The organism is Candidatus Nitrosotalea sinensis (genome assembly GCF_900143675.1).
GTDB classification, from domain to species: domain Archaea; phylum Thermoproteota; class Nitrososphaeria; order Nitrososphaerales; family Nitrosopumilaceae; genus Nitrosotalea; species Nitrosotalea sinensis.
Genome location: NZ_FRFC01000003.1, coordinates 451,777 through 508,893, shown reverse-complemented (window position 1 = coordinate 508,893; position 57,117 = coordinate 451,777). Strand labels below are relative to the sequence as shown.

Here is a 57,117-nt window from a genome sequence, read left to right as displayed (position 1 = left end):
TTTAGCAGCAGCATCAGTACAGAGCAACAACAACGGTACAGTCACATTTGCAGCAGTAGTAGATGAGGAAGGAAACGCTACTGGAATTAAAAATCTTGTAAAACAAAAACCGGAGATAGATTATGCAATATTTGGAGAGCCAAGTGGAATAAACAATATCACAATTGCATACAAGGGAAGAATTGCAATAAATCTCAGAGTAAATGTTGGCGATAGTGCACATGCAAGTGCACCATGGCTTGCAAAAAATGCAATTGAAGAATCTTACGTTTTTACAAATGCATTGAAAAAATCTCTAGAACAAAACCAGGAAGGTCTTGCAAAGAGCATGATGTTGACATCATCACTTACTGAAATCAAGGGAGGAACCAGTCACAATGTAACACCGCTAGAGTGTGATGCGATAATGGATATTAGAATTCCAGTAAACATGAACTGCAAGATGGTTGGAGAAAGAATTGCAACAACGGTAGAAGAGGTGTCAAAAAAACAGGGAGTAAATGCATTTTATTCAGTAATAGATGAAACTGAACCGTTTGAGGCACCGCATAGCTCACCACTTGTCCGTGCATTGACACTTGGAATAATGGATATAGAGAAGGTAAAACCGCAGCTGATAAGAAAAACAGGAACTGGAGACATGAACATCATAGGAAACTCTTTGAACATACCTGTTGTGACATACGGTCCTGGAGATCCGCATGCATCCCACACCATTGATGAGAGAGTCTCAACAGACGAGTTTTTGCGAAGCATTGAGGTCTTTAAGAGAATGTTATCTCACCTTAAGAGACTACATGAGTTCAAAAGCCAGTCCAAGCGATAAAACGAAGCTCAAAATATAGACTTGAGAGAGTTTTTGTAATGTTATGGTTTGTAGGCCTTGGCATATCAGGCCTTGAAGGTGCAAGTACAAGTACAATTCAGGTATTGAAAAAAGCAGACATGACATTTTTTGAAGTTTTTACAAGTCCAATATCAAAGCAAGAAATATCAAAGATAAAAAAATTAGTAAAAGGAAAACTTACGATAGCTCCAAGATGGATGGTGGAGGATGGCAAGGTAATATTGGAGCTTGCAAAAAAGAAAAATGTCGTACTTTTGGCATATGGGGACCCATATGTTGCAACAACACATCTTGAGCTTAGAACTAGAGCAGAACAGGACAAGATAAAGACAAGGACAATTCATGCTGCATCTGCAATTACATCGTTGATTGGAGAATGCGGATTACATCACTACAAGATCGGAAGGCCTGTGACAATCATGCGGGAACTTCCGTCACTTGCAACTGTATACTATACAATATATGAAAACATGGTAAAGGGAAGCCATAGTTTGTTGATACTAGAGTTTGACAATAGCTCAAACTTTTTTTTGGACCCAAGAGATGCCATATCAAATTTGCTTGAGACAGAAAAAGGACAGAAGAGAAATGTAATTGACCAGTCTACATTTGCAATTGTTGCGTCAAGAATTGGCTCAAAGAGTCAGAAGATAATTTCAGGAAAACTTGGGACCCTGGTCAAGACAGATTTTGGCAAGCCACCACATACAATCATCATACCGGGAAGACTACACTTTACAGAACATGATGCAATCAAGATATTTTCCACGTGTCTTGACGAGCCGTTTGATAACTCATCCAAGATTGTCAAGATATCAGATCAGATGCTCTCAAGGTACATTCCAAAGGCAAGGGGCGCACTAGAAGAAGTGGTCAAGATGTTCAAAGATGATAAGACACTCTCACCTGTAATAGAAAATGCCCAGCTCTACATAGATGATGCAGAAAAGTTTCAAAAGGAAGGAAAAGAGGAGCTTGCAGTACTTAGTATAGGATACGCAGAGGGATTAATTGATGCGCTGAGGCTATCAAGAGGAATAGATCCCTGGGCACAGAGTTTATAGATAAATCAAATTGTAATAGTTTCGCTCTAGGGAATAAATTTGGACGCATTTGATAAAGAGATAATCACAGCATTTTTTGTGGCATCAATCTCAGGTGAGACTGCTACTGACATCATACGAAGAAAACTTGCACTAAGTACAGAATATCTAGAAGAGAGAATAGACCATCTTGTAAAAAACGGATTCATAGAAGGTAATAGAAAATCTCTGACAGAGATTGGGAAGAATTCTATTCGCATAGTTCTTGCAGGAGGAGTGTTTGACATCATACATCCGGGACACATTCACACACTTCGTGCTGCCAAGGCGCTTGGCAATGTGCTTGTAGTGGTCATTGCAACAGACAAGACTGCACAGAAGATGAAGAACAGGATACCACTTCACAACATGGAACTTAGGAGAGATTTGGTAAGATCACTTTCAATGGTGGATTTGGCAATAGTGGGACAAGAGGGAGACATTTTCAAGTCAGTTGAGCTTGTAAAACCAAACATTATTGCACTAGGATACGATCAGATACATCAAGAAAAGTTCATCACAGATGGATGCAAAAAAATTGGAATTGATGTCTCCATTGCACGACTCCAATCACCAATACCAGACATCAAGAGTTCCAAGATAGAGCATGATTATGGCAAGTCAATTTATGGGATCTAGTTTTGTGTAATCTTTGCACTCATTGGTACTCTAATTGTTACCTTGGAGCCTGTTGAGAGTTTAGTTGCCTTTTTGATATTTTCTTCAGAGATCAGTTCTACAATGGAGTCATCATGGTGCGTTCTCTCAAGTAGTATCAACGCTGCATTTATGCCGTTTATTTTTGCAGGGTAGCACTTGACCCATCCATAGGTTCTCTTCCCATCTGAGAATCCATCAACCATTATTGCAGGATATGCATCAAGGGAGCGCTTGGCTTCAATAGACTCCTTGTCTTTTAATTTCACATTTAGGGTACCGGGAAACGGGACATACCCCAGTTTTGTTTTGAATTGCTTTGTGTATCCTTTCATGGACATATAGTATGCACCCTCGCCCATTCCAGAACTTATTGTTCCCTTGAATTCCAAATGTCCTGGAACTGACTCAAGACTTGATTTTAAGATAGATGAGATTTTGAGCATCTCTGCGTATCCTTTGTTTGTTATTCTAACAGAGACTCGTTGTCCGCTTCGAAGTCTTTCCACATATCCGCTTGCCTCAAGCTCTACTAGGTGTTTTGATGCAGATTGTTGTGATTTATTGATACTTTTTCCAAGAGAAGATGTGGTTATTGGTACAAAATTATAGCGTGCGCCTTTTGTGAAAAGTTCTGCAAGTGTAAGAATGTGTTGAATCTTTAGATCTGGCATCTAATTTTATGCTACGCCGAGCTCTGTAAATGTTTTGAGGGTCAGCCCGTCAGTGGATTTTAGGTTAGCCATTCTATGTCCAATTAGGAATCCAATTCCAGCTTGCTTGGCAGAATCGACCAGTCGTTGTGTTATGATTCCATCAAGTATGAGATATTTTATTCCAGAGCCTGGAGCAAGTTTTCCTACAACCTCGCTTACTGGAACCTTGAAGAGTGTGTTTGTGCCATCATCAAGTGCTATTGCTTCCAATGATTCGTTGAGTTGAGAGTATACCTTTTTGACAACATTTGCGATTGGTTCATCTTTTACATCCTTGAGGACGGGTTTTGCTGTTTCTTTTTTCATGTCCTCTGCAGTCTCTTTGAGAATTTCTGCAATTTGGATTGGTGTGAGCTCTTCAACCTCTACGCCGTCAGGTGCTCTGTGTACAACATCGATGTTTACAAGAGACTTGAGTTCTTTTAGTATGAATCCTCCTGCTCTATCACCATCAAGGAATGCAACTACTTTGGATTTAGAATCACATAGAGACTTGATAGATTCATCAATTCTTGCACCCTCGATTGCAAGTGCGTTATCAAAACCTGCTCGTAATAGATTTATCACATCTGCTCTGCCTTCGACAAGTATTATCCATGGAGAATCAAATACTCCAGAACCGCATGCAAGCTTTTCTTTTCCAAATGAAGCTATCTTGCCTGCAGAGCCAACATCAGAGACATCCTTGAGCATCTCTTCACCTTCACTGATTGTCTTGGTAGACCATTTTTGGACAATATCTTTTGCTCTGTCTACAATCTCTTTTTTCTTGGCTGTTCTAATATCATCAATTGCATCTAGTTTGAATGATGCTTGGAATGGGCCGACCTTATCGATGCTCTCAATTGCGGCTGCAATGAGAGCTGCAGTATTGATATCAGTGCTCATAGGAATTAAAGCATCTCCCTTTGTTTGAGTAGACGATGCCGTGGTGTTGACTTCTATTCGTCCTACCTTCGACACCTTCTGGAGTTCATTAAGGTTCATTTCTGGGCCAAGCAGACCTTCTGTCTGGCCAAAAATTGCGCCTATGATATCGGCTTTTTCAACGAGTCCATCGACGTCGAAGCTGAGCTTAACGTGATACTTGACAATTCCCTTATACGACAAATCATTATCCTCTTAATTTTTGATCAATTAATTTTGATGATGGTTCGATATAAGTGCTTATTCCACAGAGGCTCATTCTACCTCTTTGGAAAGGTAAACAGAGAGATCTTCAATGTTTCTTATCCTGCCTCTGGTTGCAATTGTTAGTTTCTTTCTAAAAGTGAGATCAATGGACATCCGGTGCTGAAGCTGTGACATTATTCTTTTTGTGAGATATCTGCCCTTTTTGTCCGAGTCTAGTAAAAGTATCAGGTTTTTGTACTGGGGCATGCTGTCTGCAAATTTTATCAGCCCCTTGAAGCTATGAAACTGGCAAATCTTTCCAACAAAGCCAAGTCTTTTGAGTGCGGCCTCGTCTCGTTTTCCCTCTACAACTACAATGCTGTTATGTTTTGAGTTTAGTGATTTTATAAAATCATGAACTTTTGAGATCTCATCTGGCGTAAAATTCACAAACTTAATTACAATCCAAACTATTAAGCAGTTTTTAGGACTTGACAGACTTTCTAGTGATTCAAAATACAAGAATTGAAGGAATTGGTAGATTAGGAGATCTGATAAGGTCAGACGGTTTTGGAATAACTGCAGTTCTTGCAAAAAATGAAAAAATTCCACAGACAAATCCTGATGCAATAATAATTCTTGGAGCACCAGAGAGTGCAAACGATGATCTTCCATACCTAAGACAAGAGATGGAAATAATCAGAGAATCTGTGAAAAAAGAGATTCCGGTTTTAGGCATATGTCTTGGATCACAGTTAATTGCCAAGGCATTTGGGGCCCAAGTCTACAAAGGAGACAGAAAAGAGATTGGGTTCTATGATGATATCGAGTTTGACAATCTTTCTCGTTCCAAGATATTCAGTGGGATAAAGAGTCCATCGCTCGTATTTCATTGGCACGGAGATACGTTTGATCTTCCAGATGGTGCAATAAGGCTTGCACATTCAAAGCAATACCAAAACCAGGCGCTAAAGATAGGTAGTGCAATCGGGGTACAGTTTCACTTGGAGGTAGATGAATCTGCCATAAAACTATGGCTTGAAAAATCCAAGGCAGAACTTGCGACATTGCCATACATTCATCCAGACATAATAGAAAAACAGATACCCCAAAAGATTGGCACAGTAAAAGAGAATTTGAGTAAGTTCTACCAGAACTTCAAGTCAGAGTTTAGCCTCTGAAGAATTTACTTGGTTTTTGTCAAATGACTTGAAATTAGATCGAACAATGTGACAAAAGTTTAATATAAAACACTTAGACCTTCGGATCACGTCATGGTATACAAAAAGACACAGATCACATTGCGATCTGCAAATAAAGAGGAGAGATCCTTTTGAATCCAGTAACAAAAATTTTTGAAGAAACATTTGCAACCGATCATAAGGTAATCACCGAAGATCTATCCAAAGCAGTATTGAAAAAATATGGAATCAAAGTTCCAGGATATGCACTTGTAACAAATGCAAAAGATGCAGTCAAGGCTGCAAAGAAATTAGGTTTTCCACTAGTTATGAAAGTAGTATCACCTCAGATACTTCACAAAAGTGATGTGGGCGGAGTCAAAGTAGGACTACAGAATGAGAAAGAAGTAAAGAAAGCATTTCTTGAAATGTACCCAAGACTCTCAAAGAAGAAAGGAGTTCACGTAAAAGGAATTTTACTTGAAAAGATGGTCCCGCAGGGAGTAGAACTTATCATAGGACTCCAAAATGACCCACAGTTTGGTCCAGTAATAATGGTAGGACTTGGCGGTGTATTAACTGAGATATTCAAAGATGTGGCATTTAGAATGCTTCCAATCACAATAGATGATGCAAAATCAATGCTTACCGAACTCAAAGGCGCCAAGATACTTCAAGGATACAGAGGTACAAAACCAATTGACTTGAACATGCTTGCAAAAGCAATAGTTCAGATTGGAAAGATTGGTGTTGACAATGCAGACTACTTTGACAGCGTTGACTTTAACCCAATTGTAGTATATCCAAAATCATACTTTGTAGTAGATGCAAAGATAATCCTAAGAAAGGAAATTAAAAAGGATGCAATCTCCAAGGCAAAACCAAACATCGAATTCATGGAGACATTCTTTACTCCACAATCAGTTGCACTGGTTGGCGCATCTGCGACACCAGGCAAAGTCGGAAACTCTGTTCTTGACAGCATTGCAAAGCATGATTACAAGGGTAAAGTATATCCAATAAATCCAAAAGCAGAAGAAATCTTAGGGTTGAAATGCTATCCTTCACTTGAAGCAATACCGGACAAGGTTGACTTGGTAGTAGTTTGTGTAGACTTGTCAGTAACACCTCCAGTTCTTGAAGCATGTGCAAAGAAAGGAATCCACAATGTGGTAATTGTATCAGGAGGTGGAAAGGAGCTTGGTGGAGAAAGAGCAGACTTTGAATCACAAATCAAGAGCCTCTCAGAACAGCACAAGATCAGAATAATTGGTCCAAACTGCATAGGTATGTTCAACGCAGCAAACAGATTGGATTGTGCATTCCAAGGTCAAGAGAGAATGGTTCGTGCAAAACTTGGACCTGTAGCATTGCTATCACAAAGTGGTACAATGGGAATCAGCTTCCTTGAGACTGCAGACTCGTTTGGACTATCAAAGATGGTCAGCTATGGAAACAGATCAGATGTAGATGAAGCAGACATGATCTGGTACTTGGCAAATGACCCCCAAACCAAAGTAATTGCATTATACGTAGAAGGCTTTGGCGATGGAAGAAAATTCATCGAAACTGCCAAACAAGTAATGAAGGAAAAACAAAAACCAATTGTAATTTGGAAGAGTGGAAGAACTGCACTTGGTGCAAAACAGGCAGCCTCTCACACAGGCTCACTTGGTGGTTCTAATGCAATCATCCAGGGTGCATTCAAGCAGGCAGGAATTGTTTCAGTAGAAAGCTACCAAGAACTTGCATCAGTTGCCAAATCACTTGCATGGCAACCAGCAGCAAAAGGTCCAAGAGTTGCCCTAGTAAGCAACGGCGCAGGACCAATGATTGGTGCAATAGACCAGTTTGAAAAGTACGGACTGGAACTTGGTAAAGTAACAGAAGCAACACTCAAAGAAATGAAAGCGCATTATCCACCAACATATGTAATTGGAAACGGAAATCCAGCAGATGTTACAGGAGGAGCAAATGCTGACGACTACAGATATTCCATACAAAAGTTCATGGACGATCCAAACATCGACATTGTCATGCCATGGTTTGTCTTCCAAGACGACCCATTAGAAGAGACAATCATAGATTATCTTGGAGAGTTCTCAAAGCAAGGCAAAAAGCCATTGCTTGTTGGAGGAAATGGTGGTCCATACACTGCCAAAGTCTCTGGATTGATTGAAAAGCACAACGTTCCAGTGTACGATGACATTCGAAACTGGGTTGCAGCAGCATCTGCTTTGCACCAGTGGGGAAAAGTCAAACCCAACAAGGTTTAATTTCATCCTAGTTAGGAGTTTTGACATGTCCCTAGTCAACGTATCAAAAGCAGACGGAATTTGTACAGTCAAGATAAACAGACCAGACAAGCTCAATGCAATGAACATGGATGTTGCAAATGAGATAATCCAGGTCTTCAAAGAAATTGAATCAGATGATACGGTCAAAGTTGTAGTAATAACAGGAGAAGGAGACAAGGCATTTTCTGCAGGTGCAGATATTGCTTACATGTCAACAATCTCGCCAATAGAATCAGAAACATATGCAAAACTTGGCCACCTCTTAACATGGACAGTAGAAAACTGTAGCAAGCCAACAATTGCTGCAATCAACGGATTTGCGCTAGGTGGAGGATGTGAGCTTGCACTTGCGTGTGACATCAGAATAGCTGCAGATACTGCAAGAATGGGACAACCAGAGGTAACAATTGGTGTATGTCCAGGATGGGGCGGAACACAAAGACTCCAAAGGACAATTGGAATTTCTCAAGCTAAAGATCTCATATTTACCGGAAGAATGGTAAAAGCAGATGAAGCAAAAGAGATGGGACTAGTAAACAAGGTAGTTGAGCTTGCCAAGTTGGCAGAAGAGACTACAAACATGGCAAAGATGATCGCACAAAATTCTGCAATGGCAGTAAGAATGTCAAAGGTTGCAATCAACAAGGGAAGAAACTCTGACATTGATACAGGACTTTCACTAGAACTGTACACATGGGGTCTATGCTTTACTCATCCAGACCGAGCAGAAAGAATGACTGCATTTGTCAACAAGTCCAAAAAGTAAGCTCTACCTAATTTGCCATTCCTAGTATGTCAGGTAGGAAAAGATTATTATAATTTAAAGGCAAAATTAGTTTCATGAGTAATACACAGACCACCAAACTGGTCACAATTACACCAAAGGCAGCAGAGAAAGTAAAAGCTTTCATGGCTGAAGAGACAGAAAAGCCAGAGTTTCTGCGAGTCTACGTGCAAGGTGGAGGATGCTCAGGATTATCCTACGGAATGGGATTTGAAAAAGCATCTGAAGAAGACGATCTAGTAATTGAAGAAAATGGCGTAAAGATGGTCATTGACAGTTACAGTGTCGACTACCTCAAGGGTGCAAACATTGACTACATCGAGAGCCTCATGGGTGCAGGATTTAAGATAAACAATCCAAATGTAACCAAGTCTTGCTCTTGTGGCAGTTCATTTAGCACATCTTAAAAATTCGATTTCTTTAATTTTTATTTTCTAATGTCTAGTGGCAACTAGATTACCATCAAGGTCATTGTAGTAAGAACATGCGGTACTTTTCTTACTTCTTTTGTAATTATTTTCTCAAGGGTCAATGAATCAGAGGCTTCTACTTTGACAATAACATCATACAGACCGAGGGTACCTGTGACTTCAGATATTCCTCTTATTTCCATGAGTTTACGGATTACTGGATTTTCTTTTCCAGTCTCACAATGTATTGCGACAAAAGCTTTGCTCATAGAATAGTATCACAATATCAAGTATTAGGTATTTCTCTACGGCCAGAGGCCTCGTGCGTCAAATGCCTCTAGCACTCTACCTACTGCTAGTATCATACTTGCCTTTCTCATGTCGACATTGTGTTTCTTTGAGAGTTCGTATGTGTCGTTGAAGCCCCGTACAATGTGGTGTTCCATCTTTCCTGCAACTTCGTCAAATGTCCAGTAGTATCGCTGCAAGTTTTGTACCCATTCTAGGTAGGAAATGCATACACCTCCGGAATTTGCCAAAATATCTGGAATGACCATGATTTTGTTCTTGTGTAAGACATCATCTGCCTCAGGTACTGTCGGGCCGTTTGCAGCTTCTGCAATTATTTTACATTTTATGTTTCGTGCAATTTGTGGTGTTATTTGGTTTTCAAGTGCGGCTGGAATCAAGACATCACAGGGGGTTGTAAGAAGCTCTTCTGTTGTGACTTTTTTACTTCCAGGATAGCCAACTACGCTACCAGTCTTGTTTTTGTATTCCAGTACTTTCTTTGAATCAAGTCCTTTCGGATTTATTATGGAACCTTTAGAATCGCTTACTCCGATAATCTTTGCACCCATCTTTTCTACATATTCTGCAGCAAATGTGCCTGCATTACCATATCCTTGTATGACAACTCGTGCACCCTTGAGCTTGAGGCCTAGTTTCTTTGCGCCCTCTCTTACACAATAAGCAACACCAAGACCAGTAGCTACGTTTCTTGCAAGGGAACCTCCTGCTGGTATTGGTTTTCCGGTAATAACTGCAGGCTCTGTCTGGCCGTGCATTACACTATAAACATCCATTATCTGTGCCATTTCTTTTCCTGTGGTGTATACATCAGGAGCTGGAATATCTTTACCCGGTCCAATGATTTCAGATATTGCATATGCATATCTTCGTGTCAATCTCTCTTTTTCACCTGGAGAGAGTCTTTTTGGATCACAGATTATTCCACCCTTTCCTCCACCAAATGGAACATCAACTATTGCACATTTCCAAGTCATCCACATTGAAAGTGCCTTTACTTCCTCAATTGTTACATCTGGATGATATCTAATTCCACCCTTGTGTGGACCTCTAAAATCATTATGTTGTGATCTATATCCGGTAAATACTTTGATTCTGCCATCGTCCATCTTGACTGGCAATGATACTGTCAAAACTTTTTTTGGATTTGCAAGCATTTCATGTATACCTGCATCAAGTTTCAAAATTTTTGCGGCATCAGCAAGTTGCTTGAGAGCATTCTGCCATGGATCGATTTTAGTCAATCTTAACCGATATGTCTCACGGGATATTATATTTAAATTTGTTGAGGTCGCGTTTATTGTTTAGTGTCTTGATCGGGTTTTGCAGAACCGCCTAGCTTCAAGTTCACCATGCTCCTCAAATCATCATCAGTCTTTCCTTCTGTGGTTATGCCCAGCGACTTGGCAAGGCTCTCAAGTTTTTGTCTCTCAGACATGACAGGTCCTGAGATGTTGAGGTTAAACTCTCCCTTGGCTTTTTGTATCTCTTCTTGGACCATGCCCTTGGTCTTGTCATACTGAGCCATTACTCTGGAAAACTTTTTTGTAATATCAGGAAGCCTTTTTGTTCCAAGAAATAGCACTAGAGCAGCCAAGACAATCATTATCCAATCATTGCCTATGATGTTTAGTGCATAATCAAACATGGAGTAATTTTACTTGTTTCTAAAATTAAAGGTTTCACGAATGGATTTGGTTTAGACAACACCGACTTCGTGCAAGGTAATCAAGCCGTTATCATCAACTAGTTTTTTTATGTCAGGCAGCACTTTTTCTATTTTTTCAAGATCTGCTATTACTTCTATGACAAGTGGCATGTTTACTGATATTCCTTCTACATGGATTGTAGATTCTCCTCTTCTTCCATATCCTCCAACTCCTGCCCACACTGTTGCACCCAGTATAGCGCCTTTTTTCAAGATGTCAAGTATCAAGATATGTACACGCTTTCCTTGTACGGTATCATTTTTCTTGATTCTGATAACAAGTGACCACATTTTTTGGGTTCTCATTTTAATCCTCCAAGTATCATACTGGTCAATGCTCGTCCTCCAAATATTGCACCAAGTGACAGACCAACATTTGCAACTATGTTTAGTGCCACTAGTGAATATTGTTTGTTGTCAATTAAATTAGCTGATTCCAAAGCAAATGACGACATAGTGGTCAGTCCGCCACAGAATCCAATTGCCACAAGCATTGCATATTTTTCATCAAGATTCCATTGTTGAGAAAAGACTGCAAATGATCCTAACACAAAACTTCCAACAATATTTACAATCAGGACGTTAACTGGCAGTGTGCCGAGGATTAGTTGTGATTTTGTTATACCATATCTTAGAAAGACTCCAAGAACTCCTCCTGCAGCTAACAAGACAATTTCCAAGAATTTCATCTCTCCAGCATCCTAGCTTGAATATTTTCCCATATGTGAAAATCCTATTCCGAATTTTCTGATGAAAAGTATGGTTACAGCAAGTGAGGATACCAATGTTATCAACACCAGTGGTCCAAATTCTGGAACTACTGTTATACCGACAGTATCAATCTGACCTTTCCAAGTTGATGGATCAGTTCCAGGAAGTCCGGAACCTTGTAATTGTATCTGAAAGTTTACAGGGCTTGCATTATCCAATGGAAGAGTTGTCTGTAAATCATCTCCATTTTCAGCGTATGCAGTTTGATTTGACAATACCGTAATTCCATTACTTTCTTGCTGCATGGCACGTATACCATAATTTTCATGGGCTATTTTGTTTCCTTGTGCATCAGTAAAGGAAATCTGTAATGCAAGTGGCTTGTGTACCTCTACAGGTGTAGAGAGTATAGTGACAATAACAGAGCCATCTTGGGACATTCCTTTTGACACTACAAGAGAAGAATCATCAGATTCCTGTGCAAAAGATTCGTTTCCTGATAACAGTACTGCAATTAAAATTCCAGATAAGATTAGTATTCCTGAAATAATTAGTATTCTAGTTTGCATAGTCATTGTACATAATCTCCTTCATGTGGCTTCTTTTTACGTATTTTCACAAGAAGCACCACTACTCCAGCAGTAATCAAAGCAGGAGTAAAGAATAACGGTATAAGATAATCTTGCAATGCCATGTTTCTTGCAGGCTGGACCATGTCATCCATTCCGGCCATACCACTCATATCAGAATTAGAGTCCATTTGCTCTACCATCGCAGAATATTGTACAGATTGTCCACTATTGTCAATGTCGTCGAATCTAAAGATGGCAGGGCCTGGCTCGTCAAAGCTAAAGTAATTGTATCCCCCTCCAAACTGTGTCCTGTCTTCTGACCTGAAGAGCTGTTTTCCATTTTGCGTTATAGTAAATATATAATGAGCAGGAATTGGGTGCGGCATTACATTATCATAGAATTGGAATACAAAGGTTATCTTGTGTCCGGTCATGATGTAATGTGGTTCCCAGCTTAGGTCTGCTTCATATCGTCTGTCAGGCGTAAGACGTACTTGTGGGAATTGAGTTAGTTTATTTCCATCAGCATCAGTTGGGTCTGGCTCTTTTTCATTTACAACAATGTATCCATCCATCCATGGATGTATTGTGCAGAAATACTCATACTGTCCTGGTTTTGTAAATGTGTATGACCATTTCTTTCCAGGCATTATTGTTCCACTATCAAATAGTCCAGACGGTTGGCCCATGTTGTTTTGTATTAACCCTTCTCTTCCTCCAGCTTTGCCACTTGTAACAGTGTGTCCTTCAGTATCTTGGTTTAGCCATGTCACAGTTTGGTTTACCTGTATAGTAGTAGCTGTAGGCAGATACCATTGGGGTGCTGCAGTGTTAAAGTTTGGATCAAATGCACCATATGGTATAGTGATCATCTGCACCGCTGCAAATACCTGCGGTGATACAGTATGCAACAAGAGTGGACCTGACGCAAGAACTAGAATAGAAAATGCAATTACAAAATATTGTAAATTACTTTTAGTGATGGTGTCAATTCCAGCCCGAATTCTTTTTTTGTTTTTTGTGTTCATCTTGTCTACCTATTTAATTTCCATTAGGTAGACATTATCAGCACCATTCTTGGGCGGTTTAGGATTTTACTCCAAGGCTAATGTCATAGCCATCCTTGTCTTTGAGTAAGATGTTTTTAAAGATTTGCAAGTATCGTTTCTGTTTGGTTTTTTATTGTACGACACCTAGGCAAGAACTGTCTCTTTCTTTTTTACAAATACAAATCCTAGAACAGCTAGGCCTGATACAAACAAGATGAGATAAGGAATGGAACTTTCAAACGAGTTTGCAATTACACCTATAACTAGAGGTCCAAATGCCCATCCCATTCCAAAGGTAGCCTCATAGGCTCCAATTAATGCTCCTGGATTGTCGTGTGTCTTTCTCATGATTATCTCAAATGTGAGCGGGAAATAGACACTAAATCCAAATCCTAGTATCAATACAGCAATTCCAAAATCTAGCATAGAATGAGAATAATACAATAGAAACATTCCAACGGAGATTGACAGAATTACAATCAAGACACTTGCAAAGAATTTTTTCATTAAAAATCCAGACGACAGCAAAGATACAAGCCTAGAGATGCCAAAGACAAAAAAGAGTAATTCTATATTTGATTCAGAGATTTTTCTGTCATTCATGTATGCAGGAAGTATTGCAAGAAATACTCCAAAACTTGTGCTGCAGAACAACAAAATTGCAATCACTGTAGGAAACTTTGTCATTTGTTTTGCAGATGCAAAAGATATTTTTCCCTTGTGATTGGATATGTTGTTTTTTGACAGCATGGTAGAAAATACAAGAGATGTTGCTATTGCAAAGGCAGAGACTTGGAATATCATTCTGTATGATGCATCAAAACTTTCAAGTAGGAACGATCCAACAAGCGGGCCTATCATTATTCCTGCAACAAAAAATGCCATAAATCTTGATATTGCCTTGACACGATCATGCGGACTGGATGATTGTGAAATTATGGATTCACATGGAGGCCAGAAAAATGAATGTGCGATTCCCACAAGTGTTCTAAACAGGATGACCTGAGGCACAGAATTTGCAGTAGATAACGCGTAGATAGACGCAGTATCAAGGACCAATCCCAGAGTTAACAGCAATCCCTTGTTGAACCGGTCAAGAAGCATACCGACAAAGAGTGGGATGAACATGTATGGAATGAAGTTTGAAAATCCAATTAATCCAAGATCAAGATATGATGCACCAAGATCTTTTGAAAACAAAGGAACTACAGGATTGTGCATTCCGTATGAGAATCCTACCACCAGTGCAATGATGTAGACAAGGGTTACTTTGTTCATCTTACTTGTAGGCTGCAACCATTATTGCGCCACCAAGCATTCCTGTTTCAAACTCTACTCTTGAGAATCTCTCAAGTAAGAGAGACTCGAGTTTTTTGTTCTGTGGCCATAGCTTGTATGTGCCATAAAGTGTGGCAAATTTTAGTCCCAGTTTTCCGCCACCAATTACTGCAAGTATTGGAAGTATAGCCCTAAGATAAAACGAGACTCCCATTCTTATTACAGGATTATCTGGCTTGCCCAAATCCACTATGACAAATCGTCCACCTTTTTTGAGCACACGATGTATCTCAGATATGGCAATTCGCAGATTTATTGCATCACGTAATGAATATCCAGTCAATACGGCATCAAAGTTTTCATCGCGAAATGGAATATGTTCAAAGACACCACAAGTAAGAACTGGAGTCTTGGAAAACAACCTACTTGTATTTTTCAACATGGGTCTGAGCGGATCATAAAGAGTAATGTCAATGTTATTGTTGCATATCATTGATGCAGTCTTGGACATGTTTCCAAAACCAGATCCTGCATCCAGTATATGATCTCCAGGATTTACTCTGCCTTTGATTCCACGCTGCCGAAACTCTGAATCTCTTCCAAGTGAGATCATTGAATTTACTTTATCATAAACAGGAATTATTTTTTCCAAGACATCGAGGACTTCGCCCCAATAACTTCCAAGACCCACATCAGATTGGAACGCATACCGCATTATATGTCATCAGGGTTTGGTATTTTGATTCAACCTCTGATAGACATCAAGGTATAATCAAAAATTAAATCAGCCACAAGTTGTCATTAAACTAGTGCATTACTGTCCCAAGTGTAAATCAAGAATAGAGATACAACGTACGTTTAATCAAAAAATACACTTTAGCTGTTCCAAGTGTAAAATAGAAGATATTGTAGATTCGAAAAAAAATCTAGATGAGGCATTTTTAGAATTTTTAATAAAATTTGACAATGATGAGATACCAACCAAAAAGGAGGTAGGATCAACATTAGAGAAAGAGGGAATGTTGCAGACAGAAGAGGAGATAAACAAGATGATAGGTGATTCCAAAATCGGAGACATTACAAGGTCAGTTTTATTCTCAAAGAGGCATTACGTATCACACTTTAAGGTAATAGAAGAGCCTGAACCTGAAATGGGTTCTACAGTAGAGGATTCAGGATTAGACAAGAGAATAATTGAATCATTAGAGTCAAAAGGCATAAAAAAATTCTACAAGTTTCAAGAAGATGCAATACATCATATAGTATCAGGAGACAATATTGTAATTACTGCACCAACTGCATCGGGAAAAACTGAGGCTTTTGTTGTTCCAATAATGGAAAAAATTGCAAGCTCAAAGAGTTCTTTGATACAAGCAATCTTTGTCTATCCAACAAAATCACTTTCGCGGGATCAATATCCAAAGATAAAAGAGATTGCAGACAAGATGAATATTCAATGTGCAGTATTTGATGGAGATACAAAACAAACAGAGCGACAAGATATTCTCTCTAGTCCACCTCAAGTGATTATAACCAACTTTGATGTCTTACATTATCATTTATGGCATAGGACAAGATTTGCGGCATTATTGAATACTGCAAGATTTCTTGCAGTAGATGAGGCTCATGTATATTCTGGAATTTTTGGTTCCAATGTTCACTACATCATAAAAAGACTAAAGAGAATTGCACCGAAACTGCAGATGATTGCAGCATCTGCTACACTTGATAATGCATTGTCTTTTTGTCAGATGTTGTTTGGCGTGAAGATGGTTCAGGTATTAGGCTCTGGAAAAAAAGGCAAGACCGAGTTTTCAATGTTGTTTCCCTCATTGATGACCCAGCGTGCATTGATGATAGACATTCTAAAAAAACTAACAACAAAACATCACAAGACTCTAGTCTTTAGTAATTCGCATCTTAATTCTGAGCTCTTGGCGCTTCAGGCCCGAAGGCAAAAAGTGGACATTAAGGTTCACAGGGCTGGGCTCATGGCAAACTATAGGAGATCAGTTGAGAACATGTTCAAATCAGACAAGTTGCTTGCAATATCTGCCACTCCCACGCTAGAACTTGGAATTGATGTAGGAAATGTGGATGGTGTGATATCATCTACAATACCTGTCAACAGGCTTACACAAAGAATAGGAAGGGCTGCAAGAAAGGGCCAGGGAGGATATGCGTTTCTAATACTGGGAAACGACCCAATATCACAATACTACAAGAATCATCCTTCAGATTATTTTGAGGATACCGAGCAAGTGTATATCGACCCCAAGAATCCATTTGTTGAAGAGTTTCAAGTAATTGCAATGGCATGCGACAAGCCAATTGCAAAACACGAATTGCCAGAGCATAAGGATGTAATACAAAGACATGTGGGTGCCGGAAATCTTGTCTTGATTGAAAATAGATATGTTCCAAACTATGATCAGATAAAATCCATTTTAGAAGAATACAGTATCAGAGGAATTGGAAGATCAATTGATATTTTCTTAAATGACAAAAAAGTAGGAGAGCGAGTTTTACCGATTGCATTAGAGGAGCTTCATCCACATGCGGTTTATTTTTTGGCAGGAACTAGATATCAAGTAAAAGAAACAGGATATCCTGAAAAGATGACTGCAAAATTAGAATATCTTCCAAAAAATTATCCATATTATACCAAGGCACTAACAGAAGAGTGGCCTACAATAGAGACTGTATTTGAGAAAAGATTTGCAAAGGGAATTGAAGTTGCATTTTGCAAGTTACACATTCAGAAAAGAGTATACGGATATGTTAATTTGGAATTGGGTCAAGAGGTGGGGCAGGGACAAAAAATTATTTTGGAAAAGCCCCTCGATTATGACTTTGTTACAAAGGGGATTGTATTCAAGGCTCCAAGGCCTCTTGGTGAAATCAGCAAGGCGGAAAACGAAGAATATGTCGAGGCAAGCGGTTATCACGCTACAGAACATGTGGTAATAGAGGGAAGCAACATGATAACAGGTGGCGTCTCTCAAGACCTTGGAGGAATATCTCTTGGTACGTCTGGGCTTGTCTTTGTATATGACTCGGCAATAGGAGGAAATGGTGCAAGCAGGGCACTTTATGATAGGCTAGAAAAGGCGTTTGAGAGAAGCCTGGATATTGTAACAGAATGTCCCTGTAAAAATGAGTCAGGATGCCCACGCTGTACTTTTTCATACAGGTGTGGAAATAACAATGAATATCTTCACAAAATGTCTGCAAGAGAGATTCTCCAGAGGATAAAAGATGGAGAGAAAACAGAGATAATAGAGCCCTCAGAAGGGGACAAACCGCTTGTATGACGATATCAGAGTATCAGAATAACACAAATTAATCTGGTCTGCCAAGATACAACATGGATAAAGTTGCTCTAGTGACTGGCAGTTCAAGCGGGATTGGGTTTGAGACAGCACTTGAACTTGGGCGCAATGGGTATCACACCTATGCAACAATGCGTGATATCTCAAAGGGCAGTAAAATTTTGGAGATTGCAAAAAAAGAAAATCTCAAGATCAAAGTAATAGAACTTGATGTAAATGACGACCAGTCAATTAAAAATGCAGTAAAAAAAATTCTAGATGAAAATAAAAGATTAGATCTTCTTGTAAACAATGCAGGCTACTTTTTGGTAGGATGTCTTGAAGACATGACAGAAAAGGATCTAAAAGATCAGTTTGAAACAAACTTTTTTGGAGTAGTAAGGATAATCCAGTCGGTTTTGCCTACCATGCGAAACCAAAAGTCTGGAACAATAGTAAATGTGAGCTCTGTTGCAGGCAGGATAGGATTTCCTGTAACTCCAGGATATATCAGTTCCAAGTTTGCGTTAGAGGGATTAAGTGAATCCATGAGATACGAGCTGGCGCCATTTGGAATAAAGACGATAATCATAGAACCAGGAGTTGTCAAGACAAACCTGTTTACAACACTCAAAAAGGCAACAAAGGCAGACCCTGCATACAAGGATATCACTCAGAAAGTGTTGAGTGGGCTAATCATGATGTCACAGATGGGCACACAGCCACAGGAGGTAGCAAGCACCATAGTCAAGGCGGTATCATCAGATAATCCCCTTCCAAGGTATCCTGTGGGTAATGATGCAGCCATGTTCCTTGAAGCAAAAAAGGTCAAGACGGACATAGAGTTTGAAAATTACATAAAAAAGGAACTTTTTAGCTAGAATACATATTTTTTACCAATACTTGACAAATATGAAAATCTAAAAGTAGTAAATTTTGTAATTTTTTTAATAATATTTTGGTTAGATTGATATACGACAGAGGGTCAATTTTTGTCAAAGTCAACACAATTAATCAAAATTAGTGATAACAAAATGAAATGGAAAACCCTTCAACATAATGGCATTGCGTTTCTTCCTCCCTACGAATCAAAGGGCATTACTGTAAAGATCAAGGGAGAGAAAGTTCCACTAAGTATTGATGCAGAAGAGATGGCATACCAGTGGGCAAAGAAAAAAGATACGCCATACGTCAAGGATGCAGTATTTCAAAAGAACTTTTTTGCACACTTTGTAAAAGAGCTTCCTGCAAAATTCAAAGGAGTGTCACTTTCAGACATTGACTTTTCTGAAGCTTTCAAGGTAGTTGACATGGAAAAAGATGCCAAGCTTACCATGACAAAAGAAGAGAAGAAAAAGATTGCAGCTACAAGAAAGGAGATAAAAGAAAAGATGAAGGCAAAATACGGCAAGGCAATAATTGATGGAAAAGAAGTCGATGTTGCAAACTGGATGGCAGAGCCTCCAGGACTTTTCATTGGAAGAGGAGACCACCCACTAAGAGGTAAGTGGAAACCAAGAATTACAGAAAAAGATGTTACATTAAACCTTGGAAAGGAAGCAAAAGTTCCTCCTGGAAACTGGGGAAAGATAATCCATGAACAAGACTTCATGTGGCTTGCAAGCTGGATGGATGAGCTGACAGGCAAGAGAAAGTACGTTTGGCTCTCTGACACATCGGATCTCAAACAGGAACGAGACAAGATGAAGTATGACAAGGCAACAAAGCTTGCAGCGGAGATTGACAAGGTTCTAGGCATGGTGATAAAGAAAATGTCAGACAAGGACGACAAGGTTCGAAGTGTTGCGACTGTATGCTATTTAATTTACAAAACTGCCATGAGAGTAGGTGATGAAAAGGATCCAGATGAGGCAGACACCGTAGGTGCTACAACATTGCGAGTAGAACATGTCAACCTCAAGCCAGGCGTGATAGAGTTTGACTTTTTAGGAAAAGACAGTGTAAGATGGCAAAAACCATTACCAGTAACAGAACAAGACAAGGCATTTTATGAGAACCTCAAGAAATTCACAGAGAAAAAGAAAAAGGATGAACTGATATTTCATGAGATAACATCAAGACATGTAAACGAATTTTTGAGTGGAATAGTAAAGGGACTTACTGCCAAAGTGTTTAGAACATATCTTGCAACTCAGGTGGTAACAAGCTATCTCAAAAAGGTAGACAACATAAAATCAAAATCAGAAAATATCAAGATATACCATGCCAAGCTTGCAAACTTAGAAGCTGCGGTAACATGCAATCACAAAAGAACAATACCAAAGAACTTTGATGAAACACTCCAGAAAAAACGAGAAGCAATAAAGAAATTAAAAGAAACAAAACCAAAGACAGACAAACAAGTAGAGAAATTAAAACAACGTGAAGAAAAATTAAAACTTGCATTAGAGCTTGCAGAAAAAACTAGAGACTATAACTTGGGAACGTCACTTAGAAATTATATCGATCCTCGAGTCGTCAAGTCCTGGTCAGATGCAATGGAATTGGATTGGCAGAAACTTTACACATCTGCACTTCAAAAGAAATTCCAATGGGTCTCAAAGGTTGATACCACTTGGAAAGATATTGCAAAAGTTTAGGCAAGTACATTTAATTGCATCAAGAATTTAGGCGTTAGTTATGCCGGGGTAGCTCAGCCTGGCCTAGAGTGCCAGTCCACACATAAGGGTAATACTCATAATCTGGAGGTCGTGGGTTCGAAACCCACCCCCGGTATACACTTTTTTGCACAACATTACATCTTACATCCATTGTCAAAGATTTGGCAAATGGTAGAAAATTATTTCAACAGAGTTAATTATTAATGAGATTAATCTAAATTAATAATAATTATTAAAAACATATCAAAATATAGCACTAAATTAATAAATTAGAATCAATCTTGGGCATTATGCAGCAAACTGAAAGTACATCTTCAAATAGAATATCAAAACTCAAAATTGTACTAATTCTTACTTCGACATATTTTGTTGCAGAGATTGTAGGAAGTTTACTAACTAACAGTCTTGCGTTGCTTGCAGATGCAGGCCACATGTTAACAGATGTTGGAGGACTTGCTTTGTCACTTTTTGCCATTAATTTTACACGAAAAAAACCCACTCCTCAACGTACCTATGGATTTTACAGAACAGAGATACTTGCATCTCTAGTAAACAGCGTAGCTTTAGTCATGTTATCAATTTACATTTTCATTGAAGGTTATCGTCATATCTTTGCACCACCAGAGATTCAAAGCATCCCAATGACAATAATTGGAGGTGTTGGATTGGCAGTAAATGTACTGTGTGTGAAGATACTTGGAGGTCATTCACATGAAGATGGTGGACATGAGGGACATGATCACAAACATGAAGAAGAAAATCTCAACATGAAAGGTGCTAGGTTAGAAGTTCTAAGTGACACAGCAGGTGCCGCGGGCATAATTATAACAGGAATTATAATATTTTTTACTAAATTTTATTTGGCTGATGCAATATTCAGCATTGGTCTTTCTATATTCATTCTCCCCAGAACTTGGTCAATAATGAAAAAATCAATCAATATTTTGATGGAAGGTACACCATCAAACATAGATTATGAGGAAGTAAAAAATGCCATATTGAAAATAAAAGGGGTTACTGGAATATTTGATCTGCATATTTGGGCCATAACATCAGGAATGAATGCATTGTCTGCCCATGTAGTGACACTTGATCAGAAAAAATCTCAAGCAATAATTTTAGAGATAAGATCCATACTTGAGAATAAATTTGGAATTATTCGTTCTACCATCCAGATAGAACCTTATCACTAACAAATTTGAGATTATACTTTTTGGAATTTTCTACCCCAGAGCTTTTCAAGATTAACTCACACGATATCACAAAAATAGTTCAGATCTATAGCGAAAGTGAATATGTACAATTGCATCTAAGAAATTTGAATATACCATCTGGAAACTTTAGGAATAAGTGCTACAAATGGAACTGTTACAAAGACAATTTTTGTGGATCTTGCAACATAGAATATAAAATAAATGTGATAACATACATGAAATTACATGTTAGATTCTAAGTTTATCATATTTCTCATTTTGTTGATATCAGCAATTACAGTGTGTGGTACTCAGAATGTATTTGCTGAGAATAGAACTGTGACCATACCTTTTGGAGCATCCAATCCTCACTTTGAGACTGAAGCACCCTTTTGGTATACTCCACCAATTCTTACCATACATGTCAATGATACAATAGTATGGCTCAACTCTGACAGGGAAGTACATACTGTAACTAGCGGTAAAGGTGTTGACAGAGGTGAATTTTCACAAGGAAAGATGGAAGGAAAACCAGATGGTTATTTTGACAGCGGCCCGTTCAAACCTAGTCAATCATTGGCATTTACGTTCGATAAACCCGGAACATTTTACTATTTTTGTACAATCCACCCCTGGATGAATGGAGCAATAGTAGTAAGTCAGGACATTCCGGATTATGCCACAGATGCAGAGGGAAATAAAATCAACAAATGGCCAGTTGTAAAGTATACTGATGATAAGATGGTTGAGACAGATCTCTCATGGGAGCCACATATCATATTGACTGGAGAACAAGTTACATTTGTATTTAATTTCTACAATCCTGCAACTTCTTCAGAGTTTATGACATCTACGCCTTATCGTTTTGTCATAGTACAAAATGGTACAGAGATATTCTCATCTGAAGATTCTACACAATATAGTGGAGCTTACAAATATTTTGTATTTAACAAGTCAGGTCCAGTAGAATTCAGACTTGAAAACATAGGCAACATGAATGAAACTGTAAGATTTTCTACTTTTGTATTTGATAATCCATCAGAGATCAAAAAAGAAATTCCAGTGATTCAGCCTGCAAGAAATCTACAATTGGGTCAAGAAACCCAGATAGTTTTTGTTGGACCTCCAATAGCAGCTCTTGCATTTATCATAATCTGGGCAAAATGGGGAGACAAATTTAAGAAGAAGCGAACAGGTGAGAAACTTTAAGAAATAATTATTCTTAATTAAGCAAATTTTTGTCTAAACATAATGAATTCAAGGACACATCATTTTCCATTTTTTAGTCACTGATCTCACATAGCCCAGCGTAGAGGATCTTGTTACGGTTGTGACATGATTGTTTACAATAGAAAACAATTATTGTGCTAACAACAAATTATGCTTGATTTTTGATCGAGTTTTTATAATTGCGGGATATATTAACAACAATGTCAAAATACCAAATTAAAAAGATCCTAGTTCCAATGGACGGTTCAAAAAACTCGCATAAAGGACTTGATAATGCAATTTATCTAGCAAGGCAGTGCGGAGGTACAATAACAGGTCTTTTTGTAATGCCAAATAAGATCACTGTATTTGAGCCAATAACTTTCGACAGAAAGTATCTCGTACAATTTACAAATGAATTAATGTCAACTGCAAAGAAAAGATGTGCACAAAACGGTATTGTATTTCACGGTAAGACAACTACTGGAGATAGTGCTACAGAGATAGTGAACTTTTCTAAAAGATCAAAGTTTGACATCATAGTTATGGGCGCAAGAGGATTAGGTTCTGTTAAAGGAGCATTTCTCGGTAGTGTATCCCACACAGTGGTGAACAGATCCAACATTCCAGTATTAATAGTAAGATAACGATTTTTTGAAAAGTTTGTAAGAATTCAAATGGACAAATTGGTTTGGACAACAGAAATTTGATCAGGGAATTGCCTGACGTGCCTACAATACAGAATCGTGTTTTAGATTTGTTAACAGTTTTTACTGTTATGAAATTTTACAAATATCATACCAGATTTTTTTTCCATCCAGAATAGGTTTTGTTCAATAGTTCTTCTTTTTGTATTTTCTATTTCATTCATTAATTCACTTTGTGCATTTTGATATTTATCAGATGATTAACTTTGTGAGTTTACCAAGTTACAGAAGACTTATCTTTCATTCTACTTTCTAGAAATTCTCAAAGATGAAGAAGATAATACTTGTTCCACTATCAATAGCAATTGGAACATTTCTAGTTTTTTATTTATTTAGTATTTTCAATTAAGACGATGTTTTATTACAACATAATATACACAGCCTACTGCAATCCAAGAAATTCCAATAATCCATGAAATGGGAGTTAAAAAATAAAGCAACGCAATGCAAGAAATTAGCCCAAGGGCTGGAATCACCATGAGATATCGTCGCATACGATTTTGGTCCTTTGCTATTAGCAGAATGGCAGTAAAATTAACTATAGCATAAACTAGCAATGAGCCAAAGTTTGTTACATTAGCAGTTTGTTTTAAGCTGCCAAATATGGGCAAGATTGCCATAACTGCCCCCGTAATCAAAATGGAAAGATAAGGAGTTGAGAATCTCTTGTGCATTTTACTAAAAAATTTCGGCAAGAGATTGTCTCTTGCCATTGCAAATGAGACTCTAGATACTCCAATAATGGTTGTCAACAATACACTGACGGTAGCAACAATAGCTGCAAAACTTACAAATATTTCTAGCCAATAAATTTTGATGCCATATTCAATAGAATCAGTTATTGGAGAACCAGAGTTGGCAATCTTTTGATAAGGTATCAGACCTGTTGACACTATTCCAACTAGGATATACACAATTGATGATAATACCAATGCGAGAACAATTGAACGTGGAATTGTATGCTTAGGATCCTTGATTTCCTCTGCTGCAGTAGCAGGTCTGCCAAATCCAGTATATGCGAAAAATATCAAAGCAGCAGAACTCAAAATACCTTTTATGCCATTTGGTGAAAAGGGTTCATAAAATGAGAAATTCAGATGTGAGAATCCAATGACTATGAACAAAGACAATGCAGATAATTTCAATGCAACAAGAACTGCATTGAATATGCTTGACTGTTTTATTCCAACTATATTCAGTATAACAAGTATCAGTATGCTCAGAATTGCAATAGGCACAATAGGCAAGGTAGGCAAGAGTGATGTCACGTAACTTGCTAGACCTAGGCTTACAGTAGCTCCTGCCACAATATTTGCAAATAGCCACAGCCAACCAGTGATAAAACCCGCAAAACGTGAAATCGTGTTCTTTGCGTAGACATATGGACCTCCTTCTTCTGTGAATTTTGAAGCTAATCTCACATAACTATATGCTGTAAATGAAGATACAATTCCAGCAATGATTATTGATAAAATAACTGCAGGTCCTGCAAGCCCTGCTGCTACCCCGGAAATAACAAAAATTCCTGCCCCTATGATTGCTCCAACTGCAAGGGCAGTTGCATCAAACAGACCTAGGCTTCTCTTTAATTCGGCCATAGAATTGAGATCTTCTTATTGATAATGAGCATTGCGAATCAACTCCAAAATTAAATCATGTCAATAAAACAGATATTTCATATTCGGATTCAATGTATTAGTGATATTATTGAATTTCAAAGTACCCATAATTGTAGGAATAGTGATCTTTGTAATAATAATTTTTTATTCAACATCATCAAACATTCAACATGCTGTCAATCATGTAAACATAACAGACTCTAATCAAACTGCAATGCTAGAGCGTGGAGACATTGCAATGGGATTCAATCAGAGTATGATACATCATCATTTTATGGCTACAAAAACAGGCGGTGAAATTATGATAATGTCAATAAACATGAGTGATATCAAGACGATCAACGAGATAAGATCTCATGTTAAAGACATACAGTACGAGTTTTCGCAGGGAAATTTCACAAAGCCGTTCTACATTCATGCCCAAGTTGTTCCTGGTACCGACATCATGACTGCAAAGAAAAATATGATTCAATATTCAATAGAAGACATTGATGGTGGCTCTGTTCTAATTTTGAGAGCAAATAATACAGAACTACTTGATGCCATACAACAATTCATGAATTTCCAGTCAACTCAACACATGGGTCACTAGACAGGGTCTAGTTGACATGCATCTAAAATGAAATACTGCGCATAATCACATATATGGCCACAGCTATCAAGAGAATGGCAAATAATTTTGCTAATTTTCTTATAGGTATTTTTGTAGAAAGTCTAGTACCTAACATTCCCCCTCCAATACCCCCCACTATGAAAAGAGCAGAGATTATCAAGTTGATCTGACCATCCATTGCATATCTGCTAGCAGTAGTAAGCCCAAATGCACTTACTGGAAGAAGTGATGTTCCAATTGCATCCAATATGCCAAACCCACCAATGTAAATCAGGGTTGGTGCAATTAGAAATCCACCACCAATTCCAAAGTATCCAGCAGCAACGCCTACAAACAGACCAGTAATGACAAGACGCATCTTCTGCATGGTTCCAAAATTATCCACTACGACATTCTGTGCTGTATGTTTGTGTCGTAACATGAAAATTGCAATTCCGATCATGAATAATCCAAACAGAACTAGCAGGTGATTTGATGGAGTAAGCAACCCAAGCTGTGCTCCAAAAAATGCACCTGCAGCGCCCGGAATGGCAAACACCAGTCCCTTTCTTATTTTCACATGACCATTTTTCTTGTGTTGTATCAGATTTGTGATTGCATTTACTGCTACAGATAGAGCAGAAGTTCCAAATGAAAGATGAGGTGATAATCCTACGACATAGATTAAAAGTGGAACTGCTAGAATTGATCCTCCCCCTCCCATCAAACCAAGGCTAAATCCTACTACAATGCCAGAGATTAAAGAGAGAAATATTATGATTGGCTCTAATTGTAAATCAAGAATTTGTCCTACTATCAGAGTAAGACAAGTCACCATTTCCATGAAAGATCAACCGAACTAGGTAGAGATGGCACACCTGTTTGGGCCAATCTCCAGATTAGCAACATCCAAAGTAGGAACTTGCTGCAAAGATTTGTTGATTTGAATTATTTTTTCGTAATTCATTGGTCTTGGAAGTGTTGTATTCATTACTTTGTCGATGAATTTATCATGTGAAAGACCCAGCATGAGCATCTTTTTTGCATCCCTCAAAGTTGTCTGATAGACACTATTTTTGTATCCGCTCTGCTCACCATGATGGGCAGGAAGTACTAGTGTTTCTTCATGCAATGCAAACAGTTTGTGATGTAGTGTGTCATACAGATCCTCTGCAAACTCTTTTGCATTATCTCTCAAATCAGGTCTACCGATTCCATCTACAAACAGAATATCTCCTGTGAAGACATATTTTTCATCCAGTACATAAGACAGACTTCCTGCAGTATGTCCTGGAGTATGGATTACACGTATGGTTGAATCACCCAAGTTTATGAGGTCTCCATCTCCAACCCTATTGCTTGTAAAATCATATTGCTCGTATTTACTCATGTAAAGTTGGGCGTTTGTTATTTTGGCAATCTCTCGTGCTGCAGAGACATGATCTGCATGTTGGTGTGTATCAATTACTTTGACTATTTGTAATCCTTCATTTCGTGCAAACTCGACATATTTTTCTGCAGGATAGACAGGGTCAATCACCATAGCCTCTCCCTTTGATCCTACAATATATGAAAGACAACCCTTTCCAATTTTTTCTACTTGGATTACAGTTACATCGTCTCTAGTTACAACTTTTGGATTTAGAACTTGTCCCCATCCTGCAAGACCTCCTACAAGAGATAATGCATTTATGCCATTTCTTGCCAAGGCAAATGCTGCAACCATTGATCTATTACCATGCGGACAGATGGTAACTACCTGTTTGCTTTTTGGAATTTTATTTAGAGATTGGATATCAAACAGTTCTCCAAGTGGAATGTTTATGCTTCCCGGAATCTTGAAATCAGAGAATTCTTCAGGCTGTCGTACATCCACCAGGACTAGATTCTCATTGTTTGTTATTTTGTGCCATAGTTCTTCAGGTGTGATTATTGTGTGAATGTCTTTTTTCACAAGAGATTTGTCCCAACTTTTTATTCCACCTTTTAGGAAGTGTGCATCAAGACCGTATGATGCCATCATTGCTGCGGTTGGGGCAGATATGGAGCCATCTTCATCAATTAATACAATTTTTACGCCTTTTGGAATCTTTGGCATGATTGTTTCTTTGGCGCGGGAATCACATACAGCGTGAACAGATCCTTCTATATGACCATGAGTATAGTGTTCTTTGAGTCTCAGATCAAATACAAGAAGAGGCATTCCACTTTTTAGATCAGAGTATAGTTCATCTGATGCTATTACTAGATTTTCTGATTCATTATTTTTATTCATAATAAACATTGCACGAAAAAGTATTTAGCAAATGAGTCTGCAGTGTAATCAATTGTGTTCAGATGGTAAATGAGTAGCAAGAAAACAAGCACCTTCACATTTAGAATAGACAAAGAATATGAAAAGACATTACGAGAAGAAGCAAAAGCAAGGAAAATTACTGTAAACACACTTGCAAATCAGATTTTTGGAGGATATGCAGAATGGAACAGATACATGGAAAAGTTTGGAATTATTGTTCTAAGTAGAGAAGCCTTCAAAAATATACTTGAATCGTTAGATGAAAAAAATATTTTAAATTTAGCTATAGATATTGCAGAGAAAGCACCAAAGGAATTCATTTTGTTCAAATGGAAAGGAATTTCTTCAGACAATGTGATCAAGTTCATCGAGATGTATTTTGATCATTGTGGATATGGTACACATGATAAGGCAAGGACAGGAGATGACATTACCTTTAGTGTACGTCACGAGTTAGGAAAAAAAGGCTCCATATTTCTCAAGGCATTCTTAGAGACATTAATAAGATCTACACTTGACAAGTCATGCAATACAACAGTTACAAACAATTCACTTGTTCTTAGGTTTCAAGAATAATTAATACAGGAGAATAATAGTAAAGATACACTAGTACATCATTGTATGTCGACATCTTTTGTTTCAGGATTAATTCTAGACCCAAGTATTACCACCAGTGATCCAATGAGTACGTTTACTCCCAGCGCAATGGGGGTCAAGTATCCTTTCAATGATAGCATACTAATTGCAATCAATGGTGCCCATGCACCAAACAACAGACCTCCATTATAGGTAAGCCCACTTGCACTATTTCGTACCTCTGTAGGAAATCTTTCTGACAAAAAGGCAGGTATTGGACCAAATCCTGATGTTGCAACAAAAATTAGTGCCAGAGTATACAGGGATCTCTCATAAAATGATGTAGTGTGATACAATCCAGAGACTAGAGGAATTGCCAGAATCGCAGCAGAGATTGCAAACAGTGTAAGGACTTTCATCCTGCCTATTTTTTGACTTGCATATCCTGCAAATATCTGACCAAAAAATGATGTTGTCGTTGCAACAATCATCAATGCAGGTACTTCAGATTTGCTGACATTAACATATCCTTGAAGAAAAGTGGGAAAGAACCCCATGGTGGTGTAATATGAATACATTAGACCTGCAGTGATTACCAATGCCAGAAAGAAACGTTTTCGCCCTTCTCCAGTAGAAAAGATTTTTCGAACCGGAGTGCGTTCTATCTTTTTTTGATGATATTTTTCAAGCCAAGTCTCTGACTCTTTCATCTTGAACCGCACAAAGAGAGCTATAAGGCCAGGTATCATCCCGCTGAAAAACATTATTCTCCACCCTATCTCAGTAAATTGAGATTCTGGAAAAGAAGACATGATGAAAAAATACACAACAGATGCCATAATATAACCAAAATTATACCCACTTTGCAAAATTCCAGATAACAATCCTCGTGAATTTTTAGAAGACATTTCCATTGCAATTACAGCGCCACTTCCCCATTCACCGCCTGCAAAGAAACCCTGTGTAAATCTCAATGCTACTAAAAGTACAGGTGCAAGAATTCCGACCATCGTCCAAGTCGGTAGTAACCCAGTTGAAAAAGTGGCAGCAGAAAACCCCAGAATAGTTACAATCATTATCTTTTTTCGCCCTATCTTATCACCAAAGTTTCCAAAGAATGCACCGCCAACAGGACGCATTATCAGTGTTACAACATATGCTGCAAAAGTAGCAAGTAGAGAAAATGTAGTGTTTCCTGATGGAAAGAACAAGTTACTTATCAACGGAATTACAAGCAGCATCAGGACAAGATCATATCCGTCAAGGGACCAACCAAGAAAAGAGCCAAGAAGTACAGACCTCTGGGACTTAGTGAGATTAGACATTGCATCTCCGATTCTTAAATCAGATATGAATTTGTCGAGAATAAATCCATGATATCGACATTAGACCAAAGGAACGATGATTTTGAAATGGTCTTGCAGCATATGAAAGGCGAATACCTTTTATTCTAAGACTTTACAAATACACAAAGTGTCTAAGAAGATTCTAGTTTTTGCAGTATTGTTCTCTCTTGTAATTTCAATGGCTTTGACCCAAGAGGCAAATGCCTTGACAAGAGGATCAGGTCAGTACAGTCGCACTACTGCAAGTCTTGACCCAAGCAGAGTATGTGGAATACACATATGCCAACCAGGAGAAAATATGAAGTGGTCATCTGCAGTATCTGCATCACAACGCCAAGGCCCAGGAAAAGCCACTGGCGGACAATATGGTAGCATCATAATGCATCAAGTTGTTGTAAACGCTTGGACAAAGAATGCATCAGAAAACCAAGTCATGATTCCAAACCCATCAACCCCAATGAAAAATCAAACACAACAAATGCCAGTAAAGATGATGCCACCAGTACAACAAAACAGCACAAAGATTACCATCAATACAAATTCCACAATTGCAGCAAATAACATGAATTCAACCATGCCAAAAAATAGCACAAACACAAATTCAACTGCATCTCAGTAGATGCTAGTTTGACATACTTTTGATTACTTGTAGACAAGACCTTCAAAGTTAATGTTAAATTGGCATGTCTGGCCCTAGTCTTTTGATGACAGAGTTTGAAGAATTTGCATATGCACTTTTGGATCAGCTCTCAGTTGAGATAAACGAGGAAAAAGAGATAATTTCCTCAAAGGAAAAAGCAGATCAGGCATTTGCCTCAAAGATAAAGTTTGAAGAGATAGAGTCAATCTGCAACAGAATCTATTCAGACATGTCAAAGAAAATAACAGAATTTACAGGAATTCCAGTCACAAACACCAAGATAGAATTTCCCGAGCTTGTCGGATTCAAGCAACTCAAAGGGCGCAAGGTATACCCAACAAAAGAATCAGCAGCATTTGTAGATGAATTATTTACTGCAATAGCACACGAGGATGTACAAAAAATCGCATCACTTGCAGAGAGTCAGACCTTTAGATATCTGGTATACTCTACATATGCAAAGGGGTACATCTCTCAGATATCAACCACATATGGAGACTATTACGAGTCTGCAGTATACCTAAACAAATTCATCCTATCAAGCTATCCTCAGATAATTTTGTACAAACAAGGTGAGCCCTACGAACCAAAATTTGAGCAAGTAAATTCAGGATACATAGGAGCGCTCAAGATGACCATACTTGAGGAGCAAATTCACTCCATACAAAGCAATTTGTATAACATGAACAAAAATGCAGTAACTGAAGTAAATGCAATAAACGAGGAGCTCGCCAAGATAATTCTGGGTCTTGATGATAATGCTACAAAGAACCTGTACAACTACTTGCAATTACCAGAAGTTCCAGATGAGTATCCAGTTGCCAAGAGGGCAAATTTATTTTTCATATTAAATCCTGACAACTTTATAGTTCAAGTTCTGGGCCCTGACGTTATGACATTTACCAAGGTGACAGTAGACCCAAAGATACTTGAGATGATTCCACAACTTCTTGACATTTACCAGAGATGGCTCAAACCAATACAGGCACACCATGCGGCATTTACAACGATGGAGGGAATGGCAGAATTTGCAGTAAAAAATATCCTAAAAGATGACAAGGATTTTGGAAATTATCTTGTAACATTTGCAAATAGTGACATATCATCATACCAAGTAAGAAAGAGCATGGGAACTGACTTTACAGAACATGTATTTGCAAAGATTGGTAAGGACACATACAAGACATTGATTGCAAATCCTCCAACAACACGAGAACTAAAAAGCCCAGAGAGTTATCTGAATAGAAAATGAATAACTTTGATCCATTTGCAGCAGAGTGGATCTCTTATGCAAAAAATCTACAATACACATTGATTGAAAAATGTCTCAAGTTAGCTCAGACACTAGAATTCCCAGATCTTGATGTTACAGCATATCTCCAAAAGATAGAATCATTCAAGCAAGGCTTGCGAGACCACATCTCTGATGTCAAAAATCCAATCTATCTTGTATCGATGCTAAATGAATACATGTTTGATATTTTAGAATTTCGAGGAGACAATGATGATTACTACAACCCGCACAACAATTTCTTGAACATGGTAATTGACAAGCGCAGTGGAATACCAATTACACTGTCAATAATTTACATCGAGATTGCAAGGGCAATAGGACTTGAACTACACCCTGTTGGATTTCCGGGTCACTTTCTTGTGAAATATTCAGAGGAGCTTATCTTGGATCCATTTAATCGTGGTAGTCTTTTAGATATTGAAGATCTTCAGGACATACTTGATTCAACATATGGAGAAGGAGTAGAGTTTGAGCCAGAATTTCTAAATGACATAGAACCTGAAAAAATCCTCATCAGAATTTTAAGAAACCTAAAGGGGTCATATACTGAATCATTTAGCTATGACAGGGCAATGCGTTGCATAAACATGATACTTGGTCTAGAGCCAGACCTTCCGGAGGATATCAGAGACAAGGGAATAGTCCAAGCAAGAATGATGCAGGACGACCTTGCATTGATATCTCTTAACAAATACCTTGAGCTTGCACCGGAAGCTGATGATGTGGATGAAATTTTAGAGATGATAAAAGGAATTAAAGAAAAATCTAGTCGATGATTGATTGGATGTCCTTTCCTTTCTTGATTAGCTTATGCTCGTATCGAACAATCTTGTTTCGCATTGTTCCTTTGAGGACATCTACCTCATTTCTCAGGCTGGCAACTTCGTCTTCAAGTCTAGCTACTCGTTCGTAAATGGATTCATCTTCGCCTGCCATACGTCTAATCTTCACTAGATGTGATCTTAAAAATTTATGGTTTATTTTGTTGAGGGTTTTGTCAGTATTTTCTATAGTGTGAACTCGCCGTTGCAGGATTGACATTTGCCTTTCTCGCTTCCAATCAATCCTATAATCAAAATTTTTCCTATCGTACCGCATTTAGGACAAAGACCAGTTGTAACGTTTTTTGGACCGCTTGCACGTGGTTTTACAGACTTTCTCCTTACCATTGCATGATTTCTGAAATTCGGTTTATTAAGTTTAAGCGTAGATCGCGGCAATTGTTCAGGCATGTATTTGAGAAAACAGCCCCCCAGGTAGTATAACAATTCATAGTCTATGGACAGAATAGTTAACTAGAATGCTAATCAAGACAAAAGGAACCATTGTATTCAAAAATAGAGAGTTCTGTAAGGCGAAAAAAGTTTCTACGAATTGTTCCATTCATATTCATTTTGTATGTAATATCGTTTCTTGATAGAACCAACATTAGCTATGCAACACTTACCATGTCAAAGGACCTGCATTTTACAGCTGCTGCCTTTGGTCTTGGTGCAGGCATCTTTTTTGCAGGATATTTGATATTTCAAATCCCTGTTACAATATTTGCAGAAAAAAAGAGTGCAAGAAAATGGATATCAATGACAATCATGGTGTGGTCCGCTGTTGCCATCGCTACTTCTCTTGTAAACTTTGATTGGCAGTTTTACATAATGAGATTTGCACTAGGTGTTGGAGAAGCAGGACTGTTTACAAGCCTGGTGGTGTATATTTCACATTGGTTTACAGTAAAAGAAAGAGCAGGTGTGATATCCATACTTCTTTCTGCAATATTTGTGTCCCAAATAATTGGGGGTCCCATATCCACCCAGATTTTGACATACAATTGGGGTGATATTACAGGGTGGCGCTGGTTATTCATACTTGAAGGCATTCCAGCCCTGGCAATTGGAATAATGTCGTATTTTTATCTAAAGGACAAACCAAGTCAAGCAAAATGGCTTGATGCAGAAGAAAAAAAGTATCTAGAAGATCAACTGGATTTGGAAAGCAAGGCCAAGACAAAATTTGATTACTCGTGGAAACAGGCAATACGCGATCGTGAGACCATCATACTCTGTATAATTTACACATTCTGGCTTGCTACAGCATATGCATTGCTATTTTTCTTGCCAACAATGTTCAGTGAGATAACAAAGACTCCAGTTACCACGGTAGGATACATTACCGCAATCACATACACAGGGAGCCTTGTGGGTTTGATTCTAGTTGGGAGATCCTCAGACAAGAAAAATGAAAGAAAGATGCACATGTTCATACCTCTAGTAATAGGAATTATTGCTCTTGCAGCAAGTATGGCAATACATCAAGATGCAACGCTTGCAACAATAATTCTTGCAATAGCAGTGACAGGAATTGGTTCTGCATTTGGAATCTTTTGGACACTTCCCACCATGTTTTTGTCAAGAACAGCTGCCGCAGTATCACTTGGAGTAATAGGAACCGTTGGAAACATTGGGGGATTTTTTGGTCCATACATTACAGGAGTTCTTCGAACAACTACTGGTTCGTTTATGCAACCTACTGTAATCATGATTATTTTTCTAGCAATTTCTGCATCACTGGTACTGACTTTGAGAAAGACCCAGATGCCAAATACTGAATCAGCATAGAATTAGTTTTTCCAAATCAAGATTCAAAATATTTTCCAAAATAAAATATTAGAAAAAGCGCGGGGAGTGGGATTCGAACCCACGGGTCCTTACGGACATGGGATTAGCAATCCCACGCCCTACCAGGCTAGGCGACCCCCGCACAGATGTTGCTGAATTTTAAACTGTTATTATAACTTTGGACTTGTATTAACCAGTTATTCTTCGCCAAAGCGTTTGTAGTTTTCCACAAGGTCCTTGAGATGTATCTTCTCTCCGCCTACAATCTTGAGGTCCACCTTGATCTTGCCTTTCTCAATTGTTATGATATTGTAAGTATTCTCAAAGAGTCCTCTCATTCTCTCAGAAGATATGGTTCCAGCATTTGCTATTGATAAATTACCAAAATGCCAAAACCATGGCCTATGCTTGTGTCCACATATGACCAAGTCTATCTTGCTTGCAAGTGCCGTGCGCAGCGCATCACCAGAATCAATAACAGTAACCCTATCAGTTCCAGTATCAGGAACTCCGATTAGGTGGTGGTGCATTGCAAGTATCTTGGTCTTGTTTTCATATTTTTTCATAGTTCTCTCAAGCCATAGATTTTGTCTATATCCAATCTCCCCTTCGTCCCTGTCAGGTCTTGCAGTACCAAGTGTAACAAGAACTGTGTCATCATCAAGTTCATTTACAGAATCAAATGGAAAATATTTTTTGAACAACAGATATCCCGTGTTTCTATAATCATGATTTCCGCTAATTGCAATTATTTTTTCTACATCAAATTGGGAGAATTTTGCCTTGCATTTCTCATATTCTTTTAGCAGTCCTTCATTTGTAAGATCACCTGTTGCAACAATAACAGACGGCTTGAGTTGGTTTATCTCTTCAACTGCAAGATCAAAGGTGCTTTCTTTGAATTGTGCTCCAACATGGATATCAGATATCTGCACTATCTTCATGACAAAAATATCTGAAATTGAGGAGTTTAAGCTTTAGCATTACATAGAAAATTCCAGGTATTTCTCAAGGTAGGATTAAATATACTCAAACTTCAATCTCGCCTGATTTGGGAAAAAAGGCCGCAATTATTAGAGGAGACGGAATAGGACCAGAAATCGTAGATGCGATGCTGCATGTACTAAAGTCATGTAATACTCAAACGGAACTAATTCTCTGTGAGGCAGGCTCTGAGCAGTGGGAAAAACATGGCGGCGAGACATACATCCCAGATTCTACAATGAAGATACTGGAAAGCTCAGACGCTGGATTTAAGGGTCCAACTACAACAATTCCAAAGCCAAACTCTCCTAGAAGTGTTGCAGTAACCTTGAGACAGAAATTTGATCTTTATGCAAACATCAGGCCAATTAGGACATACAAGAGAATAACACCAGATAGAACACTTGACTTTGTTTGCTTTAGAGAGGCAACAGAGGGACTTTACACAGGAATTGAATTCAAAGTATCAGACGATGCTGCAATTGCAATAAGAAAAATTACAAGACAGGGAAGTAGTCGCTTTATCAATTCTGCACTAGATTGGGCAAAAAAATACCACATGAACAAGATGGTTGCAATAACAAAGAGAAACATACTCAAAGTTACTGATGGAATCTTTTGGGAAGAGGTGGAAAAGGTAGCCAAAGCAAACCCAGGAATATCAATAGAGGAACTATACATTGACAACATGACACAGCAACTTGTCATAAAACCAGAACAGTTCAATGGTTCTGTCTTGATTAGCACAAATCTTTTCATGGATATCATATCAGAATTGGCATCAGGCATTATTGGATCAATAGGACTAGTGTATTCTGCAAACATGGGAGACAGATTTGCAATGTTTGAAGCTGCTCACGGAAGTGCGCCATCATTTAAGGGCCTAAACAAGGTAAACCCAACTGCTGCAATATTATCAGGTGCTTGGATGGTAGAATACCTAGGTGAGACACACATCAAGGATGCAATTTTTGCTGCAACAGATCAAGTAATCAATGAGGGCAAGTATGTTACATTTGACATTGGTGGAAGCGCAACCACAAAACAGATGACAGATGCAATTGTTGAAATTGCAAAACAGAAATTACGAAAATAATCTTTTTTGATATCTAAAAACCAGTACTGTAGACATTATCGATATCATTAGAACCATATACGATACAGGTCCAAACTCGGGAACATTTGCATTATTGTTTGGATTGTTCATGATTGTAAAGTTTGCATGTGTTAATGGTTGCTGGTTTAATACTGGATTTGATGGAATTGATATGATGTCAAGTGACCTATCATCATTTGCGTTCATGTCTCCTATGCTGTTTGCAGAGTTTGCTTCAAAGAACAGTTGGTATTGTCCTGTTGTGGGATTGCTCCAGACAAACTGTACTGGCACACTTTGTCCAGTAGGAACATCAAGCTTGGCAAGATTATTGTAAAGAAGTGATGTTTGATTTTTTATCTTTAATGTGAATATAATCGATTTAGCGTCTGCATTTCCAGTATTTTGAATTAGTTTTGTAATTACCAACCCATTTGAGGTATAGTTTTGTTTTTCAATTTTAAGTGAGTTTTGGATCCAGGACAGCTCAGCATGTGAGAATCCCGTTGATACTGAAACCAAACCTGATGGCCACATGTCTGTCTTGTCATAATAGCTGTATTTTCCCACAGAGCCAAAGAACTGGGTAAATGACTTTCCAGGAGGTATCGACCCACTGTCAAACACCCCTTGGGGTCCATAATTTGTGGTGCCAGTGGTAACAGTATGGGTTCGGTTGTCATTATTTGTCCATGTTACAGTATCTCCAACTGAGATGTTTACCTGGAACGGCTCGTAGCATGAGAGGTCTGGTTTGCAGTGACTTGATGTGCCGTTTACAATTGTGACCTGTGCGTTATATCCTTGGGCACTTGGAATCCACACTAGACATGATACAACCAGCGCTAGAATTGATACAGTAATGATGGATTTCAAATAACCAACCATTCTTTTTTGTAGATAAAAACTAGATGTACTTTTTGTGAGAAAATCATATTAGCGCATTTCATCTCTTTTTGCATTCAAGTATTACCAGGTCTTCATAGAAGAGTCTCTTTTTTGCACCAATTGAGACATCAAATCCAAGCGACTTGGCAAGACTTGATAACATTTCATAGTTTGCAAGTGAAGATGTAAGAAGTATCATCTTTCCCCCACTTTTGAGAACTTGAGTTGCAGATTTTATTACCATGCTTGGTACTGGAACACCATCTTCTAGTCCATCAACTGCAAGGTCTTGAACATTATCAGATGGCAAATATGGCAAGTTGCACACAACAAGATCAAAGATTGGTTGTAATGCATCAGCAGCATTACAACAGATACAGTTTTCAACAGACTTGTGTGCCCTATCAAGTGCATGCATATTGATATCAGTTGCAATAACAAGATCAAAATTTTCAGATAAAGACTTGGCAAGTATGCCAGAGCCTGTACCAATATCAAGTGCAGAGTGTCCTTTTTGGTTTTTTATGTAATCTTCAAGAAAAAAAGAGTCCTCTGCTGGAATGTAATAATCATTTTGTGATTTGTTTTGCAATATTTATTATCTCTCCATCTGAAATATCTTCCAATCTCTTATCTGAATCAATCTCTATTCCCATTTTCTTTCCAATGTGTCTCAATGTCTTTCTTCTAAACGAGAACAACTTGTTGATGTTATCAATTACATCTTTTGAGATAATATTTTTTGGAACAATTAGAAGAACTGTCGAGTCCACCTTTGGAGGAGGTCTAAAACTAGTATTTTTGACATCTAGCTTCTCGTCTATATCAAGACAGTATCCAGCAATCACAGAGATGGCCCGTCTTTCTTTTCCTTCCTTTTTTACTAATTTTTGGGCAAACTCTTTTTGCACCATCAAAACAGCATGCTTGAACTTTTTTTGGACAAGCCATTCTATAGCAGTTCGACTCTCAGAATAGGGCAGATTTGAGACAAGAACTGTAAAGGATAGGTCTTTTTTGAACGCATCACCCTGCTCAAGCACTAGATTTGGCACGTCAGAGAACGTTTTCTTTGCTTGAAGGTATAGCATCTCGTCTTTTTCTACAGAGATGACCTTCTTTGCATCCTTGCATAGCAGAGGAATAAGGATGCCTTTTCCTGTACCTATTTCCAATACAATGTCATCTGGTTTGACATCTGCAAAAGAAACTATGGATTTTGCTATTTTGTCAGATATTAGAAAATGTTGACCAAGTAACTTGCGTTTGATCATTTTCTAACAAAGAGACTCATCCTTGTTTCACCTGTAATTTCTTCGATGATTCTCTTTGCAATTTGTTTTGCGGGCTCTTTTAGTCCAACGCGTTCTTGGAGGTCCTTAAAGTCAGTAAATTTTTTCTTTTCTCGCTCTTCAAGCATTGTCTTCATGTAGGTCTTGCCAATGCCAGGGATTAACTCAAGTGCATGGATTCTCGGAGTGAGAGGTTGTGCGTTGTTGAGATAATCTACAAATCGTTTTTCATTTTGAATTACAATTTTCTCTACAACAGAATTTAGTTCACTCTGTGCAGATGATGATATCTGTTCATGTTCTAGCCTTCCAAGGACTGAGAGAATTTTTGTTCTTCCTTCCTTTCCAATGTATACACGTTCTCCAATCTCAAATGTAGAGTTTGGCATTGCGAGTAATTCCAATATTGTAAGTCTTTCTTCTCCTATTGCTGTGACAATTATTCCGTCGCGTCCTCGAACAGTTGTTGATTTTCCTCTTGTTACAAAATCTAATACGTATGCGTATTCTTCATACTTTCTAGTTTGGGGGTGTTCCAAGAAAACCGTACTCCTAAACTTAAGAGTTCTCCTTGATTATCTTTAGCATTTTGTCGAGCGTTTCAGCAAGAATTAGTTTCTTCCAGCCAAAAGTAAATGCTCGCAATTCAGCTTCAGTACTTGGGAGATTATTTACAATTTCTACTGCTTCTTCTTCTAGTATGCCACAGTCTTTTACAAGCTGCTGTTTTAGTTTCTTGGCAGCCTTGGCATCAATTTTTGAAAACTTGGTAACATAATCATATGTCCATCTTTGGATTTGGTCCATTGATTCAGTGTCAACTTTTTCCATAATCTCTTTTACCTCTGGGATTGAAATGGCTTGTTTCTTCTTTACTTCTTCCATCTATGCAACACCAAATGGTTTGATATGGTCTAACCTAGTGATTAAGGTTTTTGACTTGTCACCAAGATTAACTGCAAGTTTTACGGTTCTTCTACCAACAGTAGTGATAGTTCCAACCTTTCCATGATAACGTCTGTGCGGAAGGGCCTTGTGTTGTGAAGGATCTATGATTACCAGAACTTTATCTCCTACAGCATACTCTCTCAGTAAGAAAGAGACGCCTCTGACCTTATCCTTGGTCATTACAGATCGTGACTTGTGCATAAAGCCGTGTGAACGACCCTTTGGTTTCTTAGTAGTCATTAATCGTTAAGACTTGAGATGACCATAATTTAACACTTACTGGGTAAGGAAAAAACTGTACTAGATGGAAGACGTTGCTTCCACCTTCGGGGGAGAAATGAATAGCCTATTCTTCAGGCTCTTCTTTCTTTTTCTTCTTGGTCTCATCCTCTGGGTCTGCTACACCGCCTTCTGTTAGCATGTAGATGGCCTCTTGTTCTGGATGATGAGGACTATCAACCATTCTGGCAATTCTCTTCTTGCCAGATTTTTTAAGATAGACACGATATGTTGATGCGTGTGCTACAACGTTTCCTCCAACAGGCTTTGTTGGATCTCCAAAGAACTGGTCAGGAGATGATTGAACTTGGTTGGTAGCTATTGCAGCAATGTTGTATGTTTCTGCAGTTCTTGAAAGCAAGTGCATGAACTTGTTTAGTCTTTGCTGTCTTACAGAGAGAGTACCTCTTCCGAGAAACTCTGATCTGAATAGACCTACTGCGGAATCTACAAGAATTAGCTTGATCTTGTTTTCTTCAATTACAGGTCCTGCTTCTTGCAAGATAAGTTCCTGGTGAGCACTATTGTATGCTCTTGCTACCATGATTCTATCAAGTGTCTTTTCTGGATCAAGACCTTTTGCTTTTGCAATTGATACAATTCTTTCTGGTCTGAATGTGTGTTCTGTATCAATGTACAAGACTCCACCATCTAGTCCACCTTCTTCTTTTGGTTTTTGAACCATGACACATAATGTGTGACAAAGCTGTGTCTTGCCAGCACCGAATTCACCATAAACCTCAGTTACTGCCTGAGTCTCTATTCCACCATCAAATAGTGTATCAAGTGAATTGGTTCCTGTACTTATTTTGCCAATGTCTTGTCTTCGTTTGTAAATTTCAGTTGCAGAAACAAACTCTTTTGCAATTTGACCATTATCGATAAGTTGCTGTCTTGCCTTGTTTACCAGACTAACAGCAGACTCTAGTTCCATACCAGTTATCTCTGATATGTCAACAGGTCCTCTTACAACAAGATCCAATATGTTATGAACCCCTGCATCACTTAGCTTCTTGGAAGTTACTGGGCCTACCCCATCTAGACTATCTAATCTTAATTCGTCCATCTTACCGTATGGTACGGTACCAGTACCTTATAAATATATCGGTCAGCGGTTCTGTACAATTAACGGCACATGAGTTGAATTATTCTCTGTGTAAAGGCTCGGCTCATGGAAAACGAGGCGACCCTCAAAAAATTGAGGGCGTTTGGAACTGCAAATCATACGGGTTTGTGGATAAAAAGCATTTTGAAGCTGACTTAAGACATGGTAATGGATTGAACGAATAATGGGAACTAAACGAATCATCATCGGTTCAATCATTCTAGCAATAGGAGCTTTAGCTTGGTTGCGTATGTGGTATGGTGAAAATGGTGTTTTGTCAAATCCTACCAATGCAACACAAGTAACTGCAAGATCATATACTGCATTATCTGATCCAAATACATTTTTGGTTATTGGTGTTATTGCGGTGGTTATTGCAATAGGGTCAGTAATTTTAGCTAGTGGCATTAGATCCTCTCTTTCTCAAAACTGAATCAGCATGATAATAATAGCCAGCAAAAAAACAAGCAAATCCCAATCCAAGATATATCAGAATTTGTGTTTCAAGATCAATCATAAACTAGCCCTCTGTATCAACGTCATCCACTTGTTATCACCTTGAATTGTGATACCGCACGCTTCGGCAGGAGTTTTTCCGTTTAGCCCCATATGAGGTCGTAGGTAGTTATGGTACATTTGATAGCCATGAATCAAGACGGAATCATTTTTCTTTAGGCTGTGGTCATGACATGATATCTTTCTAGTACATATAGAACATTGACCAGTATTACAACCCCAAAAACAACAAAAAGCAGCGATATACGCATTTGCAACTTGCTCTGTGTTGTAGCATATTTTCGTATCAAATAATACGAAAGTACTGAAAATACCGCAGTAATAATACAGATTCTGACGACTATGTCTGTTACTAAATTAAACATGAATAAACTAGACAAAATAAGATTAATGAATATAGCTAGTTGTTATTTTTTCACAAGCGTTCTGAATTAAAATAATCTGTTAGTTATCATTGAGTTTCAAGAATTATAATTTGATTAGTCCTTTATCCAAAAGATATCCCAAAATCTTGACATAATCATCATCTGAGATCTGGCCACTATACAATTCCATTGCAGGATGCTTTAACCATGTAGGAATTTTCAATTCATTACCAGAAGAAGATGTTGTCTTGATCATACCGTAATCAACCATGTTTTGGATGCTAAATGCATAATCTACATTCCTAACCTTTCCGACACTCCACATTTGTGATATATTTTTGAACCATGCAGGTATTGTTTTTGGAGGAATCATATCTGATGTGGTACCAGATTTTTCCAAAGTAGATTCATAAGACTCACTTCTAGCATACCCAAATGTGTTACCTCCAATGAATTTAGCATAGAAATGAAATGGGCTTCCATTATCTTTTGGAACAGCAATCCAGGATGTTGAGAACTGGCCATCAGGATTAGTAGTTGTAACAGCCAGAATAATGTCTGGTCTCACATATGCTGTATCATCTAGGATGAATATAGTACGATTAGCAATTGAGCTACCATCTGTAGTGACAAACCTTCCAGTGAAAGTTACATTATCACCTTCTGTTATTTCATTACCAATAGGGTTCAGATACAATGTAGCCAAGGATGTTGCATATGCAGATGTACATGCGACTGACAGCAATACGGCCATTGCAAGTATCTTTCTCACAAGAAAATGAAATACTGCAGGGAATGAATATCTCTATGATTAATTTTTACTGGTATTTTGATCTAATTTTGTAATCATGTGTTACTTGTTTGAAACATGGTACTTTTTGAGACAATATAGAACACTAATCAGTATCACAACCCCAAAAAGGACAAAAAATGGCGGGATAGCCATCTCTAATCGCCCAGGTACACCCACGTTCTTCCATACAATAACAAAAGAGATAACAGAAAAGATGGCAGTAATTGCGCATATTCTTGTAACAAGTTCATTAGTTATTCCAATAGACGACATGACAATTTTGAGCACTTGATCCCTAATGAATGTGGTGTACCATTTTACACATGTACGTGATTCAAGATAAACCGAATAATCAGACAGAATAAAATTTGTTTTTCAAATGATCGGCTTTTTATTGATGGCTTTAGAATATTGTTGATCAATGACCATTGCAAAAATTGTAAAATTAGACCGCGTATGCAGGTCCATCATGAATGCAGATAGAAATGTGCGCTCTGTTGCAATATTGGACAAAAAACGAAGATTGATTCATAGCGAGAGTCGTCGCGGATTTGCTCAACCAGACCTTGACAAGTGTAATGATTCCCATTACATGGAATGTACTTTTGATATTTCAATGGGGAAAAAATTTGATGATTTGTATGGTCCCATAAGATACCACCATTCAATCAAAGACGATTTCATAATGTTTAGCTTCCCATATGATGAAAATGTCATCATCACTACCAGTACCAAGAAAATTAGCCCAATCTCATTTGCTACAAAAATAGCAATTCTCATAAACAATCATTTCAAGAATACAAAATAATCTACTACCAGAGCAGCATGCTGAATATTTCAACAATTTAGCCAATGTAGACTAGATTGCTTCCACGAATTGAGATATCCGATATTTGTGAGAAAATATCATCAGTTCTTTTTTGATCTCTTTTACAACAACATGATGTGCATCACCAAACAATTCCTCAAGTACTGTACTAAGATATTGTGGATTATCATAGCAGTCAAATATGTAGCATTGATATTTTTCATTTAACACAGATGCAGCCTTGTCGTAAATGGGCTTGCCAATTTTAAGAAGAACCTGTTCTATTGTCAAACCGACTAGTGCTTTATGTACCAGATCTTGATTTGCATTTTCCATCAAAGTGCGTTGATTAATTTGCAACATGTTTACAAGTACGATGTCAACACATATCAGGCTGATCAATGTATTTTCCAGTCTAATCGATAATACTCTGATTGAATCCATTTGGCATGATCTCATATGAGTATCCACGTATACAATGTAGACCTACAACAAGTCGAAATTACAATAGCATACATCTGCATTTGAAAAGCAATACATCAAAAATCAGGATTTATTGTTTCTAGTAGATACATCGTGTAGTTCTTTTATCAATTTCTGCTGCTCTGATATCATGTCATGTACACTTTGGTCTATGTGTTGTTCTGCAACAGACATGGCATGTATGTCTTCCATCAGTTTCTTTTGTTTTTCAACCATGCTGTGTACCTCATCGTCAATTTTTTTCTCAGCTTCTAGCATCTCCTGAATTTTAGATATTACCTCCTTGTGCTCTTTAGTCACGTAATCATGAAGGCTTTCTATCATCTTGTGTACATTCTTGTCTGCCCTTCGATGCAATATCATTATGAAGATACCAAGAGACGCGGCAATGATTATGTCAATGGATTTGTCTGCTAGAAAGTCAAACTCAGTCAAACAAGAAAAAACAGAGAAATCTATTATTTAGATTTACTCTCAAATGATCTAGTTCTTCTTTTCCAACTCTTCAACATCCAGAGTTAGAGTTTTGAACGCGATTTTAATGCCATTGAGGATTCTCATCCCATTTTGTGTTAGAGAATAGTCAGACATCATACAATATAGTGCATTCATTACATAAAAATATGATCCAAAAAGGGTTCTGTCAAGTTTAATTATACTTTAGAAATTTTCTGACGATTTGAATGCAATGGTATTGAATCCATTTAGTGAGAACATTGTTCCTCAAATCTAATATCCTGTAATTTTACCATTAGCCTGTTAGGTGGTGTGTAGTATGGTGGAAGAATCAATAGAGTATTCTGACATTGCTTTTAGTCAATGTTGGTCATTAGATGAAACCCAAACTGACTCTAATGTTTTCATCTATCACACATTAGAGATACGTGATCAATCACCATCTGTAAAAATAACAAATGACATAGAGTCTACGAATTGACATTCAAAAAAAGTTGTTCAGGAATACGACTGGCTGACAAAAAAGCATAGTATGAGAAAACAGATTTGTCCATGATGTCTAAGATAGGATAAACCATAGATAAAAAAATACAAGAGATAATGTGTACATGGTCATCTAAGAAAAATGATCCAATCCCTTTGGAATTGGCGTAGTGTGTTTTCTCAATACATGCACCTCAAGTCCTTCCCTAGAGTAGAATTCTAATTTACACTCTTTACAAGTATATGGCATTTTTTTATTTAAAAACAGTTTTTGATTTAATGGATTTGATTGAAATATTATCAATCTCAGGTAAGCTACAAAACAAGAGCAGAGATAAAAAAAGAAGAAATTTTGGAATTACCTTGCATCCAAAAATGATCGTAGCATCCATGCCATCTTTTCGTGTTGCTCCATAAGGCCAGTCAAAAAGTCGGCAGTGCCAGCATCATTATACTTGGTACAGGCATCAACATCTGCACGAAGAGCGCGAATGACATACTCATGATCGTATAACAGGTTGGTCAGCATGGTTTTTGCATCAGGATATCTCCCAGGCTCTTCTTTGATTTTTCCATGCTTGATAAACTCTCCAAGAGTGGCAACGCTTTTTGAGCCAATCTCCCGGATTCTTTCTGCAATATCATCTATTGCAGTATCAAGTTCTTCATATTGCGATTCAAAGAACTTGTGCAGATCGTTGAACTGGATCCCAGTAACATTCCAGTGATAGTTCCTGGTTTTTGTATACAAGAGGTATTCATCAGATACCAGGCGAACCAGAATGTCCACTATTTTTTTCCTATTTTGTGCAGAGATTCCAATATTTGGTTCCATTGTACCCCAAATAGTAATCAAATGATAAAAGCATGATCCTAATTTTCCAAAAATATAGTATAATCATGCAAACTTGAACTCAACACAAGATTTCAAATTAAGTAACATAGTTCATCGAGTCTTTTATACATCAGAAACAAAATATTATTGGAACCGTGGATGTGTCTTCCCGTGTACGATCACACACCATCACTGACACAAGTCCCTAATGTCCACGGTTTCATTTTTTGCCATTATTTGAAAAAATGATCAAATGATACCACAATGAAAAAACTACAAAAATTAAGATATAGAATTTACAAGAAACTATTTTCTTCTCTTTTGGCCCGGTTTGTTTTGGCCTGGAACTCGTTTTAGGATGAATCTTTTTCTGAAATTATCCTTGTTTCGTGTCATGGAAATATCTCCGTGTCGTTCTCTTGCTTGAACTTTAGGAGTCTGTCCTCTTACTTTTCCTGCTTTAGTAAGCGATCCGTGAGTTGGCATGAGAAAACTCTACTTGTATTCAATTTATGTATTGTGTTTGGCGTAAAAATTTACCAGTACTTGGTCTTGATTGTTTCAATTACTCTCTCGTGTTCCTGGCCCTTCTTTCTTGCATATTTTTCCATAGCAGTAAGTGGTACACCACCTAGTGTTCTTGCAAGTCCTGTGAATGCCTTTTTCTTTAGAGTATTGTTGCTTCCTGTCTTGTCCATGAACTTTTGTATACCATACTTGAAGTTGTGCTGCCAAGTCTTGTACATTACACCAAGTTGTGGTGCAGTCAATTCATTTCCAATATCAAAGAACTCGGACTTTTCAAGCAATCCAATTGGAACAAATGTGAGCGGAGTTACTGTAAACTGGGATTCTGGCTGCTCTCTCTCAAGTTCGTTGATGAGTCTGATTGTCTCCCATGCATCTTCTTCAGTCTCTGCATTATCTAATCCCATGATGAGTGTAAATGCAGGAATCCAATGATTCTCATTTAGTGTCTTTACTCCCTCTTTTACAACCCAGTGCCATTCCTCTGGCTTGTATGGTGAGAGTTTTCTGTCTGCATATTTTCCAATCAATCTTAGACTTCCTGTCTCAAATCCACATTGAACTCCAGTCTTGTTGTTTGGACCAGACTTGATTATCTTGGAGAGATTTGGAAGTAATTTTTCATCAGCAATTGCACCTGCAAGTGTACCGTGTGTTGGGTTGGTATGCTCTATACCACAAGACATGACTGCCTTGAAGAGTTCTTCTAATGCTTCCCTGTTTGGAGCCATGTTCTTTGTCTTTCTTGGATCAAGCCCATAAACAAAAATGTCATCGCTGTGAAGCCATGCATTTCTCTGTCCTCCCTTCTTTATGTTGACCTCAATCTCCTGTTTTACTTTTTCAGGTGAATAGTATCTTAACGGTCTTAATGTAACATCACAGAACTTGCAACCTCTTCCACATCCTCTCATGACCTCAACCATTCCATGTATACTTGGTTCTACAATGTTTGGTATGCTTTCAACATCTGGCTCATCCCAATAGTGGATGAATCTTCCATGGAACTTGTTGCCTTCTTTTCCAAATTCTTTTACTTCAACTTTGAAATCACTCTTGACAAATGGATTCATGTTCTCAAATTCACCAGCAATTAGTTTGTTGAAGAATTCTCCAGCATGTCCATCAATCTCTGGTGCAATACCACCAAGTTCTCCTTCCAGTACAGCATAGAGACCATATTCTTGAATCTTCTTTGGATCATAGTTGTATTGCCATGTTCCAGAGGCTCCTGCAATTACTTTTGCATGGCTGCCATTCTTTTTCTTTGCTGCATTTATTTTCATGTGAAGGTCGCGATTGTAAAATTCATCATATGATGTTTGTTTTCTACCATAAGTAAATGTCATAGTTACAGGACCCATTCCAAGAGGATCCATTTCATAAGTTCCAACTACCTCAGTCTCGGGACCGATGAATCTATCAACATAATCAGGATGTGCAACAACAACTTCCTCTCTCTTGTATCCATCACGGAGAAGTGCCGCCTCTACTTTTCTTAATCCATATGGAGCATGAGTTGCAACTCCATTTCTGTGAGTGATTGGATTACAGATAAAATCAAAGAGAATTTTTGGAGTTACTTGATCTTTTAGAATTTTATACCAGAAACTATCCTTTGGCCTGTGCGGATCTATTGCAGGTGCGCAACCAAAGAATGTAGCAAGAGATATCCCACGATATGTAGACATTAGTGTTCTATCTGCAGTTAAGACAATCTTTGCCAATTTTCAATTTTGATGGTTTTTTATAGCATTTTAAGTTTTCCGGAATTCCCAAAATCTAGTAATTCTCAAGCACGCCTGATTTTGTTCTATGCGTGTGTCCAAATTCCTTGTTGGAAAGAAGTGTCTTACCATCAAACACTGTTCCATCTTTGCATGCCATCATATCGCCAAAACAGCAACTTCCACACATTCCAATTCCACACTTCATCATCCTCTCAATGCTTGCCTCCACATGGATGTTGTTTGTTGACGCAATTTGTACAACCTTGTACATCATTTTTTCAGGACCACATGTGTAGACTCCATCAAACTTGTTTGTCTTGACCAGCTCATCCATCACATCTGTTACAAGTCCCTTTTTTCCATAGCTTCCATCTTCAGTTACAACAATCACTTGATGCTTTGTTCCCTCTAGCAATTTTTCTGCAGCAGATTCAAAAAAGACCTCAGATTTTGTCTTGGAGCCCATGATTATTGTTACATCGTCTGTCTTTTGTAAAAATGTCACAAGTCTAATCAAAGGAACAAGTCCTGTTCCACCTCCAACTAAAAGTAACTTGCCTTGTTTTATTGTAAAGGAATTTCCATAAGGACCCCTGATGCCTATCTGATCTCCTACTTTTTTGGAAAATAGTTCTGTTGTTGCAGATCCATGCTTTCTCACCGTAAATGCTGCTTTTCCTTTCTCTTGTGATATCATCACACTCATTGGAATTTCATTTACCCCTGGTACCCACACCATTGCAAATTGCCCTGGAAGAACACCTGACATGACATCATCAGCAAAGTAAATTGTACGAACAGTAGGGGTTTCATCAACCACTTTATCTATTGTTACAATCTTTGGTGTATCAAAACTTTTTTGCAATTCCAACCATCTCACTTATTTTTTTATAGTTCTTTTTCTCCATGTATTTTGAAATTCCGTCATTTATTTCAGAAAACACTCCAGTCCACTTTTCTCCAACAGCGCTGCCAATCTGTACTGCGCTAGAACCTGCAAGCAAAAATTCTACAGCATCCTCCCAGCTTGACACTCCTCCACATCCAATTATTGGAATATCAAACTTGGACGATATCTCATAGACACATCTTACTGCAACAGGCTTGATTGGTGAACCCGACATACCTCCTATCTTGTGACTCAAAATTGGCCTGCCAGTTTGGATGTCTATTGCCATTGCACGTAGTGTGTTTATTGCAGTGATGCCATCAATTCCACTGTCGCATGCAGTTCGTACTGTCTCTAGATAATCAGATGAGCCAAGGCCAACTTTTGCAAGCACTGGAACCTTGGATTCTTTTTTTACAGATTTAATTATAGTGTGAACAAGTTCCGGGTCGTCACCTACTTCAAGTCCAACCTTTTCAACGTGGGGGCATGATAGATTCAACTCATATCCAAGAATCTTGACATTCTCAAATTGTTTTACCATAAATGTAAAGTCTTCAGGTACAGAGCCAACAAGGCTGACAATAATTGGAACCGTTTGATTTTGAGACAACATCTTTGCAAAGTATGGAGCCCCAGGATTTGACAGCCCTACTGCATTAAGATATCCATGTTTTAGTCCGATGATAGTAGGATTTGGATATCCATCCCATGGCTCCTTGCTTAGGGATTTTGTAACAAGTGCGCCTGCACCTTCCTTATATAGACGCCCAAAGACGTCAAGTGATATACCAAGTATGCCAGATGCAAGCATTGTGGGTCTCTCAAGTGAAATTGGGCCCACATGTGTTGAGATGTCAGGACTCACTTCTAGTAATAAAAAATGGTTCTCTTATAACGTTTGATGTAGTTTTAGATCGATACTGTTACATTTTTTAGTAAGCCATGAAAATGCACTCTATGTATTCTGTCATTTTAACAGAGCTTGGTATTGCAGTTTTTGATGATAACAAATGTGTCAAGTCATTTCCATTTTCAAATCCAGCCACACAATATGTAGAGCTCAAAAAAGAGCAAGCACATCTAAATGAATTAGAGCAATTTCTTACAAGCCTTGGAAGTGCCGTGATTGTAAATGATTCTTCACTGTTAAAACAATTGAGAAAAAAATCCATCGAAGCAGATCTCATGGAAGAAAAAAAGATAGAGACAATCCAGTCCTCAAAATTACGTGTTCTAGTAGATTCAGGTTTTGCAACAAACGAAGGTGATGCAAGAGGCAAGTTGCGAGACTTTGCACTAAGCTTGTCATCATCACGAGTTACCGAGATATCAGAGAGCCCAGACCTTCACATCATACAAGCAATCAATACACTAGATGAGACTGACAAGATAATCAATCTGTTATCTTCAAGAGTAAGAGAATGGTACGGATTACACTTTCCAGAGCTTGACAACCTGATAGACACAATCAGTGGATACTCTAAGATTGTTGTAGAGGGAAGAAGAGACAACTTTACTCAAAGTACATACACCAATGCCGGATTCCCAGAGGAAAAGGCAGAGATGCTGTTTCTTTTGCAGAAGAAAAGCAGAGGTGGCCAGATATCAGATGAGAATCTATCCATAGTACAAAGCATTGCAAAACAAATTCTTGATCTTTTTGAGCTAAGACAATCATTAGAAAAACACATTGAAACCCAGATGGAAAAAATAGCACCAAATACTACGGTCATACTTGGCTCTGCAGTAGGTGCCCGAGTTCTTGCCAAGGCAGGAAGTTTGAAGAGACTTGCAACAATGCCTGCAAGTACAATCCAGGTTCTAGGTGCAGAAAAGGCATTATTCAGAGCACTCAAGACAGGAGCACAGCCTCCAAAACACGGTTTATTGTTTCAACATCAACTAGTTCATTCTGCCCCACGATGGCAAAGAGGAAAGATTGCTCGTGCAATAGCTGCCAAGGCTGCAATTGGTGCAAGAGTAGACGTTTACGGAGGAGGAAGAAACGATACATTGCTTGAAAAACTCAATGTTCGTGTTGGCGAGATTGGAGAAAAATACAAAGACCAGCCAGAGAGACCAGCAGTTCAGCCACGCAGGAATGATGAACGCCAAGACCGAAGATTTGACAGAAGAGACCGAAGATTTGGAGGAGGCAGAGGCGGCGGAGACAAGAGAAACGACTGGCAAAAGAGTAAGAGAAAGAAGTTTGGAAAACGAAGAAGATAATATTTTTTGGGTAAAAATTGAAGGCGAGAAAAAACTTGCAACATTAAATCTTGTACCTGGAAATCAAGTTTACAGAGAAAAACTAGTCAAGATAAATGACGAGGAATTTAGAGCATGGGATCCATATCGCAGCAAACTAGGAGCTGCAATAATGAACGGTCTTGAGATACTTCCAATTGTACGAAAATCAACAGTACTATATCTTGGGGTATCAACAGGTACTACTGCAAGCCATGTGTCAGATATTGTAGGTCCCAGCGGGATTGTCTTTGCAGTAGAACATTCCAGTCGGGTCGCAAGAGATTTTTTGGACAGAGTAGCATCATACAGATCAAACATCATACCAATATTGCAAGATGCACGAAAGCCCAAAGAATATTTTTCAGTGTACGGTCCAGTAGACGTTGTCTATGTAGATATAGCACAACCAGACCAGACAGAGATTGCAATACTAAATTGCAAGACATATTTGAAAAAAGAAGGATACATGATGCTAGTAGTCAAGACACGAAGTATTGATGTAACAAAGGACCCAGCCCAGGTCATGCGCGAGGAAGCAAAGAAACTATCTGCCAATTTTGAGATAGTTCAAGTGATAAACCTAGAGCCTTACGAAGGAGACCATGGCATGATTGTAGCCAAGTATTTAGGATGAGGCAAGCAGAACCTGTATTGGCTTCCAGCTCTTCCTAACAAAGACAGGAACGTCTCCATTTTGAGACATCCATTGCTTGATGAAACCCATAGTTTTAGAGTCAGACGGATACCCACTTCCAAGATCATGCTTTTTTCGCAGTTTTTCAATCTCCCTGTCCCTTGTCACCTTGGCAATAATTGAGGCAGCAGAGACTACAGGATATTTCTTGTCAGCATGATGGCTAGAAATTATTTTTCCAGTGTTAGCTACACTTGAAATGTATGCACCAAATCTTTTTGGATTTACGTCACACGAGTCAACATATGACGAGTTTGCTTCTAATTTTTTTATAACTTTGGCCATATAGTTTGCCTCCAGTTGGTTTAACAGATTTTTTGCTACGTTTTTGTCTATTATTTTTGGAGAAATTTTCACAACATGATATCCTTGTACAATTGAGAGTATCTCATGGTATAATTTCTCCCTAGATTGCGGACTGAGTTGTTTTGAATCTTTTACTCCAATCTTGACAAGTTGTTTAATGTTTTTTCTTTCAACAGAAACTCCAGCAATTACAAGAGGTCCAAGTACGGAACCACGACCTGCATCATCTACTCCACACACTAACATGTCAAGTTTATCTTGTAATATCAGTATTAAATCATTTTAAAAAAAGACGTTTCAAAAAACATAGAACTAGTACAGGATTAGGTGCAAGAGAGATCACCATATTTTCCCTGAAAGCCAGTTGCACGTGCTACATCAGATCCTGACTGGTCGTTTTGTAATGTTATATGGCATATACCATTTTTGTCTGTGTTGTCACGCAAGTTTTCTGTAAATGCAATTGCGGCATTGACAGACGAGTCCGGACCATGAGATTTTTCAAACATGGTATGACCAACAGCTTCTGGAACTGCCACCATCAAAATAACTAGGATGGCAAACTTGTTGATGGATTTTTTATTCATGAAAATACAAGGTCAACTTTATGCTATATTCTAGATGGAAGAAAAATCACGTTAAAATTTCCAGTTTGGAAGTAAATTACCTTATCAGATAAATACATACTAGATATAATTTCCAATTCGGAAATCAATATTAACAACACGTCCCATATCAAAGATATGCTTGATGAGATAGACAAGGTCATACTATTCCACTTGGGAAAAAATGCCCGAGTCTCTTCTCAAGAGATATCAAGTACGCTTCAAGGTATGGGGTTTACAATCACAGACAGAGCCATACGCCAAAGATTGCAAAGACTTGAAAAGAACAAATCCATTTTAGGATATTCCACCATCTTAAATCCAAGCCTAGTATCAGACAAAGTAAACAGAACAATACTTGTCAAGTTCAAATTTTCAAAAAACATTACAGATGGAATAGAAAGACTAACAAAATATCTAAACGAGTCCCCCTTTTGCATATATTCTGCACGTCTTAGTGGGGATTTTGACTGGGTTTGCCATTTTGTTTTCTCATCAATAGAACAATACGACCTTGAAACAAACAATTTTCTAAATAGATTTTCAGACATAATATCAGATCTTCGCTCGTATGAATCAAAGGCAACCAAATCCTCTCCATATGTTCTCTTTGATGAACATGCTTCAAGTGAGAAAAAGCTTCAGGTATACACAATACTAAATTCAATCAAAAAGCACGACAACCTAAACGACAGACTTCAAACAATTGTTGAAAGCCTCGTGAAGTATTTCAATGCCAAATTTGCACGAATCTGGTTTTATGACAAAAAATCAAAAGTGTTGATTCTAAAATATAGTGCAGGCAAATACAAGAACATAAACGGCGAGTTTTCCCGAGTCCCCCAGAGTTCCTTGAAGATAGGCTCCATTGCAAAGACAAAGAAGCCAGTTGTTTCAAATGATGTAGTACACGACCCGAGGATAAAACATCATGATTGGGCAAAAAAGGAGAAAATGAGGTCTTTTGCAGGATATCCCATATTGTACAAGGGAGAGGTTGTTGCAGTATTGGCAATATTTAGTGAGAAATCCTTCTCGCCAAGCGATTTTGAGATTCTAGGCATATTCTCAGACCAATTATCAAAGGAACTATCAGGCTTTTTTGAGGCAAAGGACTTTCTTCTCATATAGTAGGTATAGCAATTTTTCATCTACATTTCAATTTATTAAATCAATTTTGGCACAGCAACCTTGTTGGAATCAGAACTTGCAGAGATTACAGAGGGAAGTACACGGCTTCTTGTTCCAAAGGATTCGCTATCAGAAGAGGTCCCCCCAAAAGAACCCGCATTTTTCAATCCAAGAGCTAGAGTTAGCAGAGATTTTTCCATAATAGCATATTCTGCGTTTGTAAAAAACTTCAAGGGCCCCAAGATCTTTTTGGATTCACTTGCAGGAATCGGTGCGCGAAGCGTCCGTGTTGCAAACGAGATACCATCTATTGAAAAATCAATAGCAAATGATGTAAACCCACAAGCACTCGAGATTGGAAAAAAAATTGCCCAACTCAACAATGTAACAAATTGCGAATTTTCTGAAAACGAAGCATGCAGATTTCTCAGCCTTCATTCCACAAGAGACGGACGCGGTGCAATTGTAGATGTTGACCCGTTTGGATCTCCATCAAGATATCTTGATTGTGCAATGAGGGCTACATTTCATGGAGGATTGCTATCAGTTACTGCCACAGACATGACAGTATTACATGGAATATTTCCAGAGGCCTGTCAACGCAAGTATTACGGCACTCCAGTCAGAACAATATACGGAAACGAGATTGCACTTCGTTTGATACTTGGATGTATGAACATGGTTGCAGGAAGATTAGACATCATGTTGGTACCACTTTTTGTCCAACACAGTATGCATTACTACAAGGCTTACACCAAGGTGCTTGTAAAAACAAACACCAAAAACTGCATGGGATACATACTGCACTGTCATGGTTGCGGTAACAGAAAAGTTGTACAAGATGTTGAACGCACATGTAACATTTGCAACTCTAAAGCAGAACTTGCAGGACCCCTATGGATAGACAGCATGTATGACAAGGACTTTATAGATTCCATGATATCAGAGGAAAAAAACCTCAAAGTTGACAAGTCCTGCTCTACATTTTTGGAAAAATGCAAAGAAGAGTCAGGCATGCCTCCGGCTTATTTTGCTCTAGATGAACTAGGGCAGAGAAAGCATTCAGCACCACCCTCTCTTGGAGGAATCATAGAAAAACTGCAAAAATCAGGATTTAGAGCAACAAGGACAAGCATGAACCCATCGGGCGTAAAGACAGATGCAAAAATAGACGAGATTTTGGCTCTAGTTCCCTAGATATCCAAGACAGACATAGTATAGCTCACTGCTAGACTTTCTACTTGCCTGCGGTTTTCTTAGCTGAACCTTGGCAAATTTTTTCTTGATATAATCTCGAAACTCTATCGAGTATTGTCCGTCAAAGACCTTGAACAAGGCATTTCCTTTTTTTGCCAACACTTGATCCATTATCTTGCTTGCAGCATAGTTCAAAGAAATTTGTCTGCTGTGATCAACATCCCAAACTCCAGTTACATTTGGAGACAAGTCACAAATTACAGCATTAATTTTTCCTCCAAAGTATTCAAAAATTTGCTCCACAACTGATTCATCTTCAATGTCACCCCGTATGATATTCGCACCAGGAATTTCTTCAACATATGACTTGTCAATTCCCATAACTTGTCCCTTGTTTCCAGCAAGTTCTTGTGCAACCTGAGTCCATCCACCAGGTGAGCACCCAAGATCCAAGACAAAAAATCCAGGACCGATTATTCTATAAGATGTATTAAGTTCTTTTAGCTTGTATGCAGCTCTGCTCCTATACCCTTCCTTGTGGGCCAGTCTCCTATACAAGTCACGCCTTGCATCAAGTAGTTTCATTTCTTTGCCTTCTTGTTAGAAAGTTCTGTTATCACCCATTGTTCAATCAATGGACAAGTTCTAGGGCTAATCTCTCCATCTACTGTACACTTGGACTCGACAGGACATATCAAACATGGTGCAGATTCTATTGATTGTGTTGTTACTGGAGTATGTGCAATCTTTAGCTTGTATGTCCATCTGCCATCCTCAAGAATCTTTTCTCTTTTTACAAGGTGCTCTCTCTCAAGTTTTAGTGCAAGTCTAGAGCCATCTCTGCTTGAAAGTTTGAGTTTCTTCCACAGTTCACTTTGGAACATGCCGTTATCACCACGCTTTGCCACAAGACCAAGAACTGTAGTCTTGAGCTTCTCCATATCAAGGCCTTCAATTTGGAAATTCTCAATCTCCTTCTCATCAATTGCCTCTAGTTCTTCTTCAGTTAGCTCGGCATTTTTCTCAGCTTTGCCTTTTTTCTTTAGTTTCTCATCTTCAAGTTTTGTAGATTTTAATTCCTTTTTTGCCTTGACTGGTTTTTCCTCGTCTTTTTTAGATGATTTCTTTTCTTTTTTAGCCATAATTATTCACTAGATGAAAATACTCCCTTTATTACAGAGACCTGTGCTGTATAATAACATATAATTTTTTAAAGTCGTATTTACTGTACCCTAAAGTCCGCCTTGACACTGATGCTTTTCTCATATGCCTTGTCTTTCATTTCTGCTTGAATCTCATAGATGCCAGCCTTGTCAATCACAGGATTAAAGGTATCCTGGATTGGCATGTCAGAGTTGCCTTGTGTAAAGCATTGTGAAAAGTAAGCATGTTGTACAACTATTTGTTGTGGAGATGTACTTGGATTGTAAATTGTAAGATACAAGTCACCACAATCAAAGCTTGTATCATTTACCATCACTCTAAAGTTCATTGGAGTTGATACAGTGTAATTAGTTACAAGATTGGTAAATCTTATTGTAGAATCACCTTGCTGCTCAAAGTGAGCTGTCGGTTTGAATTGCCACATGTTTAGTTGTCTGTCTGGTTGTCCTAAAACATCAGATAACACATATCCACCAAACACAAGTGATGCAATCACAGGAAATACAAAAACAAGATAAGCAATTTTTTTTACTGCCAATTACAGTATAACCTCGCTGGT

67 protein-coding genes, 2 tRNA genes and 1 riboswitch (1 of these 70 only partly in view) are annotated in these 57,117 nt (G+C 38.2%); of the genes, 29 read left to right on the top strand and 40 right to left on the bottom strand.

Annotated features, from left to right (window positions below; translation table 11 throughout):
- The 3 genes in view from NSIN_RS04560 to NSIN_RS04550 are tightly spaced (at most 39 nt apart) and all read left to right on the top strand, a layout consistent with a single transcriptional unit that may run on beyond the window.
- Window positions 1-826, top strand: partial view of a M20/M25/M40 family metallo-hydrolase gene (locus tag NSIN_RS04560; protein WP_101009590.1) — the 3' portion only. 314 nt of this gene lie to the left of the window's left edge; the window shows 826 of its 1,140 coding nt (coding positions 315-1,140); its start codon lies off the left edge, out of view; the stop codon is at window positions 824-826.
- Window positions 827-864: 38 nt separating this feature from the next.
- Window positions 865-1,911, top strand: coding sequence for a diphthine synthase (gene dph5, locus NSIN_RS04555; protein ID WP_101009589.1), 1,047 nt, complete (start codon window positions 865-867; stop codon window positions 1,909-1,911).
- A gap of 39 nt (window positions 1,912-1,950) precedes the next feature.
- Complete coding sequence (locus tag NSIN_RS04550; RefSeq protein WP_101009588.1) at window positions 1,951-2,568, top strand: adenylyltransferase/cytidyltransferase family protein; 618 nt, start codon at window positions 1,951-1,953, stop codon at window positions 2,566-2,568.
- Here NSIN_RS04550 and NSIN_RS04545 read toward each other — a convergent pair.
- From NSIN_RS04545 to NSIN_RS04535, 3 genes are all read right to left on the bottom strand, one after another.
- Window positions 2,565-3,260 (bottom strand): DUF120 domain-containing protein, encoded by a 696-nt coding sequence (locus NSIN_RS04545; protein WP_101009587.1) that lies wholly within the window; start codon window positions 3,258-3,260, stop codon window positions 2,565-2,567. The two genes, NSIN_RS04550 and NSIN_RS04545, sit on opposite strands and share 4 nt — an antisense overlap.
- 6 nt (window positions 3,261-3,266) lie before the next feature.
- A complete protein-coding gene (dnaG, locus tag NSIN_RS04540) occupies window positions 3,267-4,412 on the bottom strand; it encodes a DNA primase DnaG (protein ID WP_101009586.1) in 1,146 nt (381 codons plus the stop codon).
- A 72-nt stretch (window positions 4,413-4,484) separates the two neighbouring features.
- Complete coding sequence (locus tag NSIN_RS04535) at window positions 4,485-4,865, bottom strand: toprim domain-containing protein (RefSeq protein WP_101009585.1); 381 nt, start codon at window positions 4,863-4,865, stop codon at window positions 4,485-4,487.
- Window positions 4,866-4,906: 41 nt separating this feature from the next.
- Here NSIN_RS04535 and NSIN_RS04530 point away from each other — a divergent pair, with 41 nt between their 5' ends.
- The 4 genes from NSIN_RS04530 (at window position 4,907) to erpA (ending at window position 9,084) form a co-directional block, all read left to right on the top strand.
- Entirely contained in the window at window positions 4,907-5,596 is a 690-nt protein-coding gene (locus tag NSIN_RS04530) for a type 1 glutamine amidotransferase (RefSeq protein ID WP_101009584.1), read from the top strand.
- Between the two features lie 152 nt (window positions 5,597-5,748).
- Entirely contained in the window at window positions 5,749-7,872 is a 2,124-nt protein-coding gene (locus tag NSIN_RS04525) for a 3-hydroxypropionate--CoA ligase (RefSeq protein ID WP_101009583.1), read from the top strand.
- A 25-nt stretch (window positions 7,873-7,897) separates the two neighbouring features.
- Window positions 7,898-8,659, top strand: coding sequence for an enoyl-CoA hydratase/isomerase family protein (locus NSIN_RS04520; protein WP_101009582.1), 762 nt, complete (start codon window positions 7,898-7,900; stop codon window positions 8,657-8,659).
- A gap of 74 nt (window positions 8,660-8,733) precedes the next feature.
- Entirely contained in the window at window positions 8,734-9,084 is a 351-nt protein-coding gene (gene erpA, locus NSIN_RS04515; RefSeq protein ID WP_101009581.1) for an iron-sulfur cluster insertion protein ErpA, read from the top strand.
- Between the two features lie 44 nt (window positions 9,085-9,128).
- Here erpA and NSIN_RS04510 read toward each other — a convergent pair whose 3' ends face one another.
- From NSIN_RS04510 to NSIN_RS04470, 9 genes are all read right to left on the bottom strand, one after another.
- Window positions 9,129-9,356 carry an Lrp/AsnC ligand binding domain-containing protein gene (locus NSIN_RS04510; RefSeq protein ID WP_101009580.1) on the bottom strand — a complete coding sequence of 76 codons (228 nt, stop codon included), beginning with the start codon at window positions 9,354-9,356 and terminating at the stop codon, window positions 9,129-9,131.
- 36 nt (window positions 9,357-9,392) lie between these two features.
- Window positions 9,393-10,640 (bottom strand): Glu/Leu/Phe/Val family dehydrogenase, encoded by a 1,248-nt coding sequence (locus tag NSIN_RS04505; RefSeq protein WP_101009579.1) that lies wholly within the window; start codon window positions 10,638-10,640, stop codon window positions 9,393-9,395.
- A gap of 53 nt (window positions 10,641-10,693) precedes the next feature.
- Window positions 10,694-11,044 carry a Sec-independent protein translocase subunit TatA/TatB gene (locus tag NSIN_RS04500; protein WP_101009578.1) on the bottom strand — a complete coding sequence of 117 codons (351 nt, stop codon included), beginning with the start codon at window positions 11,042-11,044 and terminating at the stop codon, window positions 10,694-10,696.
- A 51-nt stretch (window positions 11,045-11,095) separates the two neighbouring features.
- A complete protein-coding gene (locus NSIN_RS04495; RefSeq protein ID WP_101009577.1) occupies window positions 11,096-11,410 on the bottom strand; it encodes a DUF190 domain-containing protein in 315 nt (104 codons plus the stop codon).
- Entirely contained in the window at window positions 11,407-11,793 is a 387-nt protein-coding gene (gene crcB, locus NSIN_RS04490; RefSeq protein ID WP_101009576.1) for a fluoride efflux transporter CrcB, read from the bottom strand. Before crcB ends, NSIN_RS04495 begins: the two co-directional genes overlap by 4 nt.
- Window positions 11,794-11,805: 12 nt before the next feature.
- On the bottom strand, window positions 11,806-12,384 hold the full coding sequence (locus tag NSIN_RS04485; RefSeq protein ID WP_165775241.1) for a hypothetical protein: 579 nt from the start codon (window positions 12,382-12,384) through the stop codon (window positions 11,806-11,808).
- 2 nt (window positions 12,385-12,386) lie between these two features.
- Entirely contained in the window at window positions 12,387-13,415 is a 1,029-nt protein-coding gene (locus tag NSIN_RS04480; RefSeq protein ID WP_101009574.1) for a plastocyanin/azurin family copper-binding protein, read from the bottom strand.
- 21 nt (window positions 13,416-13,436) lie between these two features.
- Window positions 13,437-13,515: riboswitch (Fluoride riboswitch) on the bottom strand.
- Between the two features lie 65 nt (window positions 13,516-13,580).
- Window positions 13,581-14,714 carry an MFS transporter gene (locus NSIN_RS04475; protein ID WP_101009573.1) on the bottom strand — a complete coding sequence of 378 codons (1,134 nt, stop codon included), beginning with the start codon at window positions 14,712-14,714 and terminating at the stop codon, window positions 13,581-13,583.
- A gap of 1 nt (window position 14,715) precedes the next feature.
- Window positions 14,716-15,405, bottom strand: a complete 690-nt coding sequence (locus tag NSIN_RS04470) for a class I SAM-dependent methyltransferase (protein ID WP_101010069.1) — start codon at window positions 15,403-15,405, stop codon at window positions 14,716-14,718.
- 118 nt (window positions 15,406-15,523) lie between these two features.
- On the opposite strand from NSIN_RS04470, the gene NSIN_RS04465 reads away from it, so the two are divergent.
- The 7 genes from NSIN_RS04465 to NSIN_RS04435 all read left to right on the top strand — a co-directional run bounded on the left by NSIN_RS04465 (window position 15,524) and on the right by NSIN_RS04435 (window position 23,695).
- Window positions 15,524-18,028 (top strand): DEAD/DEAH box helicase, encoded by a 2,505-nt coding sequence (locus tag NSIN_RS04465; RefSeq protein ID WP_245871901.1) that lies wholly within the window; start codon window positions 15,524-15,526, stop codon window positions 18,026-18,028.
- A gap of 53 nt (window positions 18,029-18,081) precedes the next feature.
- Window positions 18,082-18,906, top strand: a complete 825-nt coding sequence (locus NSIN_RS04460; protein ID WP_101009572.1) for an SDR family oxidoreductase — start codon at window positions 18,082-18,084, stop codon at window positions 18,904-18,906.
- A gap of 153 nt (window positions 18,907-19,059) precedes the next feature.
- On the top strand, window positions 19,060-20,625 hold the full coding sequence (locus NSIN_RS04455; RefSeq protein WP_101009571.1) for a DNA topoisomerase I: 1,566 nt from the start codon (window positions 19,060-19,062) through the stop codon (window positions 20,623-20,625).
- Between the two features lie 42 nt (window positions 20,626-20,667).
- Window positions 20,668-20,761, top strand: a tRNA-Met gene (locus NSIN_RS04450).
- Between the two features lie 175 nt (window positions 20,762-20,936).
- On the top strand, window positions 20,937-21,839 hold the full coding sequence (locus NSIN_RS04445) for a cation diffusion facilitator family transporter (protein ID WP_101010065.1): 903 nt from the start codon (window positions 20,937-20,939) through the stop codon (window positions 21,837-21,839).
- Window positions 21,840-22,085: 246 nt separating this feature from the next.
- On the top strand, window positions 22,086-23,048 hold the full coding sequence (locus NSIN_RS04440) for a cupredoxin domain-containing protein (protein ID WP_101009570.1): 963 nt from the start codon (window positions 22,086-22,088) through the stop codon (window positions 23,046-23,048).
- A gap of 221 nt (window positions 23,049-23,269) precedes the next feature.
- Complete coding sequence (locus NSIN_RS04435) at window positions 23,270-23,695, top strand: universal stress protein (protein WP_101010063.1); 426 nt, start codon at window positions 23,270-23,272, stop codon at window positions 23,693-23,695.
- Between the two features lie 401 nt (window positions 23,696-24,096).
- On the opposite strand, the gene NSIN_RS04430 is transcribed toward NSIN_RS04435, so the two are convergent.
- Window positions 24,097-25,353: an APC family permease gene (locus NSIN_RS04430; RefSeq protein WP_101009569.1), complete on the bottom strand. Its 1,257-nt coding sequence runs from the start codon at window positions 25,351-25,353 to the stop codon at window positions 24,097-24,099.
- Window positions 25,354-25,462: 109 nt separating this feature from the next.
- Between NSIN_RS04430 and NSIN_RS04425 the strand changes: the two genes are divergently transcribed.
- A complete protein-coding gene (locus NSIN_RS04425; protein WP_101009568.1) occupies window positions 25,463-25,966 on the top strand; it encodes a hypothetical protein in 504 nt (167 codons plus the stop codon).
- A gap of 22 nt (window positions 25,967-25,988) precedes the next feature.
- Here the strand turns inward: NSIN_RS04425 and NSIN_RS04420 are convergent, their stop codons facing one another.
- Together NSIN_RS04420 and NSIN_RS04415 are read right to left on the bottom strand one after the other, a co-directional pair.
- Window positions 25,989-26,810 carry a sulfite exporter TauE/SafE family protein gene (locus tag NSIN_RS04420; protein WP_245871900.1) on the bottom strand — a complete coding sequence of 274 codons (822 nt, stop codon included), beginning with the start codon at window positions 26,808-26,810 and terminating at the stop codon, window positions 25,989-25,991.
- Window positions 26,811-26,825: 15 nt separating this feature from the next.
- Window positions 26,826-28,241 carry an MBL fold metallo-hydrolase gene (locus NSIN_RS04415; RefSeq protein WP_101009567.1) on the bottom strand — a complete coding sequence of 472 codons (1,416 nt, stop codon included), beginning with the start codon at window positions 28,239-28,241 and terminating at the stop codon, window positions 26,826-26,828.
- A gap of 69 nt (window positions 28,242-28,310) precedes the next feature.
- Here NSIN_RS04415 and NSIN_RS04410 point away from each other — a divergent pair, with 69 nt between their 5' ends.
- A complete protein-coding gene (locus NSIN_RS04410; protein ID WP_101009566.1) occupies window positions 28,311-28,838 on the top strand; it encodes a hypothetical protein in 528 nt (175 codons plus the stop codon).
- A 38-nt stretch (window positions 28,839-28,876) separates the two neighbouring features.
- On the opposite strand, the gene NSIN_RS04405 is transcribed toward NSIN_RS04410, so the two are convergent.
- The gene (locus tag NSIN_RS04405) at window positions 28,877-30,163 is read right to left on the bottom strand and encodes an MFS transporter (RefSeq protein WP_101009565.1); all 1,287 of its coding nucleotides are present in this window, start codon (window positions 30,161-30,163) and stop codon (window positions 28,877-28,879) included.
- A gap of 148 nt (window positions 30,164-30,311) precedes the next feature.
- Here NSIN_RS04405 and NSIN_RS04400 point away from each other — a divergent pair, with 148 nt between their 5' ends.
- From NSIN_RS04400 to NSIN_RS04390, 3 genes are all read left to right on the top strand, one after another.
- Window positions 30,312-30,803, top strand: a complete 492-nt coding sequence (locus NSIN_RS04400) for a hypothetical protein (RefSeq protein WP_101009564.1) — start codon at window positions 30,312-30,314, stop codon at window positions 30,801-30,803.
- An 85-nt stretch (window positions 30,804-30,888) separates the two neighbouring features.
- Window positions 30,889-32,076: a hypothetical protein gene (locus tag NSIN_RS04395; RefSeq protein ID WP_101010059.1), complete on the top strand. Its 1,188-nt coding sequence runs from the start codon at window positions 30,889-30,891 to the stop codon at window positions 32,074-32,076.
- A complete protein-coding gene (locus NSIN_RS04390; RefSeq protein WP_101009563.1) occupies window positions 32,073-32,894 on the top strand; it encodes a SirB1 family protein in 822 nt (273 codons plus the stop codon). The genes NSIN_RS04395 and NSIN_RS04390 overlap by 4 nt, the downstream gene beginning before the upstream one ends.
- Here the strand turns inward: NSIN_RS04390 and NSIN_RS04385 are convergent.
- Entirely contained in the window at window positions 32,884-33,054 is a 171-nt protein-coding gene (locus tag NSIN_RS04385) for a hypothetical protein (protein ID WP_218192578.1), read from the bottom strand. The genes NSIN_RS04390 and NSIN_RS04385 overlap by 11 nt on opposite strands.
- Window positions 33,055-33,125: 71 nt before the next feature.
- The gene (locus NSIN_RS09440; protein ID WP_165775240.1) at window positions 33,126-33,287 is read right to left on the bottom strand and encodes a hypothetical protein; all 162 of its coding nucleotides are present in this window, start codon (window positions 33,285-33,287) and stop codon (window positions 33,126-33,128) included.
- Window positions 33,288-33,443: 156 nt separating this feature from the next.
- On the opposite strand from NSIN_RS09440, the gene NSIN_RS04380 reads away from it, so the two are divergent.
- Entirely contained in the window at window positions 33,444-34,730 is a 1,287-nt protein-coding gene (locus NSIN_RS04380) for an MFS transporter (RefSeq protein WP_101009561.1), read from the top strand.
- A 58-nt stretch (window positions 34,731-34,788) separates the two neighbouring features.
- Here the strand turns inward: NSIN_RS04380 and NSIN_RS04375 are convergent.
- Window positions 34,789-34,872 (bottom strand) — tRNA-Ser (locus NSIN_RS04375).
- 55 nt (window positions 34,873-34,927) lie between these two features.
- Window positions 34,928-35,674: a metallophosphoesterase family protein gene (locus NSIN_RS04370; RefSeq protein WP_101009560.1), complete on the bottom strand. Its 747-nt coding sequence runs from the start codon at window positions 35,672-35,674 to the stop codon at window positions 34,928-34,930.
- A gap of 107 nt (window positions 35,675-35,781) precedes the next feature.
- On the opposite strand from NSIN_RS04370, the gene NSIN_RS04365 reads away from it, so the two are divergent.
- Window positions 35,782-36,810 carry an isocitrate/isopropylmalate dehydrogenase family protein gene (locus NSIN_RS04365; RefSeq protein ID WP_101009559.1) on the top strand — a complete coding sequence of 343 codons (1,029 nt, stop codon included), beginning with the start codon at window positions 35,782-35,784 and terminating at the stop codon, window positions 36,808-36,810.
- Here the strand turns inward: NSIN_RS04365 and NSIN_RS04360 are convergent.
- From NSIN_RS04360 to radA, 7 genes are all read right to left on the bottom strand, one after another.
- Window positions 36,799-37,686 (bottom strand): cupredoxin domain-containing protein, encoded by an 888-nt coding sequence (locus NSIN_RS04360; protein ID WP_133124054.1) that lies wholly within the window; start codon window positions 37,684-37,686, stop codon window positions 36,799-36,801. The two genes, NSIN_RS04365 and NSIN_RS04360, sit on opposite strands and share 12 nt — an antisense overlap.
- Before the next feature lie 70 nt (window positions 37,687-37,756).
- A complete protein-coding gene (locus tag NSIN_RS04355) occupies window positions 37,757-38,290 on the bottom strand; it encodes a HemK2/MTQ2 family protein methyltransferase (protein WP_101009557.1) in 534 nt (177 codons plus the stop codon).
- Entirely contained in the window at window positions 38,268-38,972 is a 705-nt protein-coding gene (locus NSIN_RS04350; protein WP_101009556.1) for a ribosomal RNA small subunit methyltransferase A, read from the bottom strand. The genes NSIN_RS04355 and NSIN_RS04350 overlap by 23 nt, the downstream gene beginning before the upstream one ends.
- Entirely contained in the window at window positions 38,969-39,529 is a 561-nt protein-coding gene (locus tag NSIN_RS04345) for a DUF655 domain-containing protein (RefSeq protein ID WP_101009555.1), read from the bottom strand. Before NSIN_RS04345 ends, NSIN_RS04350 begins: the two co-directional genes overlap by 4 nt.
- A gap of 19 nt (window positions 39,530-39,548) precedes the next feature.
- A complete protein-coding gene (locus NSIN_RS04340) occupies window positions 39,549-39,875 on the bottom strand; it encodes an RNA polymerase Rpb4 (RefSeq protein ID WP_101009554.1) in 327 nt (108 codons plus the stop codon).
- A complete protein-coding gene (locus NSIN_RS04335) occupies window positions 39,876-40,178 on the bottom strand; it encodes a 50S ribosomal protein L21 (protein ID WP_101009553.1) in 303 nt (100 codons plus the stop codon).
- A 106-nt stretch (window positions 40,179-40,284) separates the two neighbouring features.
- On the bottom strand, window positions 40,285-41,283 hold the full coding sequence (gene radA / locus NSIN_RS04330) for a DNA repair and recombination protein RadA (RefSeq protein ID WP_101009552.1): 999 nt from the start codon (window positions 41,281-41,283) through the stop codon (window positions 40,285-40,287).
- 223 nt (window positions 41,284-41,506) lie between these two features.
- Here radA and NSIN_RS04325 point away from each other — a divergent pair, with 223 nt between their 5' ends.
- Window positions 41,507-41,755, top strand: a complete 249-nt coding sequence (locus NSIN_RS04325; RefSeq protein WP_101009550.1) for a hypothetical protein — start codon at window positions 41,507-41,509, stop codon at window positions 41,753-41,755.
- Between the two features lie 551 nt (window positions 41,756-42,306).
- Here the strand turns inward: NSIN_RS04325 and NSIN_RS04320 are convergent.
- On the bottom strand, window positions 42,307-42,975 hold the full coding sequence (locus NSIN_RS04320; RefSeq protein WP_101009549.1) for a hypothetical protein: 669 nt from the start codon (window positions 42,973-42,975) through the stop codon (window positions 42,307-42,309).
- 85 nt (window positions 42,976-43,060) lie between these two features.
- Between NSIN_RS04320 and NSIN_RS04315 the strand changes: the two genes are divergently transcribed.
- Together NSIN_RS04315 and NSIN_RS04310 are read left to right on the top strand one after the other, a co-directional pair.
- Window positions 43,061-43,288, top strand: coding sequence for a hypothetical protein (locus NSIN_RS04315; protein WP_101009548.1), 228 nt, complete (start codon window positions 43,061-43,063; stop codon window positions 43,286-43,288).
- Window positions 43,289-43,465: 177 nt separating this feature from the next.
- Window positions 43,466-43,804 carry a hypothetical protein gene (locus tag NSIN_RS04310; protein WP_101009547.1) on the top strand — a complete coding sequence of 113 codons (339 nt, stop codon included), beginning with the start codon at window positions 43,466-43,468 and terminating at the stop codon, window positions 43,802-43,804.
- A 51-nt stretch (window positions 43,805-43,855) separates the two neighbouring features.
- On the opposite strand, the gene NSIN_RS04305 is transcribed toward NSIN_RS04310, so the two are convergent.
- The gene (locus NSIN_RS04305) at window positions 43,856-44,248 is read right to left on the bottom strand and encodes a hypothetical protein (RefSeq protein ID WP_133124053.1); all 393 of its coding nucleotides are present in this window, start codon (window positions 44,246-44,248) and stop codon (window positions 43,856-43,858) included.
- A gap of 102 nt (window positions 44,249-44,350) precedes the next feature.
- Entirely contained in the window at window positions 44,351-44,722 is a 372-nt protein-coding gene (locus NSIN_RS04300) for a hypothetical protein (protein WP_101009545.1), read from the bottom strand.
- A gap of 340 nt (window positions 44,723-45,062) precedes the next feature.
- Between NSIN_RS04300 and NSIN_RS09435 the strand changes: the two genes are divergently transcribed.
- On the top strand, window positions 45,063-45,224 hold the full coding sequence (locus NSIN_RS09435) for a hypothetical protein (RefSeq protein ID WP_165775238.1): 162 nt from the start codon (window positions 45,063-45,065) through the stop codon (window positions 45,222-45,224).
- 360 nt (window positions 45,225-45,584) lie between these two features.
- On the opposite strand, the gene NSIN_RS04295 is transcribed toward NSIN_RS09435, so the two are convergent.
- From NSIN_RS04295 to NSIN_RS04275, 5 genes are all read right to left on the bottom strand, one after another.
- Entirely contained in the window at window positions 45,585-46,061 is a 477-nt protein-coding gene (locus NSIN_RS04295) for a Dps family protein (RefSeq protein WP_101009544.1), read from the bottom strand.
- 306 nt (window positions 46,062-46,367) lie between these two features.
- Window positions 46,368-46,547 carry a 30S ribosomal protein S30e gene (locus NSIN_RS04290; RefSeq protein WP_101009543.1) on the bottom strand — a complete coding sequence of 60 codons (180 nt, stop codon included), beginning with the start codon at window positions 46,545-46,547 and terminating at the stop codon, window positions 46,368-46,370.
- A 50-nt stretch (window positions 46,548-46,597) separates the two neighbouring features.
- Complete coding sequence (locus NSIN_RS04285; protein WP_101010057.1) at window positions 46,598-48,280, bottom strand: B12-binding domain-containing radical SAM protein; 1,683 nt, start codon at window positions 48,278-48,280, stop codon at window positions 46,598-46,600.
- A 91-nt stretch (window positions 48,281-48,371) separates the two neighbouring features.
- Complete coding sequence (locus tag NSIN_RS04280; protein ID WP_101010056.1) at window positions 48,372-49,184, bottom strand: dihydroorotate dehydrogenase electron transfer subunit; 813 nt, start codon at window positions 49,182-49,184, stop codon at window positions 48,372-48,374.
- The gene (locus tag NSIN_RS04275; RefSeq protein WP_101009542.1) at window positions 49,168-50,076 is read right to left on the bottom strand and encodes a dihydroorotate dehydrogenase; all 909 of its coding nucleotides are present in this window, start codon (window positions 50,074-50,076) and stop codon (window positions 49,168-49,170) included. The genes NSIN_RS04280 and NSIN_RS04275 overlap by 17 nt, the downstream gene beginning before the upstream one ends.
- 92 nt (window positions 50,077-50,168) lie before the next feature.
- Between NSIN_RS04275 and NSIN_RS04270 the strand changes: the two genes are divergently transcribed.
- Window positions 50,169-51,440 (top strand): NOP5/NOP56 family protein, encoded by a 1,272-nt coding sequence (locus NSIN_RS04270; protein ID WP_101009541.1) that lies wholly within the window; start codon window positions 50,169-50,171, stop codon window positions 51,438-51,440.
- Window positions 51,421-52,095, top strand: a complete 675-nt coding sequence (locus tag NSIN_RS04265; protein ID WP_165775218.1) for a fibrillarin-like rRNA/tRNA 2'-O-methyltransferase — start codon at window positions 51,421-51,423, stop codon at window positions 52,093-52,095. Before NSIN_RS04270 ends, NSIN_RS04265 begins: the two co-directional genes overlap by 20 nt.
- Here NSIN_RS04265 and rnhB read toward each other — a convergent pair.
- Together rnhB and NSIN_RS04255 are read right to left on the bottom strand one after the other, a co-directional pair.
- Window positions 52,087-52,707: a ribonuclease HII gene (gene rnhB, locus NSIN_RS04260; RefSeq protein ID WP_101009539.1), complete on the bottom strand. Its 621-nt coding sequence runs from the start codon at window positions 52,705-52,707 to the stop codon at window positions 52,087-52,089. The two genes, NSIN_RS04265 and rnhB, sit on opposite strands and share 9 nt — an antisense overlap.
- Before the next feature lie 77 nt (window positions 52,708-52,784).
- Window positions 52,785-53,048: a hypothetical protein gene (locus NSIN_RS04255; protein WP_101009538.1), complete on the bottom strand. Its 264-nt coding sequence runs from the start codon at window positions 53,046-53,048 to the stop codon at window positions 52,785-52,787.
- Between the two features lie 156 nt (window positions 53,049-53,204).
- Here NSIN_RS04255 and NSIN_RS04250 point away from each other — a divergent pair, with 156 nt between their 5' ends.
- Window positions 53,205-54,197, top strand: a complete 993-nt coding sequence (locus NSIN_RS04250) for a GAF domain-containing protein (protein WP_101009537.1) — start codon at window positions 53,205-53,207, stop codon at window positions 54,195-54,197.
- A gap of 60 nt (window positions 54,198-54,257) precedes the next feature.
- On the top strand, window positions 54,258-55,394 hold the full coding sequence (locus NSIN_RS04245) for a tRNA (guanine-N1)-methyltransferase (protein WP_101009536.1): 1,137 nt from the start codon (window positions 54,258-54,260) through the stop codon (window positions 55,392-55,394).
- On the opposite strand, the gene NSIN_RS04240 is transcribed toward NSIN_RS04245, so the two are convergent.
- From NSIN_RS04240 to NSIN_RS04230, 3 genes are all read right to left on the bottom strand, one after another.
- Window positions 55,383-55,979 carry an RlmE family RNA methyltransferase gene (locus NSIN_RS04240; RefSeq protein ID WP_101009535.1) on the bottom strand — a complete coding sequence of 199 codons (597 nt, stop codon included), beginning with the start codon at window positions 55,977-55,979 and terminating at the stop codon, window positions 55,383-55,385. The two genes, NSIN_RS04245 and NSIN_RS04240, sit on opposite strands and share 12 nt — an antisense overlap.
- Window positions 55,976-56,536 (bottom strand): helix-turn-helix transcriptional regulator, encoded by a 561-nt coding sequence (locus NSIN_RS04235; protein WP_133124052.1) that lies wholly within the window; start codon window positions 56,534-56,536, stop codon window positions 55,976-55,978. Before NSIN_RS04235 ends, NSIN_RS04240 begins: the two co-directional genes overlap by 4 nt.
- 80 nt (window positions 56,537-56,616) lie before the next feature.
- Complete coding sequence (locus NSIN_RS04230; RefSeq protein WP_101009534.1) at window positions 56,617-57,096, bottom strand: hypothetical protein; 480 nt, start codon at window positions 57,094-57,096, stop codon at window positions 56,617-56,619.
- Window positions 57,097-57,117 lie beyond the last annotated feature (21 nt).

Coding starts and splice junctions, on each gene's coding strand:
- NSIN_RS04310 (WP_101009547.1), top strand. CDS start 43,466: ATGAATGCAGATAGAAATGTGCGCTCTGTTGCAATATTGGACAAAAAA.
- rnhB (WP_101009539.1), bottom strand. CDS start 52,707: ATGTTAGTGTGTGGAGTAGATGATGCAGGTCGTGGTTCCGTACTTGGA.
- NSIN_RS04455 (WP_101009571.1), top strand. CDS start 19,060: ATGAAATGGAAAACCCTTCAACATAATGGCATTGCGTTTCTTCCTCCC.
- NSIN_RS04480 (WP_101009574.1), bottom strand. CDS start 13,415: ATGAACACAAAAAACAAAAAAAGAATTCGGGCTGGAATTGACACCATC.
- NSIN_RS04370 (WP_101009560.1), bottom strand. CDS start 35,674: ATGAAGATAGTGCAGATATCTGATATCCATGTTGGAGCACAATTCAAA.
- NSIN_RS04520 (WP_101009582.1), top strand. CDS start 7,898: ATGTCCCTAGTCAACGTATCAAAAGCAGACGGAATTTGTACAGTCAAG.
- NSIN_RS04290 (WP_101009543.1), bottom strand. CDS start 46,547: ATGCCAACTCACGGATCGCTTACTAAAGCAGGAAAAGTAAGAGGACAG.
- NSIN_RS04460 (WP_101009572.1), top strand. CDS start 18,082: ATGGATAAAGTTGCTCTAGTGACTGGCAGTTCAAGCGGGATTGGGTTT.
- NSIN_RS04510 (WP_101009580.1), bottom strand. CDS start 9,356: ATGAGCAAAGCTTTTGTCGCAATACATTGTGAGACTGGAAAAGAAAAT.
- NSIN_RS09435 (WP_165775238.1), top strand. CDS start 45,063: ATGGTGGAAGAATCAATAGAGTATTCTGACATTGCTTTTAGTCAATGT.
- NSIN_RS04240 (WP_101009535.1), bottom strand. CDS start 55,979: ATGAAACTACTTGATGCAAGGCGTGACTTGTATAGGAGACTGGCCCAC.
- NSIN_RS04545 (WP_101009587.1), bottom strand. CDS start 3,260: ATGCCAGATCTAAAGATTCAACACATTCTTACACTTGCAGAACTTTTC.
- NSIN_RS04295 (WP_101009544.1), bottom strand. CDS start 46,061: ATGGAACCAAATATTGGAATCTCTGCACAAAATAGGAAAAAAATAGTG.
- NSIN_RS04340 (WP_101009554.1), bottom strand. CDS start 39,875: ATGGAAGAAGTAAAGAAGAAACAAGCCATTTCAATCCCAGAGGTAAAA.
- NSIN_RS04270 (WP_101009541.1), top strand. CDS start 50,169: ATGTATTCTGTCATTTTAACAGAGCTTGGTATTGCAGTTTTTGATGAT.
- crcB (WP_101009576.1), bottom strand. CDS start 11,793: ATGAAATTCTTGGAAATTGTCTTGTTAGCTGCAGGAGGAGTTCTTGGA.
- radA (WP_101009552.1), bottom strand. CDS start 41,283: ATGGACGAATTAAGATTAGATAGTCTAGATGGGGTAGGCCCAGTAACT.
- NSIN_RS04255 (WP_101009538.1), bottom strand. CDS start 53,048: ATGAATAAAAAATCCATCAACAAGTTTGCCATCCTAGTTATTTTGATG.
- NSIN_RS04390 (WP_101009563.1), top strand. CDS start 32,073: ATGAATAACTTTGATCCATTTGCAGCAGAGTGGATCTCTTATGCAAAA.
- NSIN_RS04430 (WP_101009569.1), bottom strand. CDS start 25,353: ATGGCCGAATTAAAGAGAAGCCTAGGTCTGTTTGATGCAACTGCCCTT.
- NSIN_RS04250 (WP_101009537.1), top strand. CDS start 53,205: ATGCTTGATGAGATAGACAAGGTCATACTATTCCACTTGGGAAAAAAT.
- NSIN_RS04445 (WP_101010065.1), top strand. CDS start 20,937: ATGCAGCAAACTGAAAGTACATCTTCAAATAGAATATCAAAACTCAAA.
- NSIN_RS04305 (WP_133124053.1), bottom strand. CDS start 44,248: ATGGATTCAATCAGAGTATTATCGATTAGACTGGAAAATACATTGATC.
- NSIN_RS09440 (WP_165775240.1), bottom strand. CDS start 33,287: ATGGTAAGGAGAAAGTCTGTAAAACCACGTGCAAGCGGTCCAAAAAAC.
- erpA (WP_101009581.1), top strand. CDS start 8,734: ATGAGTAATACACAGACCACCAAACTGGTCACAATTACACCAAAGGCA.
- NSIN_RS04405 (WP_101009565.1), bottom strand. CDS start 30,163: ATGTCTAATCTCACTAAGTCCCAGAGGTCTGTACTTCTTGGCTCTTTT.
- NSIN_RS04410 (WP_101009566.1), top strand. CDS start 28,311: ATGAGTAGCAAGAAAACAAGCACCTTCACATTTAGAATAGACAAAGAA.
- NSIN_RS04350 (WP_101009556.1), bottom strand. CDS start 38,972: ATGATCAAACGCAAGTTACTTGGTCAACATTTTCTAATATCTGACAAA.
- NSIN_RS04440 (WP_101009570.1), top strand. CDS start 22,086: ATGTTAGATTCTAAGTTTATCATATTTCTCATTTTGTTGATATCAGCA.
- NSIN_RS04435 (WP_101010063.1), top strand. CDS start 23,270: ATGTCAAAATACCAAATTAAAAAGATCCTAGTTCCAATGGACGGTTCA.
- NSIN_RS04335 (WP_101009553.1), bottom strand. CDS start 40,178: ATGACTACTAAGAAACCAAAGGGTCGTTCACACGGCTTTATGCACAAG.
- NSIN_RS04325 (WP_101009550.1), top strand. CDS start 41,507: ATGGGAACTAAACGAATCATCATCGGTTCAATCATTCTAGCAATAGGA.
- NSIN_RS04485 (WP_165775241.1), bottom strand. CDS start 12,384: ATGCAAACTAGAATACTAATTATTTCAGGAATACTAATCTTATCTGGA.
- dph5 (WP_101009589.1), top strand. CDS start 865: ATGTTATGGTTTGTAGGCCTTGGCATATCAGGCCTTGAAGGTGCAAGT.
- NSIN_RS04420 (WP_245871900.1), bottom strand. CDS start 26,810: ATGGAAATGGTGACTTGTCTTACTCTGATAGTAGGACAAATTCTTGAT.
- NSIN_RS04385 (WP_218192578.1), bottom strand. CDS start 33,054: ATGGCAGGCGAAGATGAATCCATTTACGAACGAGTAGCTAGACTTGAA.
- NSIN_RS04285 (WP_101010057.1), bottom strand. CDS start 48,280: ATGTCTACATATCGTGGGATATCTCTTGCTACATTCTTTGGTTGCGCA.
- NSIN_RS04475 (WP_101009573.1), bottom strand. CDS start 14,714: ATGAACAAAGTAACCCTTGTCTACATCATTGCACTGGTGGTAGGATTC.
- NSIN_RS04500 (WP_101009578.1), bottom strand. CDS start 11,044: ATGTTTGATTATGCACTAAACATCATAGGCAATGATTGGATAATGATT.
- NSIN_RS04415 (WP_101009567.1), bottom strand. CDS start 28,241: ATGAATAAAAATAATGAATCAGAAAATCTAGTAATAGCATCAGATGAA.
- NSIN_RS04495 (WP_101009577.1), bottom strand. CDS start 11,410: ATGAGAACCCAAAAAATGTGGTCACTTGTTATCAGAATCAAGAAAAAT.
- NSIN_RS04235 (WP_133124052.1), bottom strand. CDS start 56,536: ATGGCTAAAAAAGAAAAGAAATCATCTAAAAAAGACGAGGAAAAACCA.
- NSIN_RS04395 (WP_101010059.1), top strand. CDS start 30,889: ATGACAGAGTTTGAAGAATTTGCATATGCACTTTTGGATCAGCTCTCA.